We start from the raw sequence: 57,508 nt of genomic DNA on the forward strand, positions 1-57,508 counted from the left end.
GACATAGGTGATCGCCGAAGCCGCGACATCGACCGTGAAGGCAAGCCGGCCGGCGAGCAGGTCCGGCATCAGCGCGGAGGATCCGCGATAGGGAACATGGTTCGCCTGCACCCCGGCGAGCGCGAGAAACAGTTCGCAGGCGAGATGAACGGCCCCACCATTGCCCGAGGAGCCGTAGTCGTACTTGCCGGGGTTGTTCTTGAGCAGGGTGATCAGCTCGCCGAGCGTGTTCACCGGGAGGTCCTTGTTCACGATCATGATCATCGGCACGACCGCGACCAGGGCGACCTGCGTGAAGTCCTCGAGCGCGTTGAACGAAAGGCGCGGGAAGAGGGGCGGCAGCACGGCATGGGCGATCGTCGAGTAGAGGATGGTCTGCCCATCCTTCGGCGCGCGGGCGACGAGCTCGGTGCCGACGACCACGCCAGCGCCGGTGCGGTTCTCCACCACAACGCGCTGCGGCAGGCGCTCACTCATCTTGTCGGCGATCAGCCGGGCGGGGATGTCGGTCGGGCCGCCGGCGGCGAAGGGAACGATCATCCGCACCGGGGCGGTCGGCCATTCCTGGGCACGGGCGGTGCGGGGCAGAAGCGCGGCGCCGGCCGAGGCCGCGAGCAGGGTGCGGCGATCGAGTTTCATGGGTTGACCCCTTCCGGAAGGTGAGCTTTGCCGGCGACATGAGCGAGCCGGGGCCGCGAGTCAACCGGCGCGGACCGACTCCGCGCTCCGGCCGACGAGGCGGGCATAGAGCTCTGGGTCGGTCGCGCCTTCGGTGCCGAAGAGGAGCACGCGGCTCGACTCGCCGAGGCGGAGGGAGGAGGCGGCATCCGCGTCGCTCCGGGCAAGCAGCAGGGCGGCGAGCCCAGCCACCGCGCTCTCGCCCGCGACCAGCTTCGGGTCGCCCCCGACGCCATCGGCAAGCAGGCGCATGCACGGGGCGACCACCTCGTCCGGCACGGCCATGAAGGCGTGCGCGCGCCACAGGAGCTCGTCGAAAGCGAGGAGCGACACCTCGCCGCAGGCGAGGCCGGCCATCACCGTGTCGAGCTCGCCCTCGACCGCCACCGGGCGGCCCGCCTCGGCGCTTCGGCGGAGGCAGTCGGCCCGGTCGGGCTCGACGACGACGAGCCTCGGCATCCCCCCCTCGCCGAAGGCGTGGGCGAGTTCGGCGGCGATGGCGGCGGCGACACCGCCCACCCCGCCCGGGGCGAACACATGCGTCGGCGGGGCGCCGGGAAAGGCCGCGCGCCACTGCCCGAGCGCCTCCGCGGCCATCACCCGGTAGCCGTCCATCACGTCGCAGGGGATCTCGGTGTAGCCCGGGTAGGACGTGTCGGAGACGACGGTCCAGTCCTCGCGGGCGGCGTCCTCGGCCGCACGGCGCACGGCATCGTCATAGGTGCCCGGGACGCGACGCACCTCCGCTCCGAAGCGCGCGATCGCCGCCGCGCGGCCTTCGCTGACGGTCTCGTGGATGTAGATCACCGCCCGGCAGCCGAAGCGCTGCGCGCCCCAGGCGACCGACCGGCCATGGTTGCCGTCGGTCGCGCAGGTGACGGTGATCGCGCGCGTCCGATCCGCGAAACGCCCGGACGCGAGATCGGCGGAGGTGGCCGCGATGCCGGAGCCGGCAAGGCGGCGCAGCAGATGCCGCGCCACGGCATAGGCGCCGCCGAGGGCCTTGAAGCTGCCCAGGCCGAACCGGCCGGCTTCGTCCTTGTAGCCAATCGCGGCGACGCCGATCCGAGAGGCGAGCCCCGGCAGGGGAACGAGCGGCGTCGGCGCGTAGTCGGGCCAGGAGCGTATCTCGGCAGATGCGGCCTCCCTGCCGGCCTGGTCCAGCACCGGCGCGCCGGCGCGGCCGCGCAGGACGTTGTGGTGCAGCCGGAACGGAGCGGGGGGAAGGAGCGGCTTGGGCACGATCCAGCGCAAGGACGGGGAGGTTGGCCATGAACACCATCCTTCCGATCACGACCGGAGGAAAGACGTGCGTCGGTTCGCCCTCCTTCTCGCCACCCTCGCCCTTTTGTTCGCGCCCACTGAGCCCGCTCTCGCAGCCGATGACGGCCAAGCGGCCGATGCCCGCGCCTGAGCCGAGTGCCATCGCAACGCCGCGCGCCTCGTCGCACGCTACAGCCAGATGTATCCCGAGGACCGGAGAACCGCGCTCGAGGACCTGCTCAAGACCCACCATGCCCCCGATCCGGCCGAGCGGGCGCGGATCATCGCCTGGCTCGAGACGCAGCTGCCGCGTCGCTGAGATCGCCACTACGTCCGATCCTGTCGTATCCGGCGCCTAGGGTCGCCCGTGCTGGGTGTGAGAGGCACGCAGGAGGCGGCGATGGACGCAGGGGAACAAAGGGTGATCATCCTCTATGCCCGGGCGGCACTCGCGAATCTCCCCCGGACGTCGCGACGCGCCTCCGCTCTCGCCGCCTGGGTCACGAGCTTCGAGGAGGCGCTCGGCCTCGCCGCACGGGCGGGCCGAAGCCGGGCGGCGCAGGCCGACCTGTTCGCCGGCGACCGGGCGGAGGCGAATGCCGCCCTGCTCAAGGGCATCGCCGCCCGCCTCGACCGACGCCTCGCCGCGCTTGCCCGCCACCCGCGTTCGGCGCTCGAGGCGCGGCTTGGGCTGCTCGCCGACGCCGCGGGGCTCGATGCGCACGAGGCGTCGATCCTCGGCCTCGTGCTTCGCTACCGTGTCCACCGTGCGGTCGAGCGACTGTTCGACCTGTTGTCGGACGCGATGGGCGGGGAGATGCGGCTGACGGCAGACGTGCCGCTGATCGCGCTCCTGCTTGGCCTTCCCCCCTCCGTGGTCGAGCGCCGGCTCGCCCCCGGCGCTCCGCTCCGCGCCGCCGGCCTCATCACGGTCGAGCCCGATGGTGGCCTGCGCGTGCTCGAACGCCTCCGCCGCCGCCTCGGCGACCCGCTGGACATCCCCCCCGCCTCGGCCGGGGGCGCCGCCGCCGGCCTCCTTGGCCCGGCCCTGCCGCCGAGCCTTGCGATGGAGGATTTCGCCTATCTCGGCGCCGCGGCGACACACGCGGCCGAGCTTCTCGCCGCCGCCGTCCGGCTCCGACGCCCTGGCACGCATGTGCTTCTCTACGGGCCGCCGGGGACGGGCAAAACCGAGTTCTGCCGCACTCTCGCCGCAACCATCGGCGTGCCGCTCTACGCCGTCGCCGAGGCAGACGCGGAGGGGAACGAGCCCGGGCGAAGCGAGCGTCTCGCCGAGCTGCGCTTCGCCCAGAGGCTTCTCGCCGGCGGCACGCCGGCCCTGCTCCTGTTCGACGAGGCGGAGGACCTGTTCGACGGCGGCTTCGGCGGCCTGTTCGGGGGGGAGCGGTCGCGCGCGCATCTGTTGCGCCTGCTCGAGACCACGCCCGTGCCGATGCTCTGGACCACCAACAGCGTCCAGGCGCTCGGGCCGGCGGTGGTGCGCCGGATGACCTTCGCTCTCGAGATGCGAATCCCCGACCAGAGCGTGCGCGCCGCCCTCTGGACGCGCGAACTCGCGCGGTCAGGCATCACGATGGAGAGCCGCGAGGTCGAGCGGCTTGCCCGCGAAGTGCCGGCAGCTCCGGCGATCGCCGCCTCGGCGGTCGCGGCGGCGGCGATGACGGGCGGCGGGGCGGAGGCGGTGCGGCTCGGCGCGCTGTCGGTCGCGCGCGCGATGGCGGGCGGCGCCCTGCCAGTCGCCGAGCTCGAGGGCGAACAGGGCTTCGACCCGGATCTCGCCGCCGCTGACCACGACCTCGCGGCGCTCGCCGAGCTTCTGGCCCGGCCGGGCGCGCCGCGCGCCGTCTCGCTCCTGCTCTCGGGCCCTCCTGGCACCGGCAAGAGCGCGTTCGCGCGCCACCTCGCCGCGCGGCTCGGGCTGCGGCCGATGGTGCGGCGCGCCTCCGATCTCCTCTCACGCTTCGTCGGCGGCAGCGAGCAGGCGATCGCTGCTTGCTTCGCCGAGGCGCGCGAGCGCGGCACCTTCCTGATCATCGACGAGGCGGACGGCCTCCTGGGCGACCGGCGCGCCGCCACCCAGGCCTGGGAAGTCACGCAGGTGAACGAGCTCCTGACCTGGATGGAGCACCACCCGCTCCCCTTCGCCTGCACCACCAACCTGCCCGATCGGCTCGACCCCGCCTGCCTGCGCCGGTTCCTCGTCAAAATACGCTTCGCGCCGCTCGATGCCGCGCGCGCCCGCGCGGCCTATCGCCGCTTCTTCGGCCGCGAGGCTCCCAAAGGGCTCGACACTCTGCCCCCGCTCGTGCCCGCCGATCTCGCCCTCGCCGCCCGCAAGGCGCGGCTCTTCGGAAGGGAGGATGACGACGACACGGTCCTCGCCCTTCTGCGCGACGAGGCCTTGGCGCGCGGCGGGCCGGCGGCGCCGATCGGCTTCCGTCTCGCCGGGTGAGGGTATTTCCGTAGCGTGACACCCTCCCCATATCCGGCCGCTGGTGAGAGGCAGGCGGGAATTCGACGCGCTATGCATTACCTGAAGCTCGAGAACATTCTCCGGCTTGCCCTCGCCTTCCAGGGCACACGCGAAGGCCTCTCGCTCGCGGACATCCAGCAGAGCTTCAACGTCGGCCGACGCACGGCGGAGCGGATGCGCGATGCGGTCGCGCGGGTGTTCCCCCAGTTCGAGCGGTGCGACAACGGCGAGCGCGTGCGGCGCTGGCGCCTGCCGCAGGGAACGCTCGGCGGCCTTGTCGCGCTGAGCGCCGAGGAGCTCGCCGCGATCGAGGCCGCGGCGGCGGAGTGGCGGGGGCGCGGGCTCGAGGAGCGGGCCGCCGCGCTCGACTCCGCGTCCGCCAAGCTTCGGGCCATGACCCGGCCGGATCATCTCCGGCGCGTCGAGCCCGATCTCGAGGTCCTGATGGAGGCGGAGGGCAGCGCGCTTCGCCCGGGGCCGAGGCCCACCCTGCCGGAGGGCATCCTCGCTCTCCTGCGCCGCGGCATCCTCGGCTGCCTGCCGCTCACCATGGACTATCGCTCCCGCGGCGCGCCTGAGGCCGCGCGGATCACCGTCCACCCCTACGGCCTTCTCTACGGCAGCCGGCCCTTGCTTGTCGCCGCACCCGAGCCCTGGACCGAACCGCGCCTCTATCGGCTCGACCGGATGTCGTCGCTCGAGCTCGGCAACATCCCCTTTGTCCGCCGCGCCGACTTCTCGCTCAAGGCCTTCGCGCAGCGTGCTTTCGCCACCTTCCAGGAGGCGCCGTTCGACGTGGTGCTCCGCTTCGATGCCGAAACGGCCGCGGAGGCCGCGCAGTGGCGCTTCCACCCGACCCAGACCACCGAGCGCGACGCCGAGGGGCGGCTGATCGTCCGCTTCCATGCGGGTGGGGCGCAGGAGATGTGTTGGCACATCTTCACCTGGGGCACGTCGGTGGAAATCCTGAGCCCCGAGGCCCTGCGCGAGCAGCTCTGCGCCCTGCTTCAGGCCGCGCTCGACCACCACACCGGGCTCAACGCCGGCTGAACACTTCGGCGAGGAAGCGTCCGAGATCGGCGTTCGAGCGCGCCCTCACCTCCGGGTCGCCGCGGATGAGATAGGGGCGGTTCTCCACGCAAAGGCCGAGGATGATGGCGCGGCTGATCCGCCCCGCCATCACGAGGCCGCTCGAGCGGTCACGCACCGAACCGTCGCGCGCGAGCTCGAGGTCGCAGCCGTTCAGAAGTCGCCCGATCCGAACCGGGCCCCAGGCCCCGTCCCACTGGTTCGCGGCGCCCTCATAGGCGATCACCTCCACCGTGCTGCCGCCCGAGCGGAAGGCCTCGGCCGCTGCCGCGCAGCGCGCGGGGTCGATCAGCTCGTCCTCGGTGCCGTAGAGCATCAGAAGCGGCGCGCCGGTGGTGCGCGGCTCCTCGAAGCGTGCGATGCAGGGGCCGTAGAACGCGACATGGGCGGCGAAGCGTTCGCCGCCCTGGCCGAAGGCGCGGGCGGCCGTCTCTGAAAGCCCGTACATCGACGCCATCGCACCATAGGAGAAGCCGATCAGCGCCACGCGGCGCGGGTCTGCCTCACCGGCCTCGACGAGGAACCGAAGCCCCGCCTAGGCATCGGCAAGCAGCATGCTCTCGGTGATGTTGAGGAGCCGGTCGACGAAGGAGGTGGCGCGGTCGCGCCGCGCGGCGAAGCTGTCGACCGCGAGAGCGGTGATGCCCATGGCGGCGAACTGCGCGCCATAGGTGCGCTCGCGCGGCCAGAGCAGACCACCCGAGCCGTGGAGCATGATCACCGCCGGAGGCGGCGGAGCACCTGGGACGCGCCGGGCCGGAAAGAGGATCCCCCGCGCCGTCGCCTGCTCCGCCACCCCCCAGAGCGCCTCCTGAGGCGTGAACGGGCTTGTGCTCGGCCACGTGACCTCCCGCCCCTCGACGAGGCTCTCGCCCTCCGGCCAGGGAGGGAGCAGGGCCGAGAGGTCCGCCGCCCGCATCTCCACCGTGGAGAGGAGGGCGACGAGAGCGGCGAGGAGGCGGAGCATCGAACCTTCCATGACCGTGGCGGGGCGGCTTGCGCGGGCAGACAGGGCACGCGATGAAGCCTCGGGCGAAGAAGAGCGGGGAAGGCGAAGGCGATGCGGGTGACGATCACGGGAGCGGCGGGATTCCTCGGCCGGAAGGTCGCTGGCAGGCTCGCTCTCGAGGGCAAGCTGGGCGCGCGCGAGATCACGGCGATGACGCTGTTCGACCTCGTGCCCCCGAAGGCGCCCGAGGGCGCCCGCTTCCCCGTCACCTGCCTTGCCGGCGACATCGCCGATCCGGCCCACACCGCCCGCCTCGCCGAACGCGACACGGGCGTGGTGTTTCACCTAGCCGCCGTCGTCTCCGCCCAGGCCGAGGCAGATTTCGACCTCGGCTGGCGCGTCAATCTCGACGGCACGCGCGCCGTGCTCGAGGCCTGCCGGCGCGCGGGATCACGCCCGCGGGTGGTGTTCACCTCCTCGGTCGCCTCCTTCTCGGGCGGGCAACAGGCGGTGGTCGGCGATACGACCCGCCCTGTGCCCGGAAACAGCTATGGCGCGCAGAAGGCGGCCGGCGAGCTTCTCGTGCACGACTACTCGCGCAAGGGCTTCATCGACGGTGTGTCGATGAGGCTGCCGACGGTCGTGGTGCGGCCGGGCCGTCCGAACCGCGCCGCCTCCTCCTTCGCAAGCTCGATCCTGCGCGAGCCCTTCCTCGGCGAGGAGGCCGCCCTGCCGGTGCCGGAGGACTTCGCGCTCTGGATTGCCTCGCCGCGGGCGGCGACGGACTGGCTGATCCACGCCGCCGCGATGGACACGCGCGCGCTCGGGCTCGACCGCGGCATCAACCCGCCGGGGCTGACCGTGACCGTTCGCGAAATGCTCGAGGTGCTTCGCTCGGTCGGCGGGCATGACGCGATGCGGCTCATCAGCCGGGTCGACGACCCGGAGGTGGCCGCGATCGTCGGCACCTGGCCCGCGCGGTTCGATCACGCCCGTGCTCTGGCCCTTGGGTTCCGGACGCACGAGGGGCTCGAGGCGGTGGTGCGGGCCTTCCTCGAGGACGACCTCGCCGAGACGCGCGCGATGCGAGGATGAGCTGGTCGGGGCCCGCTGCCGATCGGCCGGGGCGGGCGCGGGACGCCCGGGCGTGCCTCAGCCGAGGCGGCGGGGTAAGGCGAAGCTCACGTCGCGGTTGACATCCTTGTAGAGCAGATACTCCGCCACCTCGGAGCCGATGGCGTAGATCTGCTGCGGCAGGAAGGGGCCCATCCAGACGAAATCCCCGGCCCAGAGCTCGTGCCAGTCGCGGCCGAGGAGCTGCAGAGCCTGGCCCTGGAGCATGATGAGGCCGTGCTCCATAATGTGCGTCTCCACGCACCAGAAATGCGCGCCGGGCGCGTCGGCCATGATGGTCATCTCGAAGTCCATCGAGAGGTCGCCGGTGCCGAGCAGGAGCAGGCGCCAGCGTGTGCCATGGTCCTCGCGCTCGGCGGTGTCGCGATGGCCGGTGCGAAGGCCGGGGCGGGCGACGCCGGGGACAGGCTCGTAGGGCCGCTTCACCCAGATCGCGCGCGCCTCCGCCTCGGCGGTGGCGGCGAGCGCATAGGCCGTGCCGGCAGGGATGAAGGCGTAGCCTTCCGGCGTGAGGGTCATCCGTCGCCCCTCCGCCTCAAGGGTGAAACGACCCTGCGCGACGTAGAAGAAGTGCTCGAGCCCGTCATCGAGCGCGCCGGCGCTGCCGCGGCCTGGGGGGGCGATCAGCAACGCCTGGGCGAAGCGCGCTCCCATCGCAGGCGAGGTCTGGAACCGGATGATGCAGCCGGGCTAGCCGGGCAGGAGGCTGTCCATGATCCCCTCGGGCGGGAGGACGGCGTAGTGGGGCGTGAGCAGCGTTCGGTTGTGGCCGATGATGCCTGGCGGCGGATTAGCGGTTGGCGTGCGCATGGAATGTCCTCGGGGGCGGGACCTTGGACGAACCATGCCCCGCGGCGCGGGTCAATCGAGGGCGGAGCGGTCGGGCGGGGCGGCGCATGGCGCGACCTATGCTGGGTGCGTGCAGCGAAGGCGGACTCCGGTCGGACCCATGGTGCAGAGCGTTCCTGCGCCAGAGCGATGCGGCCCCCCTCGGACGATCGGAGCAGAGTGGGCGGAACCCGGCCGGGGTCCTGATCGGGTCAGCGCCGAGGCAGGTAGCGCTTGTTGCCCGACGGGGTGATGTACTAGACGCCGCCGCGCGGCCCGACACAGGGCGCCGTCGGCGTGCAGGCCTGGCCCGGCGCGGTGTTCGGCCCAGAGGGTCTTGCGGCCCTCTGAGAATGCAGTTGGTCATAGCAGCGGAGCCGCGCGGCAGGATCGATGATCGCGGCGCAATTCGTCTGCGCGGCCGAAACGGATGCCCAGCACAGCGCAATCAGCACGGTGACACCGAGTTTTCGCATGCCCAGCCACCAAGTTGGCGTGCCTGAGGCACCCCAGTCATACAGACAAGACGAGGTTCGGTGGCCGCCACCACGAACCAAGGGCAGGGCCAAGCATCATCGAGCCTCCCGGTATTGGCGCAGCGCAGGGCGGGCCGCGTCAATCCGGAGGGCGACCCTGGTCGCCCTCCGGCCGTGATCAATCCTCGAGGAAACTCCGGAGTTTCCGCGACCGGCTCGGGTGCTTGAGCTTGCGCAGGGCCTTCGCCTCGATCTGGCGGATGCGCTCGCGCGTTACGTTGAACTGTTGCCCGACCTCCTCGAGCGTATGGTCGGTGTTCATGCCGATGCCGAAACGCATCCGGAGCACGCGCTCCTCGCGCGGCGTCAGCGTGCTGAGCACACGCGTCGTCGCCTCGCGGAGGTTCGCCTGGATCGCGGCGTCGAGCGGAATCACCGCGTTCTTGTCCTCGATGAAGTCGCCGAGGTGGCTGTCCTCCTCGTCGCCGATCGGCGTCTCGAGCGAGATCGGCTCCTTGGCGATCTTCAGCACCTTGCGCACCTTCTCGAGCGGCATGCCGAGCTTCTCGGCGAGCTCCTCCGGTGTCGGCTCGCGGCCGATCTCGTGCAGCATCTGGCGCGAGGTGCGCACGAGCTTGTTGATCGTCTCGATCATGTGCACGGGGATTCGGATCGTGCGCGCCTGGTCGGCGATCGAGCGGGTGATCGCCTGGCGTATCCACCAGGTGGCGTAGGTCGAGAATTTGTAGCCGCGGCGATACTCGAACTTGTCCACCGCCTTCATCAGGCCGATGTTGCCCTCCTGGATCAGGTCGAGGAACTGAAGCCCGCGGTTGGTGTATTTCTTGGCGATCGAGATCACGAGGCGGAGATTGGCCTCGATCATCTCCTTCTTCGCCCGGGCGGCATCGCGCTCGCCCTTCTGCACCGTCTGAACCACGCGGCGGAACTCGCCCACGGGGAGCTGCACCTCGTTCGCGATCGCGGCGATCCGGGCGCGGATCTCGGCCACCTCGGCGCCGTGCTTGGTCGCGAAGGTCTTCCACCCCTTGCCGGGAAGCGCGGCGACGCGCTCGAGCCAGCCCGGGTCGAGCTCGTGGCCGCGATACTGGGCGAGGAAGTCCTCGCGCTTGATCTTCGCCTGGTCGGCAAGGCGCAACAGCTGGCCCTCCAGCGTGTTGAGCCGCTGGTTCAGCTCGCGCAGCTGCGCCACCAGCTGCTCGATCTTGGCGTTGTTGAGGTGCACCTTCTCGACGAGACGGGTGACCTCCTCCTTGGCCTTCTCGTACTTCGCCTCCGCCTGGCGCGAGGGCTGGCCGCCCTCGGAGAGGGTCTTGAGCCGCGCCTCCTGGAGCTTGGCGAGCTTCTTATAGCTCTGGGCGATCTCCTCGAAGGTCTTGAGAACCTCGGGCTTGAGCTTCTCCTCGAGCGCCGAGAGCGACAGCTGCGCCCCCTCGTCGTCATCGAACCCGTCCTCGCCGCCGGGCTCGTCCGCGGGCTCGTCGGCGGGCAGGGCGCCCGCCTCGCCCGGGGCGCCGCCCGCGTTGGTCGCCTCGAGGTCGATGATGTCGCGCAAGAGCATCTGCCCAGCCTGGAGCGCGTCATGCCAGGCGACGATGGCGCGGAAGGTGAGCGGGCTCTCGCACAGCCCGCCGATCATCATCTCGCGCCCCGCCTCGATGCGTTTGGCGATCGCGATCTCGCCCTCGCGCGAGAGAAGCTCCACCGACCCCATCTCGCGCAGATACATCCGCACCGGGTCGTCGGTGCGGCCCATCTCCGCCTCGTCGATATTGCCGCCGGAGCCTTCGTCGTCCTCCGACTCGGCCTTGGCCGCGGGCTGAGCCTCGAGGTCCTCGGCCTCCTCGCTCTCGACGACGTTGATGCCGCGCTCGGACAGCATCGCCATCGTGTCCTCGATCTGCTCGGAGGACACCTCGCCGGGCGGGAGGGCGGCGTTCACCTCGTCATAGGTGACGTAGCCGCGCTCGCTGCCGCGGGCGATCAGCTTCTTGACGGCGATCGACTGGACATCGAGCAGGGCGCCATCGGCGAGATCGTCTGCCGCCTGGTCGGTCGGGGCAACGGATGCGGGTTTCGCCATCGATTCCTCACGCGTTGGTTGGCGGGGACATGAACGCCCCCCTACCCTATGGGAGCGGCGAGCCGCCCTCCTCGAGCTCGCCGGCGCCGTTGGCCGCCGCCTGCGCCTGGACGAGCGCGATCAGCCGGCGCTCGTTGGCCTCGGTGAACTCCTCGGCGAGTCGCGCCCGCGCTTCGGCGATCTCGTCGGCAAGCCGCTCCGGCGCGAGCGCGGCGAGCGCCTGGAAGAACGCTGCCCTGGCCTCGCCCGGAGCGGCGCCGGGCAAGGTGCAGGCGGGAAGGGCGGAGAGGCGCGTTCCCAGCACGGCGTCGAGCGCATCGCGCAGGTCCATCCGCCGCAGGTGGTCGATCAGTCCTGCCGAGTCAAGGCCGAACGCCGCCTCCGCCTCGGCCACCAGGGCTGCCCTGAGCCGCTCGCAGGGCGCGCTCCGGAAGGCGAGGCCGGCCAGCGCCTCCTCCGCCTCCGGCAGAAGCGAGGGGTGGCTGAGCACGAGCGCGAGCACGTCCCGCTCGCGCGCCGCGCTCGCGCGCTCGGGCACGAGCTTCGGCCGAGGCAGCGGGCGGAGGGCGCGCGCGCGCTCCGTGACGCCGCGACGGCTCGCGGCGAACCAGCGGTCGCGGAAGTGGCGGCGGTACTCCTCGCGCAGCGTGGCGTCGCGGATCGTGCCGGCGAGGTCCTCGAGCCGTCGCCTCTGGGCGGCACGGCCCTCGGGCGTGGGCGCGGGCGTGCCGCACACCGCCACGAACAGGGCATCGGCCATCCCCCGCGCCGCGCCGAGAACCGCCTCGAGATGCGCCCGCCCGCGACGGACGAGGCTGTCTGGGTCCTCGCCCGGAGGAAGGGTCGCAAGCCGGAGCGTCCGGCCGGGCCCGATCCTCGGCAGGGCGAGTTCGCAGGCCTTCAGCGCGGCGCGCGCTCCGGCCGCGTCGCCGTCGAAGCAGAGGATCGGCGCCGAGGAGAGCCGCCAGAGCTCGGCGAGATGGTCCTCCGTCAGCGCCGTGCCGAGGGGAGCGACCGCGCCGCCGAACCCGGCCTGGTGCAGGGCGATCACGTCGAGATAGCCCTCGACCACGACGAGCTCCGCCCCGGCCGCGACCGCCGCCCGGGCGTGAGAGAGCCCGTAGAGCGTGCGGCGCTTCGAGAAGAGCGCGGTCTCCGGCCCGTTCAGATACTTGGGCTGGCCGTCGCCGAGCACGCGCCCGCCGAAGCCGATCACCCTCCCCCGCCGGTCATGGATCGGGAACATCACCCGATTGAAGAAGAGGTCGACGGCGGGCCGGGACGGATCGTCCCGCTTCATCAGCCCCACAGCGACGAGCTGGTCGACCGTCACCCCCTCGGCCTTGAGCGCCTGGGCGACCGCCCCCCTCCCCTGGCCCGACCAGCCGAGGCCGAAGGCGCGGATCGTCTCGTCGGCAAGGCCGCGGCCGCGGAGATAGGCGAGCGCCGCCTCTCCCTCGCGACGCCACAGACGCTCGGCGAAGTGTCGCGCCGCGGCCTCGGCCACCTCGAGAAGCCGCGCCTCGCGCGCTGCGGCGGCTGCCGCCTCGGGCGTGGGCTTCGGCATGGAGAGCCCGGCTTCGCGGGCAAGCCTCTCCACCGCCTCGAGGAAGCCGAGGTTCTCGGTGGTCATGACGAAGCGGATCACGTCGCCATGCGCGCCGCAGCCGAAGCAGTGGTAGAACCCCTTGTCCTCCCGCACGTGGAAGGAGGGGGTCTTCTCGGCGTGGAAGGGGCAGAGCCCCTTGAGGTCGCGCCCGACCCGGCGGAGCTGCACCCGCCGCCCGACCACGGCGGCGAGCGGCAGGCGCGCCCGAAGCTCGTCGAGGAAGCTCTCGGGGATCGCCACGGGCGAATGCCCCTGGATTCAGCCCGCGAGCGCCGCCTTCACGAGAGGCCCGGCCTTGGCGAGGTCAAGCGCGGCGCCATGGCGCGCCTTCAGCGCCCCCATCACCTTGCCCATGTCCTTCAGCCCCGCAGCACCGGTCTCGGCGATGGCGTCGGCGATCGCCGCGCGGATCCCCGCCTCGTCCAGCTCGGGCGGCAGGAAGCGCGCGATCACGGCGATCTCCGCCTCCTCCTTCGCCGCGAGGTCCTCGCGCCCGCCCTGGCGGTAGAGCGCAACACTCTCGCGCCGGCTCTTGATCATCCCGCGCAGCATCGCCTGGATCGACGCCTCGTCTGCCTCGCGCGGGGCGTCGGCCTGGGTGAGGTCGCGGCGTGCGATGTCGAGCTCCTTGAGCTTGGCAATGATCATGCGGATCGTCGAGGTCGTCGCGGTGTCCCCCGCCTTCATCGAGGCCTTCAACGCCTCGGTGAACTCTTCGCGCAGGCCCATGCGCACTCCTCCCGTGCAACAGTCTCCCACTATACGCTGGCGTGCGACTCGAGGGGAGGGTGGGAAGTGATTTCCCATCCCCCCCCTTTTCGCTTGCCTTGGGAAATCGGTTCCCATAAACGGGGCATGGGCGGAGGGGACATGGCGAGCGTCGACGAGATCATCGAGCGCCTTGGCGGGCCCGAGCGGGCGGCACAGCTCACCGCCGTGGGCACGGAAGCGATCCGAAAATGGCGCCAGGCGAAGGCGATCCCCGCCCGACACTGGCCCGTGATTCTGAAGGAGACGGGGCTCTCGCTCGCCGACATGCCCGGCGCCGCTGTGCCCGAGCCGGCCGAGGCGGAGGCGCGCCCCGCAGGTGCGACCGCCGCGCTGGTGCTCGCCGACGGGACGGTGCTCTGGGGCCGCGGTTTCGGCGCGCACGCCACCACCGTGGGTGAGGTGTGCTTCAACACCTCCATCACCGGCTACCAGGAGATCCTGACCGACCCTTCTTACGCCGGCCAGATCATCACCTTCACCTTCCCGCATATCGGCAATGTCGGCACCAATCCCGAGGACATCGAGACGACGACGCCGGCGGCGCGCGGCCTTGTGGTGCGCGACGACCCGACCGAGCCCTCGAACTGGCGCGCAACCCGCCCCCTTCCCGCCTGGCTTTCGAGCCATGGTCTTCCCGGGATCGCCGGGATCGACACGCGCTGGCTGACACGGCGAATCCGCGACGGCGGCGCGCCGACGGGCGTTCTCGCCCACCCGGCGGACGGCCGCTTCGACCTCCCGGCCCTGGTCGAGCAGGCGCGCGCTTGGCCTGGCCTTGAGGGGATGGACCTCGCGCGCGAGGTCACCACACGCCAGACCTACGCTTGGGACGAAACGACCTGGGCCTGGGGCGCTGGCTACGGCCGGCAGACAGCGCCGCGACACCACGTCGTCGCGGTGGACTATGGCGCCAAGCGCAACATCCTCCGCTGCCTCGCCGCTGCCGGCTGCCGCGTCACCGTGGTTCCCGCAACCGCCACCGCCGAGGAGATCCTCCGCCACCAGCCGGACGGCGTGTTCCTCTCGAACGGGCCGGGCGACCCGGCGGCGACCGGCGCGTATGCCGTTCCCGCGATCCGCGCCGTGCTCGACCGCCGCGTGCCCGTCTTCGGCATCTGCCTCGGCCACCAGCTTCTCGCGCTCGCGCTGGGTGCGAAAACGCGCAAGCTCGCGCGCGGCCATCGCGGCGCCAATCACCCGGTGAAGGACCTCACCACCGGCAAGGTCGAGATCACGAGCCAGAACCACGGCTTCGCCGTGATCCCGGAGACCCTCCCAGAGGGCGTGACCGTCACCCATGTGTCGCTGTTCGACGGCACCAACGAGGGCATCGCCGCGACCGACCGCCCGGCCTTCTCGGTGCAGTACCACCCCGAGGCGAGCCCGGGCCCGACCGACAGCCACTACCTGTTTCGACGCTTCGTCGAGATGATCGAGCGGGCCCGGGCGGGCTGAGGCGGGCGGCGCAGACATCGGACACGGAACGAACCGGCAGCGGGATCAGGGCAGGACGGCGATGACGGGAGCGGAGTTGGGACTTTTCGACCTCACCGGGCGCACCGCGCTCGTCACGGGCGGCAATGGCGGCATCGGGCTTGGCATGGCGAAGGGGCTCGCCGCGGCCGGAGCGAAGGTGATGATCTCGGGCCGGAACGAGGCGAAGAACGCCTCCGCCCTGGCCGCGCTCGGGCCACGCGCGGCTGCGATGGCGGCGGACGTGACCGTCCCGGCAGAGGTCGAGGCGATGGTGCAAGCCACGCTCGACCGTTTCGGCGGGCTCGACATCCTCGTCATCAATGCCGGGATCAACATCCGAAAAGCCGCCCACGAGGCCTCGTTCGAGGAGTGGCGCGCGGTGCTTGCGGCCAATCTCGACAGCGCCTTCCTCACCGCCAAGGCTGCCTATCCGGCGCTGAAGGCCTCCGGACGCGGCAAGGTGATCGCCACCGGCTCGATGACGACGCTGTTCGGCGCCCCCTTCGCGCCCGCCTACAGCGCCTCGAAGGGCGGCATCGTCCAGCTCGTCCGCTCGCTCGCCGCCGCGTGGGCCCCCGACAACATCCAGTGCAACGCCATCCTGCCCGGCTGGATCGACACCGATCTGACGCGCGCCGCCCGCGCCCAGGTTCCCGGCCTGAACGAGCGCGTGCTCGCCCGCACCCCGGCTGGCCGCTGGGGCGCGCCGGAGGACTTCGCCGGCATCGCCATCTTCCTCGCCTCCTCTGCCTCCGACTTCATCACCGGTGCGGCGATCCCGGTCGATGGCGGCTACTCCTCGACCATCTGAACCCCGCCCGCACCGATGCCGAAGCGAACCGACATCTCCTCGATCCTGATCATCGGCGCCGGCCCGATCGTGATCGGCCAGGCCTGCGAGTTCGACTACTCGGGCGCCCAGGCCTGCAAGGCGCTGAAGGCCGAGGGTTATCGCGTGATCCTCGTCAACTCCAACCCGGCGACGATCATGACCGACCCTGGGCTCGCGGATGCGACCTATGTCGAGCCGATCACGCCGGAGATGGTCGAGCGGATCATCGCCCGCGAGCGGCCCGACGCGCTCCTGCCCACCATGGGAGGCCAGACCGCGCTCAACACTGCGATTCGTCTCGCCGAGGCAGGCGTGCTCGACCGTTACGGGGTGGAGCTGATCGGGGCGCGGCGGGAGGCGATCGAGAAGGCGGAGGACCGCCAGAAGTTCCGCGACGCGATGGCAGCGATCGGAATCGCGAGCCCCCGAAGCGCGATCGCGCACTCGCTCGCCGAGGCGCGCGAGGCGCTCGCCCTCGTCGGGCTTCCCGCCGTCATCCGCCCCTCCTTCACCTTGGGCGGCACAGGCGGTGGCATCGCCTACAACCGCGAGGAGTTCGACGAGATCGTCTCGGCCGGGCTCCAGGCCTCCCCCACCAGCGAGGTGCTGGTCGAGGAGAGCGTGCTGGGGTGGAAGGAGTTCGAGATGGAGGTCGTGCGCGACCGCGCCGACAACTGCATCATCGTCTGCTCGATCGAGAACCTCGACCCGATGGGCGTCCACACCGGCGACAGCGTGACGGTCGCGCCGGCGCTGACGCTGACCGACAAGGAATACCAGCGGATGCGGGACGCGGCGATCGCCTGCCTGCGCGCGATCGGCGTCGACACGGGGGGATCGAACGTACAGTTCGCCATCAACCCGGCCGACGGGAGGATGGTGATCATCGAGATGAACCCGCGCGTCTCCCGCTCCTCGGCGCTCGCCTCGAAGGCGACCGGGTTCCCGATCGCCAAGGTCGCCGCCAAGCTCGCCGTCGGCTACACGCTCGACGAGCTCGCCAACGACATCACGAAAGTCACGCCCGCCTCCTTCGAACCGACGATCGACTACGTCGTCGTCAAGATGCCGCGCTTCACCTTCGAGAAGTTCCCCGGCACCCCGCCCGTTCTCACCACCTCGATGAAATCGGTCGGCGAGGCGATGGCGATCGGCCGAACCTTCGCCGAAGCGCTGCAGAAGGGCCTGCGCAGCCTCGAGACGGGGCTTTCGGGGCTCGACGAGGTCGAGGAGCTCGCGGGCGCCGGCAAGGGGGCCGTTCTCGCCGCCCTGTCGACACCGAAACCGGATCGGATCCTGGTCGCCGCCCAAGCCTTCCGCGAGGGGCTGACGGTGGAGGAGATCCACGAGGCCTGCCGGTTCGACCCGTGGTTCCTGCGCGAGATCGAGGCGATCGTCCAGGCCGAGGATATGGTTCGCGCCGCCGGCCTGCCGCGCGACGCGGCGGGGCTTGCGCGGCTCAAGGCGATGGGCTTCTCCGACCGGCGGCTTGCCACGCTCGCACGGATGCGGGAGGCGGAGGTCGCGTCCCTTCGGGCCCGGCTCGGCGTGCGGCCCGTCTACAAGCGGATCGACACCTGCGCGGCCGAGTTCGCCTCTCTCACGCCCTACATGTACTCGACCTACGAGGGCGGCGGCTTCGGCGCGGCGGAGTGCGAGGCCGCCCCGACCGACCGCCGGAAGGTGGTGATCCTCGGCGGCGGCCCGAACCGGATCGGCCAGGGGATCGAGTTCGACTACTGCTGCGTGCACGCGGCCTATGCGCTCAAGGAGGCGGGGTTCGAGACCATCATGGTCAATTGCAACCCCGAAACCGTCTCGACCGACTACGACACCGCCGACCGGCTCTATTTCGAGCCGCTGACGGCCGAGGACGTGATCGCGCTGATCCGCCGCGAACAGGAGTCGGGCGAGGTGGTGGGCGCGATCGTCCAGTACGGCGGGCAGACACCGCTGAGGCTCTCCCAGGCCCTCGCCGCGGCGGGGATTCCGCTCCTCGGCACCTCGGCGGATGCGATCGACATCGCCGAGGACCGCGAGCGGTTCCAGAACCTGCTCCGCCGCCTCGGCCTGCACCAGCCCGAGAACGGGACCGCGCGCTCGGCCGAAGAAGCGGAAGCCGTGGCTGACCGGATCGGCTATCCGGTCGTGATCCGCCCGTCTTACGTGCTCGGCGGCCGGGCGATGGAGATCGTGCACGACCGCGCGCAGCTGCACCGCTATATGCGCGAGGCGGTGCGCGTCTCCGGCGACAACCCGGTTCTGATCGACCGCTACCTCAACGACGCGATCGAGGTCGATGTCGACTGCATCGCCGACGGCGAGACCGTCTATGTCGCGGGCGTGATGGAGCACATCGAGGAGGCGGGCATCCATTCCGGGGACAGCGCCTGCTCGCTTCCCCCCTACTCGCTTGCCCCCGCACTTGTGGCCGAGCTTCGCGCTGAGACCGAGGCGCTCGCTAAGGCGCTGAAGGTGGTCGGGCTGATGAACGTGCAGTATGCGATCAAGGACGGAACGATCCATGTGCTCGAGGTCAATCCGCGCGCCTCGCGCACCGTTCCGTTCGTGGCCAAGGCGACGGGCGTGCCGGTGGCGAAGATCGGAGCCCGCGTGATGGCCGGGGCGCGCCTGTCCGAGTTCCGGCTCGATGACGAGGCGGTGAGCCGCCACGTGGCCGTGAAGGAGAGCGTGTTCCCCTTCGCGCGGTTCCCCAATGTCGATGTTCTGCTCGGCCCCGAAATGAAATCGACGGGCGAGGTGATGGGGATCGACGCCTCGTTCGAGCGCGCCTTCGCCAAAAGCCAGCTCGGCGCCGGCGTGCGCCTGCCGGTCGGGGGGACGGCCTTCATCAGCGTGCGCGACGGCGACAAGCCGGCGGCGGTGTCGCTCGCGCGCCGGCTCGCGGAGATGGGATTCGCGGTGACGGCCACGCGCGGCACGGCGGCGGCGATCCGCGAAGCCGGGCTGCCGGTGACGGTGGTGAACAAGGTGTTGGAGGGCCGGCCGCACTGCGTCGATGCGATCCGGTCGGGAGCGATCCAGCTCGTGATCAACACCTCTTCTGGCGGGCAGAGCATCGCCGACAGTTTCGACATCCGCCGCTCCGCTCTCACCCATAACATCCCGCACTACACCACGCTCGCCGGCGCACGCGCCGCGGTGCACGCGATCGCCGCGCTTAGGGCGGGAACCCTTGAAGTGGCCCCCCTCCAGTCGTATTTTCGGGGTTCGTTCTAGGGCGCGGCGCGCCGTCGCGGCAGCGCCGATGGAAGGGCACCGCCGGCGGGGGCGTCGCTCTGCGATCGGGCGCGCGAGGGTCGAGACGGCTCAAGGCGCGCCCGGGCGGAACCCCGCGCCGGGGCCGGTTTGGTTGATCGAGGAAGCGTGTCGTGCAGAAGTTTCCTATGACCGCAGAGGGCCTCGCGAGGCTTGAGGAGGAGCTTCGCCAGCTCAAGACCGTCGAGCGTCCTGCCATCATCCGTGCCATCGCCGAGGCGCGATCGCATGGCGACCTCTCCGAGAACGCCGAATATCACGCCGCGCGCGAGCGCCAGTCCTTCATCGAGGGGCGCGTGGCCGAGCTCGAGAGCATCATCGCCGCAGCCGAGGTGATCGACATCTCCAAGCTCTCGGGCAACCAGGTGGCCTTCGGCGCGAAGGTGACGCTGGTCGACGAGGACACCGAGGAGGAGCGCACCTACCAGATCGTCGGCGCGCACGAGGCCGACATCAAGAAAGGCCTGCTCTCGATTTCGAGCCCCGTTGCCCGCGCGATCCTCGGCAAGAAGAAGGGCGACGTGGTCGAGGTGCCCGCCCCGGGCGGCCCGAAGCAGTACGAGATCACCCAGGTCGCCTTCGGCTGAGATGGGGGTGACGGCCGCAGACATCGCGGCCGCCACCTCGCGACTCGCCGGCCGAATCGTTCGCACGCCGCTCGTCCCGGCCCTCGCCCTGTCGGCCCGCCTCGGCGCGGAGGTCCATCTCAAGCTCGAGACGCTGCACCGCACCGGCAGCTTCAAGGAACGCGGCGCTCTCAACCGCCTGCTTGCCCTCTCCGAGGAGGAGCGGGCGCGGGGCGTCGTCACCATGTCGGCCGGAAACCATGCCCAGGCGGTGGCCTATCACGCCGCACGCCTCGGCATCGCGGCGACGGTGGTGATGCCGCGCTTCACCCCGAACGCGAAAGTGGCGCGCACGGCAGCGCATGGCGCCACGGTTGTGCTCGAAGGCGAGACGCTCGGCGAGGCGGCAGCGCATGCCCTCGCCCTCGCCGCGCGCGAGGGGCGGACCGTGATCCACCCCTATGACGACGATCTCGTGATCGCCGGCCAGGGCACGACGGGGGCCGAGATGCTCGCGGACGAGCCCGCGCTCGAGATGCTCGCCATTCCCGTGGGCGGCGGGGGGCTGATCGCCGGCTGCGCGGTCGCGGCGCATGCGCAGAACCCCGCGGTCCAGGTGATCGGCGTCGAGGTCGAGGGCTGGACCGCGGCCGCGCAGCGTCTGCGCGGCGAGCCGGTTCAGACGGGCGGCGCGACAATCGCCGAGGGGATCGCGGTGAACGACGTCGGCGAGCGGCCCTTCGCGATCATCCGCGAGCACGTGGTGGAGGTTCTGGTCGTCCCGGAGGCGGCGATCGAGGCGGCGATCGTTCTGCTCGCTGAGGAGGCGAAGCTGGTGGCGGAGGGAGCGGGGGCGGCGGGGGTCGCGGCGCTGCTTGCCCATCCCGATCGTTTCGCCGGCCGGCGCGTCGGCACCATCCTCTGCGGCGGCAATGTCGATGTGCGCCTGCTCGCGAATGTGCTGCTGCGCGGGCTTGCGCGCGACGGGCGCATGCTGAGGCTCGCCCTCGACATCGCCGACCGGCCCGGGGTGCTCGCCGAGGTGGCGGGTCGGATCGCGGCGGCGGGAGGCAACATCATCGAGGTGACGCACCAGCGCCTGTTCGCTGCGCCGTCGGTCAAGGCGGCGGAAGTCGACCTCGTGGTCGAGGCGCGCGACCGCGCCCATGGCGAGGCGATCCTCGCGGCCCTCGAAGGTGCTGCGTTCCACGTCAAGCGCCTGCCCTCCGGAGTATAGCCCACCCCATACACAGGGCCTGACCCATGATCGGTCTTGACTGCGATTGCGACTCACTTGCATCCTCGTCCGCGCTGTATCCAGCCCGGCAGGTAAAACACATCGCAACCATCCAGGAGAGCACCGACATGATGGTCAACGTCAGGCCCAGGCTCGCAGGACTTTGTCTGCTAGCCGCCGGCGCAGTCCTCGCCGCGTCACCGGCGGCGGCAGCCCCCGTCCTGCTGCCGGGAGGCGCCACCGCCACGACCTTCTTCCTCGAATACAAGCTCGAGCTAGAGGCCAAGTCGGACACGCGCACCGAAGCCGAGGCCAAGGTGAAGTGGGAGCGGAAGGAGCCGAGCCCCAGTTTCAAGCGCGAGGCCAAGCGCAAGAACGAGAACGCTGCCGGGTCTGCGCTCGCAGGCCCCATCGACTTCCTCTTCCGGGCAACGCCCGCCAGCGGCGGCGTCACCTTCGGCTTCGATCCCATCCCCGCGCTTGGGTTCGCCGCATCCTCGATCTTCGTCCCCGACGCCGAGCTCCGCACGCTCACGCTGATGCAGATCGAGTTCAAGATCGAGGGCCGGAGTGAGACGACCCCTGCGACCGGAACGTTTAGCGGGCTTCTCTTCAACGACGCGCTGTTCGCAGGCCCCGTCACCCTGACCACGCCGCCTGGACAGGATGAGGCGAAGCTGAAGCAGTTCTACGCTCTGCCGGGCGGCGATGCGTTCAGCGTGCCGTTCACCATCGCCGGCTCCCTCGGTGGCGATGCAAACGCCAAAGAGATCGAGGTGAAGATCAAGTTCGGGACGGGGACGTTCGACGCGCCGCCGCGTGAGCCGCCGGTTGTCGGTGTTCCGGAACCGGCCGGGCTCGCGGTGCTGGCAAGCGGGCTGTTGGGGCTTGCCGGCGCCGCACGCCGGCGCTCTTGCACCGGCTGACCGATCGCGCCGTGACCATGGGAGGGGAGGCACGGCCTCCCCTTCCAGCGTCCTCTCTCACCCCGGCGTGATCGGCACCCCGGCCTCGTCCTTGCCGGTGCGGATCGTCTGCAGGGTCTGCACCCGCGTCACGTTCGGCGCCGCCGTGAGCCGGCGCGTCAGCTCGTTCTCGTGCGCTGTGTCGCGCGCCACCACCTTGAGGATGAAGTCGCCGCCGCCACGGATCATGTGGCATTCGCGCACTTCGGGCCAGGCGGAAACCATCGCCTCGAAGGCATCGAGCACGCTCTGGCGCTGGCTGTCGAGACCGACCAAGGCGAAGAACATCACCTCGTAGCCGAGACGGGAGGGCTCGGTCTCGGCATGGTAGCCGCGGATCACCCCCGCCTGCTCGAGCCGGCGGACGCGGCGCAGGCAGGGCGGGGCGGAGATGCCGACGCGACGGGCGAGTTCCACGTTGGTCATCCGCCCGTCGGCCTGCAGCTCCGCCAGGATCTTCCGGTCGATCGTGTCGAGCACCGGCGTCGCGCCGGCGGTTCTGCGCATGCGGGCAATCCCGGACCGTCCTGTGGCCGCCACGCGAAAGAATATTGCACGGCCCCGCACCCCGTGAAAAGCCGGGGCGATCACCGCCGAAGCATCTCGTCGCCCAAGCGTCTCGCCTCGGTCGGGCAATCCGCACCTTGCCCGCGGGCAAGCCGGCGCAATATCCTTTCCCGGCAGGGAAGGACAGGCTGACCATGCCAGCAGAGCTCACCACACCGGTGCTGATCATCGGCGCCGGGCCGGCTGGATACACGGCCGCGATCTACGCCGCGCGCGCCGCGCTCGACCCGGTCGTGGTGGCCGGGCTGCAGCCCGGAGGCCAGCTCACGATCACGACCGACGTCGAGAACTATCCTGGCTTCGCCGACGTGATCCAGGGCCCGTGGCTGATGGAGCAGATGCGCCTGCAGGCCGAGCATTGCGGCGCGCGGGTGATCGAGGATGTGATCGCTTCGGTCGATTTCTCGCGGCGGCCGTTCCGGGCGATCGGCGATTCCGGCACGGTCTATATCGGCGAGGCGGTGATCATCGCGACCGGAGCGCAGGCGCGCTGGCTCGGCCTCGAGAGCGAGCGTCGGCTCGCCGGCGCCGGCGTCTCGGCCTGCGCCACCTGCGACGGCTTCTTCTTCCGCGGCCGCGAGGTGGTGGTGGTGGGGGGTGGCAACACCGCGGTGGAGGAGGCGCTCTATCTCGCCAATCTCGCGGCCAAAGTCACGCTCGTGCACCGGCGCGACACGCTCCGGGCGGAGAAGATCTTGCAGCGTCGCCTGTTCGCCAACCCGAAGGTGACGGTGCTGTGGAACAAGGTGGTCGAGGAGATCATTGGCAGCGGCACGCCGCCCGCGGTCAGCGCCGTTCGGCTGCGCGACACGGTCACCGGCGCGGAGAGCACGCTCGCGACCGACGGCGTGTTCATCGCGATTGGCCACACGCCCACCACGGCCCTGTTCCGCGGCCAGATCGAGATGGACGCGGAGGGCTACATCGTCACGGCGCCGGACAGCACGCGCACCTCGGTGCCGGGCGTGTTCGCGGCCGGAGACGTGCAGGACAAGGTGTTCCGTCAGGCGGTGACGGCCGCCGGCACCGGCTGCATGGCGGCGCTCGAGGCGGAGAAGTTCCTCGCCGCCGCGCACGCCCCTCCGGCGCTGGCGGCCGAGTAGCGCGGGCGGAGAGGATCAGCGGGAGGCGCACGCCGCCACGCCGGAGAGGCCAGGAGGACGGAAAAGTGCCGCCTCGCCTTGGCAGGAGGTGCGGCTGTCCGGGACGGCCGGAGTGGGAGCGAGGGATGGACTGGGACAAGCTCAGAGTGTTTCACGCCGTGGCAGAGGCCGGCAGCTTCACCCATGCCGGCGAGACGCTGAACCTGTCGCAGTCGGCCGTGAGCCGGCAGATCTCGGCGCTCGAGGAGGCGCTTGCCGTGCCGCTGTTCCACCGGCACGCGCGCGGCCTGATCCTCACCGAGCAGGGCGAGACGCTGAACCGAACGGTGCGCGAGGTCTTCGCTAAGCTGGCGATGACCGAGGCGCTTCTGACTGAGAGCAAGGAGAAGCCCTCGGGCCGGCTGAAGGTGACGACCACGGTCGCCTTCGGCTCCACCTGGCTCGCGCCGCGGCTGAAGGACTTCCTCGACCTCTATCCGGAGATCACCCTCTCCGTGGTGCTCGACGACGCGGAGCTCGACCTCGCGATGCGCGAGGCGGATGTCGCGATCCGCATGCACCCGCCGCGCCAGCCCGATCTCGTGCAGCGTCATCTTCTCACGATCTCGTGGATCGTCTTCGCCTCGAAGGAGTATCTCGACGCCGCGGGCACACCCGAGAAGATCGAGGATCTCGCCAATCACAAGCTGATCATCTACGGCGACTATCGCCCGCCCGTTCCGGACATCAACTGGCTTTACGAGGCGGCGAAGCGCGCGGGCGTGACGCGCAAGCCGGTGCTCGAGATGAACTCGATCTTCGGCATGCTGCGCGCGGTGAGAAGCGGCCTCGGCATCGCCGCCCTGCCCGACTACATGGTGGAGGAGACGGAGGGGCTCGTCCGCGTGCTGCCCGACCTCAAGGCGCCAAAGGTCGATGCCTATTTCGTGTATCCGGAGGAACTGCGGAATTCGAAGCGCGTGGCCGTGTTCCGCGACTTCCTGCTCGCACGGCTCGCGCAGAAGCGGTGAAGCGGCGAACCGGCAGGGCTGTCCGCGGAGGGATCTCTCCCCCGCAAGGCCTTCCCGCCGGTCATCGCGATCGTCATGCGGCCTCCGCATGGCCGCGTTGGGGTTTTCGCGCTGCAGCAGCGCAAGGTCGAAGCCATATTTTGCTGAGAGACAAAAACAGTCGTTTCAGCTCTCGTCCTTTGCTTCCGCGATTTGTTTCTGTCTTGAGCGGTTTCGCGGCGCGTGCCGCACCGGTTCCGGCATCCAGCCGGAAAGCGGGGTCTTCGGACCCCATCGTCTCCCAGACGTGAAGCCTCCCTGTATCACTTGCCCCCGGTAGAGATACCGGGGGCTTTTTTTGGGGGCCGACGCCGGGCTCGGCGCCGCTGCTCTCGACACGGGCGCGGATGGGCGCGTTCCGAGCCGGCGCGGGGCCGTGCCCCGATGCTTCGCCCCGATGCTTCTCCGGCACGGCGGCCCCGCCTCCCACCGCTCGGCGGACGCGAGCCGCGCGAACCCCTGGCGCCTGCCCTGCCCGCGCACACCCCGGCACCGCCCTGCGCGCATCTGCGCCACGCTGGACGGTCAGGCCGGCACGCTGCCCGCGCCGGTCCCGGCGGCGCGGGCACGCGGTTCCGGCGCCGGGCCGGAGCCGGAGCGCTACTCCGGCTGAACCCCGGCAGCGCGCAGGATCGCCGTGTAGCGCTCCACCCCCTCGCGCACCAGCGCCATCACCTGCTCAGGCGTCTCATAGCCCGCCCGCGGCGTGACGCCGGCCATCTCGGTGAGCTTGGCGGCGTTCTGCTGAATCGCCGTGCGGAACGCCGCCCCGAGAGCGTCGAGCACGGGTGCGGGCGTGGCCGCCGGGGCGACGATCGGGAAGAACTCCTCGAACACGACCTCAGGAATGCCGGCCTCGACCGCGCTCGGCACGTCGGGAAGCGCACTCGAGCGCTGCTCGGCAAGCACGGCAAGGGCGCGCAGGCTGCCGCCGCGCACCTGGCCGATCGAGGAGGCCATGGTCGGGCAGCCGAGCTGCGACTCGTTCGCGACCAGGGCGGCAACGCTCGGGCCGCCGCCGCGGTAATGGATCACCTCGACATCAACCTTGGTGACGGCCCGGAACAGCTCGGCCGCGATATGGGCGCCGCTGCCGCGACCGGCGGTGGAGAGGTTGTATTTGCCCGGGTTGGCACGCAACAGAGCGATCAGCTCCTGCGCCGTGCGCACCGGAAGCTGCGGGTTGACGACGAGCACATGCGGCGAGAAGCCGGCCACCGCCACGCCGGCGAAGTCAGTGACGGTGTTGTAGGGAACCCGGGCGACGATCGCCGGCACGGCGGCATGCGCGCTGTTGATCAGGACCGTGTAGCCGTCAGGGGCGGAACGCGCGACGTGTTCCGCGCCGATCATGCTCCCGGCCCCGGCACGGTTCTCGACCACGATCGGCTGGCCGAGGATCTGCCCCACCGTGTCGGCGATGATCCGGCCAACGATGTCGTTCGACCCGCCCGGAGCGAACGGGACAACGAGGCGGACGGGGCGGGTCGCGCGCCAGCCCGGCCCGGTCTGGGCCCGGGCGGAAGCGGGCAGAAGCCCGGCGGCAAGGGCGAGGCGAAGGGCCTGGCGGCGATCGAGCATGCGTGACGTCTCCCTCGGCTCGGGCGCTGCTTCTGCCGCGGAGGGCCCACGCGCCCGTTGACGCATGACCAATGCGGCGTGCGCGCCGCGGGCGCAAGAGCGAAATGCGCCCGGCGCATGCGCCGGGATGCACCTCCCCTTCGAAAAAACAAAACGGGCGCGGCAAGTCCCGCCGCGCCCGCACCATCGAGGCGACCGCGCTCAGTCGCGCAGGTCGAACCGGTCGAGGTTCATCACCTTGGTCCAGGCCGCGACGAAGTCGCGCACGAATTTCGGCCCGGCATCGTCGCAGGCATAGACCTCCGCGATCGCGCGGAGCTCGGAGTTGGCCCCGAAGATCAGGTCAACCCGCGTGCCGGTCCACCTCACCGCACCGGTCGCGCGGTCACGCCCCTCGAACAGATCCTCGGCCTCCGAGGTTGGGGACCATTCCGTCCCCATGTCGAGCAGGTTGACGAAGAAGTCGTTCGTCAGCGTCCCGGGCCGCGTCGTGAACACGCCGTGCTTCGTCCGCCCGACATTGGCCTCGAGCACCCGCATGCCGCCGACGAGGACGGTCATCTCCGGAGCGGTGAGCGTCATCAGTTGCGCCCGGTCGATCAGGAACTCCTCCGCCGCCGCCGCATAGCCGCTCTTGAGGTAGTTGCGGAACCCGTCCGCGATCGGCTCGAGAACCGCGAAGCTCTCGACGTCGGTCTGCTCCTGCGAGGCGTCCATCCTGCCCGGCGTGAACGGCACCTCGACGTCATGGCCGGCCGCCTTGGCCGCCGCCTCGACCGCTGCCGAACCGCCGAGCACGATCAGGTCAGCGAGCGACACCTTCTTGCCGCCCGTGGCGGAGGCATTGAACTCGGCCTGGATTCGCTCGAGCACGCCGAGCACCTTGGCGAGCTGCTCGGGCTCGTTCGCCTCCCAGTCCCGCTGCGGCTTGAGGCGGATGCGCGCGCCGTTGGCCCCGCCGCGCTTGTCGGAGCCGCGGAAGGTCGCCGCCGAGGCCCAGGCCGTCATCACGAGCTCGCGGATCGAGAGGCCGGAGGCGAGGATCTTCGCCTTCAGCGCCCGGATGTCGTCGGCATCGATGAGCGGGTGATCAACGGGCGGGATCGGGTCCTGCCAGATCAGGTCCTCCGCCGGCACCTCGGGCCCGAGATAGCGCACCTTCGGCCCCATGTCGCGGTGCGTGAGCTTGAACCAGGCGCGCGCGAAGGCGTCGGCGAAGGCGGCCGGATCCTTGTGGAAGCGGCGCGAGATCGGCTCGTAGATCGGGTCCATTTTCAGCGCCATGTCCGCCGTCGTCATGATCGGCGGGTGGCGCTTCGTTGGGTCGTGCGCGTCCGGAACGAGGGTCGCCGCCGCAGGGTCAGTCGGGATCCACTGCCAGGCACCGGCGGGGCTCTTCGTCAGCTTCCAGTCGTAGCCGAACAGCATGTCGAAGTAGCTGTTGTCCCACTTGGTCGGTGTGGGGGTCCAGGCGCCCTCGATGCCGCTCGTGATGGTGTCTGCGCCCATGCCCGAACCATGCCGGCTCTTCCAGCCGAGGCCCTGCTGCCAGATCGGCGCCCCCTCGGGCTCGCGGCCGACCAGAGCAGCATCGCCGGCGCCGTGGCACTTGCCGAAGGTGTGGCCGCCGGCGGTGAGCGCCACCGTCTCCTCGTCGTTCATCGCCATGCGCGCGAAGGTCTCGCGGATATCGCGCGCCGCGGCGAGCGGGTCGGGGCGGCCGTTCGGCCCCTCGGGGTTGACGTAGATGAGGCCCATCTGCACAGCGGCGAGGGGGTTGGCGAGCTCGCGATCGCCGCTGTAGCGCCGGTCGCCGAGCCAGGTGTCCTCGGGGCCCCACCAGATGTCCTCCTCGGGCTCCCAGATGTCGACGCGGCCGCCGCCGAAGCCGAAGGTCTTGAAGCCCATCGACTCGAGCGCGACGTTGCCCGCGAGGATGAAGAGGTCGGCCCAGGAGATCTTGTCGCCGTACTTCTTCTTGATCGGCCACAACAGGCGCCGGGCCTTGTCGAGATTGGCGTTGTCGGGCCAGCTGTTCTCGGGGGCGAAGCGCTGCGCCCCGGTCGAGGCGCCGCCGCGGCCGTCACCGATCCGGTAGGTGCCGGCGGCGTGCCAGGCCATGCGGATCATCAGCGGGCCGTAGTGGCCCCAGTCGGCGGGCCACCAGGGCTGGGAGTCGGTCATCAGCGCCTCGAGGTCGCGCTTGAGCGCCCAGTAGTCGAGGCTCCGGAACGCCTTGCGGTAGTCGTAGTCGGCGTCCATCGGGTTCGAGAGCGACGAGTGCTGGCGCAGGATCCGCAGGTTGAGGTTGTTTGGCCACCAGTCGCGATTCGTCCGGCCAGCGAAGGTCGCGTTCGGGCGCACACCGTGCATCACCGGGCACTTGCCGGCGCTCTGCCCACCCAGTCCGTCCATGGCTCTCTCCTCTCTCCGCTCCGTTCGCCCGGCCGGGCCAGCGCGACGGGTCGACGCGCGCGGCCGGTCGGGCTCTTCAGCCGCGATGCCGACGTCAGGTTCGCCGCGTGCGCGCGAGGTGTCGGGTCGGCCGGTCTCGCGCCGCGGTCACCCCGCCGGCTTTCAGCCCGCGCACCCTAGCCGCGCTGGGATGATAAATGGAAGCACCTGATGCTGACGAATGCGATAGGCAGGATCTATGATTGCCTCGATCGCATCATGGTGGACCATCTCACCTTCCGCGACCTCCGCTACGTGCTCGCTGTTGCCGAGCACCGTCATGTCGGGCGGGCGGCCGCTGCCTGCGGCGTCAGCCAGCCGACGCTGTCGGTCCAGCTGCGTAAGCTCGAGGAGCAGCTTGGCCTTGTCCTGTTCGAACGCTCGAGCCGGTCGGTGGTTCCGACCCCGGCCTGCGACCGGCTGATCGGCCATGTGCGCGCCGCCGTGGCGGAAGCGGAGGCGATCCTCGAGATCGCCCGTAGCTTGCGCGACCCGCTCGCCGGCCGGCTCCGGCTCGGCATCATCCCCACCCTCGCGCCCTATCTCCTGCCGCTCGTCTTCGCTCCCCTGCGCGAGGCGCTGCCCGCGCTCGAGATCGAGCCGTGGGAGGACCAGACGGCGGCGCTGACCGAGCGGCTGCGCGCGCACGCGCTCGAGGCCGCGCTGCTCGCGACCGAGGTGGAGCACGCCGACCTCGAGAGCCGGGCGCTGTTCGACGAGCCGTTCCTCGCCGCCCTGCCGCCCGACCATCCGCTCGCGAGCCGCCCGGTGGTGGCCGAGTCCGAGCTCGCCCCTGACATCCTCGTTCTCTCCGACGGGCATTGCCTGCGCGACCAGGCTCTGGCCGCCTGCGGTCACGAGGGGGGGATCGGCGGGGCGCTGCGCGCGGCGAGCCTGCCCACGCTTCTCAACATGGTCGCTGCCGGCTACGGCACCACGCTCATCCCCGCCCTTGCCGCAGGGGCGGCACAGGATGCCGGGATCGTGCTCAGGCCGCTCGCACGACGCGCCGGCCGGACGGTTCGGCTCGTGTGGCGGGCGCGCTACCCCGGCCGTGCCGCGGTCGAGGCCGTCGGCAGGGTGATCGCCGGGCGTCTTGCGGGCTTCGCCGAACGCGCCGCCGCCGGGGCGGTGGTGTAGTCTCTCGCGCGCGCCGCGTTCCTCATGCGGCCGGAGGGGAGGGTCGCCATGAACGTCGCCAACGAAGCGCCGCCTGAGCTCCTGCGCGAGGACCGCCCCGGCGGCGTCACCCTGCTCGTGCTCAACCGGCCGGAGCGTCGCAACGGTCTTTCGCTCGCGCTTCTGCAGGCCTTGCGACGCACGCTCGCCGAGATCGCCCAAGAGAGGGGGGTGCGTGCCGTCGTTCTCGCCGCCTCAGGGCCCGCCTTCTGCGCCGGGCACGACCTTGCCGAGCTCCGCGCCCATCGCGCCGACGCCGACGGGGGCAGGGCCTTCTTCCGCACGGTGATGGACGAGTGCGCTTCCGTGATGCAGGCGATCGTCGCGCTGCCGCAGCCCGTGATCGCCGCGGTCCACGGGGTGGCCACCGCCGCGGGCTGCCAGCTCGTCGCCACCGCCGATCTCGCGGTCGCCGAGGAGGGGGCGCGCTTCTGCACGCCTGGCGTCGCGATCGGCCTCTTCTGCGCCACGCCGGCGGTGGCGCTGTCGCGCGCCGTGCCGCGCAAGGCGGCGATGGAGATGCTTCTGACCGGCGAGATGATCGACGCCGCGGAGGCACGCCGGATCGGACTCGTCAACCGGGTCGTCGCGCAGGGCGCAGCGCGAGAGGAGGCCATCGCGCTCGCGCAACGGATCGCCGCGCGCTCGGCGTTCGTCATCCGCCTCGGCAAGGCCGCCTTCCACCGCCAGCTCGGCCTCGACCTCGCGTCGGCCTATTCGGATGCGTCGTCGGTGATGGTGGAGAACCTGATGGCAGCCGACGCTGCGGAAGGGATCGACGCCTTCCTCGAGAAGCGCGCACCCGTCTGGCAGGATCGCTGAGCATGGGCGGCATCTACGACCAGGGCCTTAAGCGGCGCCCGGCCAATTTCGTTCCGCTGACGCCGCTTCCCTTCCTCGAGCGCGCGGCCCAGGTGTTCCCCGACCATCCGGCCGTCGTGCACGCGAACGAGGCGACGAACTGGCGCGCGCTCCGTGACCGTTGCGTTCGTCTCGCCTCGGCCCTTGCCGGTCGCGGAATCGGGCGCGGTGACAGCGTCGCCGCGCTTCTGCCCAACGGGCCGGCGATGCTCGAGTGCCATTTCGGCGTGCCGATGGCAGGGGCGGTCTTGAACGCGATCAACACCCGCCTCGATGCCGGAACGATCGGCTACATCCTTGACCATGGCGAGGCGCGGGCGGTGATCGCCGACCGCGAGTTCCTGCCGCTGTTGCGCGACGCGCTCGGCCGCTGCGAGACCCGGCCGCTGATCGTCGAGGTGGACGACCCGCTCTGCCCGGACGCGGCGCGCGGCGAGACGGCGGGCGGCGTGGCCTACACCGCGCTTCTCGCGGAGGGAGACCCGGCCTCCCCCTGGCGCATGCCCGAGGACGAGTGGGACGCGATCAGCCTCAATTACACGAGCGGCACGACCGGCCGGCCCAAAGGCGTGGTCTACCACCACCGCGGCGCGCACCTGCTCGCGCTCGGCAACATCACCGCCGCCGGGATCGGGCCCCATCCGGTGTATCTCTGGACCCTGCCGATGTTCCACTGCAACGGCTGGTGCTTCCCCTGGACGGTCACCGCCCTTGCCGGGACGCATGTGATCCTCCGCTCCGTGCGCGGCCCGGAGATGTGGCGGCTGATCGCCGAGCACGGCGTGACGCATCTCTGCGGCGCGCCGATCGTGATGGCGACCCTGCTCGCCGTGCCGCCCGCCGAGCGCCCGGCGCTCGCGCATCGGCCGCTCTTCATCACCGCCGCCGCACCGCCCCCCGAGAGCGTGCTCGCACAGATGGCGGAGGCGGGGTTCGAGGTCTGCCACGTCTACGGGCTGACGGAGGTGTACGGCCCGGCGGTGGTGAACACCTGGAAGCGCGCCTGGGACGCGCTGGCGCCGGCCGAGCGCGCCGCGAAGATGGCGCGCCAGGGCGTGCGCTATCTTGCTCTCGAGGAGCTTACCGTCGCCGACCCGGCCACGCTCGCGCCGGTGCCGGCCGACGGCGAGACGCTCGGCGAGGTCTTGATGCGCGGCAATGTGGTGATGAAGGGCTACCTCAAGGACCCAGCGGCGACCGAGGCCGCCTTCGCCGGCGGCTGGTTCCACACCGGCGATCTCGCCGTTCTGCACCCGGACGGCTACATCCAGCTCAAGGACAGGGCGAAGGACATCATCATCTCCGGCGGGGAGAACATCTCCTCGATCGAGGTCGAGGATGCGCTCTACGCCCACCCTGCGGTGGCGGCTGCCGCCGTCGTCGCCAAGCCCGATGAGCGCTGGGGCGAGACGCCGCTCGCCTTCGTCGAGCTCAAGGCGGGCGCGCAGGTGACGGAAGAGGAGCTAATCGCCTTCGTTCGTGGCCGGATCGCGCATTTCAAGGCGCCGCGCGAGGTGGTTTTCACCACGATCCCGCGCACCTCGACGGGCAAGGTCCAGAAGCACGTCTTACGCCGCCTCGCCCGCGGCGAAGCGGTCGAGGAGCCCGGCGGCGCAAGCGCTTAGCAGGTCGGGGCGCCGCCCCGCCCCGGCCCCGCTCACCGCGCGCGCGGGCGGTTCCACGGCGTCCGGCGGTCGGCCCGATGCTCCGCCCGAACGGTCGCGGACGCGTCGCTCAGCCTCCGGGATCGAGCCGCGCGAGGACCTCGCGCACCACTGCCTCCGGCGTGATGCCGAAATGGCGGTAGAGCTCCTCCTCCGCCCCCGAGGTGCCAAAGCCGCTCATGCCGACGAACCCGCCATCTGGGCCGATGTAGCGGTCCCAGCCGAAGCGCACCGCCGCCTCGACGGCGACGCGCACGCTCCCCTCGCCGAGCACCGCCTTCCGCCACGCCTCATCCTGGCGCTCGAACAGCTCCCAGCAGGGCATCGAGACCACTGCCGTCGGCACACCCTGGCGTTCGAGCTCGGCGCGCGCGGCAAGGGCGATCGCGACCTCGGTGCCGGTGGCGAGGATCGTCGCCCGGCGCTCTCCCCCTTCGGCCTCGGCGAGCACATAGGCGCCGCGCGCGGTGAGGTTCTCGCCCGCGCTCTCGCGGCTGCGCACGGGCCCGAGCATCTGGCGCGGGAAGACGAGGCAGGACGGGCCGTCGCGGTTGGCAAGGGCGAGCTCCCAGGCCTCCGCCGCCTCGACCCCGTCGGCCGGGCGGAAGACGAGCATGTTCGGGATCGCGCGCAGGCTTGCGAGGATCTCGACCGGCTGGTGCGTCGGGCCGTTGCGGCCGATGCCGATCGAGTCATGGCTGAACACGAACAGGGTCGGCAGGCCCATCATGGCGGCGAGCCGGAAGGTCGGGCGCTCATAGTCGGCGAAGACGAGGTAGGTGACGCCGACGGGAACCACCCCGCCATGCGCGACCATGCCGTTCAGCATCGCCCCCATCAGATGCTCGCGCACGCCCCAGTGGATGTAGCGGCCGCCGCGATCCTCAGCCGTGAAGGCCGAAAGCGAGCGCTTGTGCTTCGTCGCCGCCTCGAGGTCGGGGGCGCCGCTCAAGAGTTCCGGGATCACCCCGGCGAGCCGGTCGACGATCTCGCCCGAGAAGGCGATCCCGAACTCGCGCCGCCCGGCCGCCTCGCGCGCGAAGGTCCGCAGCGTGTCGCGCCAGCCCTCGGGAAGACGACCCTCGCGAAGACGATCGAGGAGGGCGCGACGCTCCGGCGGCAGGGCGGCGACGCGCGCGGCCCAGGCGGCGTGGGCGGCCTCGCCGCGCGCGCCGGCCATGCGCCAGGCGGAGAGGACGTCCTCGGGGATCTCGAACGGAGGGTGGGGCCAGCCGAGGCGCGCGCGCGCGGCATCGGTGTTCTCGCGGGTGAGCCGCCCGGCATGGGCGTAGCGCGTCCCCTCGAGCCCCGGCACGCCGCGGCCGATCGTGGTCCGGCAGGCGATCAGCGAGGGGCGGGGGTCGTGCTTCGCTGCCTCGATCGCGGCGGCGACGGCCTCGATGTCATGGCCGTCGACCCGCTGCACGTGCCAGTCCGCGGCGCGGAAACGCGCCTCGAGGTCTTCGCTGATCGACTGGCCGACCGCGCCGTCGTCCTGGATCTGGTTGTCGTCCCAGATCCAGGTGAGCTTGCCGAGGCGGAGATGCCCGGCAAGCGAGATCGCCTCGTGCGCGATCCCCTCCTGCAAACAGCCGTCGCCGACGAGAGCGTAGGTGCGGTGGTCGACGAGCTCGGGGCCGAGCAGGTGGTTCAGATAGGCCTCCGCAACCGCCATGCCGGTGGCGTTGGCGATCCCCTGGCCGAGCATGCCGGTGGTGATCTCGATCCCCGCCTCGGGCTCGCGCTCGGGATGCCCCTGGCAGACCGAGCCGATCTCCCGGAAGGTCCTGATCGCCTCGATCGGCACCCGGGCATAGCCCGTCAGATAGAGCAGGGCGTAGAGCAGCATCGAGCCGTGGCCGTTCGAGAGGACGAAACGGTCGCGGTCGAACCAGGTCGGGTCGGACGGGCAGAACCGGAGATGCCGGGTGAAGAGCGCAGTGGCGATCTCCGCCGCCCCGAGCGGGGTGCCCCAGTGTCCCTCGCCCACACGCTCGCAGGCATCGATGGTCAGGACGCGGATCGCGTCCGCCATCCGGCGCTGGTCGACGTTCGACATGTCTCTCCTCCCCGCTTCCGTCCATCCCTCGCGTGTGCCGAAGTCACCGGCAAGAGAGAAGTTTGCAGAGATCGGTGAAGCCGGTTCATCATTGGCCGCGATGCGGCCGCACCTCCCCCTCTCCGCTCTGCGCGCCTTCGAGTCAGCCGCGCGAACCGGCTCCTTCCGCCTCGCCGCCGCCGAACTCGGGCTCACCCCGAGCGCGGTCAGCCACGCGATCCGCGGCCTCGAGAGCCAGCTCGGCGCGGCGCTGTTCGCGCGCGAGGGGCGGAGCATACGCCTCACCCCTCAGGGCGAGACGTTGATCACGCATGTCGAGCGCGGCTTGGGCGAGCTTCGGCTCGGCATCAGCGCGGTCGCCGCGCGCGGGCCGGAGCGGCTTCGGCTGCATTGCGCGCCGAGCTTCGCCGCGAAGTGGCTCGTGCCGAGGCTGAAGCGCCTGCTTGCCGAGTGCCGCGGCCTCGAGGTGAGAATCGATGCGGGGGCCGACTACACCCGCTTCCGCGGCGACGAGTTCGATGCCGACATCGTCTATGGCGCGCCGCGGCCGGAATATTACGGCACCCAGGCGTTCCAGGCGCTCGTGGTGCTGCCGCTCGGCACCGAGACGGTGACACCGCTGTGCGCGCCGAGCCTCGCCGCAGCGATCCGCTCCCCGCAAGACCTCCTCGGCCAGACGCTGATCGAGAGCGCGGTGAAGAAGGTGCGCTGGACCGACTGGTTCACCGCCAACGGCCTGATCGCGCCGCGCAGCAACGGCCCGCGCTTCGACCGGAGCTTCCTCTCCCTCGCCGCGGCGGCGGAGGGCCTCGGTGTGGCGCTCGAATCCCTCCGCTTCGCCGAGCGCGAGCTCGCCGACGGCAGGCTCGTCCGGCCGCTCGCCGGCAGGGCGGAGGACGTGACCTATGTCGGGCACTGGCTCGTCTTCCCGCGCGCCCGACGCTACGCACCGGCGCTTCGGCTGTTCGTCGACTGGCTCGGGCGGGAGCTCGGGGTGCCGCTCGAACTCACGGCGCTCGACCCGCCGCGACGGCAAGGGTGAGCGGGGCTCATCGATCGGCAGGTTTTGCTCACTTGTCGATGAGGCGCTCTCCCGGGATAGTCGCGTCGAGACAAGGGGAGGAAACGGTGCTTCTCGCCAACAGGACGGCGGTCATCTCCGGTGCTGCGACCGCGCGCGGCATCGGGCGCGCGACCGCTGAGCTCTTCGCCGAGCATGGCGCGCGCGTCGCGATCCTCGACATCGACGGAGACGGCGCCGCTGCCGCGGCCGCCTCGCTTGGCCCCGGGCATCTGGGCATCTCCTGCGACGTGACGAACCCCGAAAGCTGCCGCGCTGCGGCCGCCGCGGTGCTCGACTCCTTCGGGCATCTCGACATCCTGATCAACAACGCCGGCATCACCGAGCCGTTGAAGATCATGGAGATCACGCCGGCGAATTGGCAGCGCGTGCTCGATGTCAACCTCGCCGGCGTTCTCCACCTCAGCCAGGCCTTCATCCCGCACATGCGGTCGCGCCGGCAGGGCTCGATCGCCTGCATGAGCTCCGTCTCCGCCCAGCGGGGGGGAGGAATCTTCGGCGGCCCGCACTACTCAGCCGCCAAGGCGGGCGTGCTCGGGCTCGCGAAGGCGATGGCGCGCGAACTCGGGCCCGATGGCATACGCGTCAACTGCGTCACGCCTGGCCTGATCCAGACCGACATCACCGGCGGCAGGCTCACCCCCGAGATGAAGGAGGAGATCCGCAAGGGCATCCCGCTCGGCCGCCTCGGCGAGGCGATCGATGTGGCTCGGATCTTCCTCTTCCTCGCCAGCGACCTTTCGTCCTACGTCACCGGGGCGGTGATCGACGTCAACGGCGGGATGCTGATCCACTGAGGCCGCCCCGAGGGGACGTCACGGCACAGCAACAACCACAGGGAAGGAACGAACCGATGAAGGAGACAGCAAAGGCGACACGGCGCGGCGTGCTTGTGGGCGCTGCCGGGCTTCTCGCGGCACCAGGGATCGCCCGCGGCCAGGGCCAGATCCGCCTCACCCTCGGCCATAACGCCGCGCGCGGCAACCCGCGCTGGGTCGCGGCCGACCATTTCGCAGAGCTCGTCAAGACGCGCTCGCAGGGGCGGATCGAGGTGCGCGTCGCGGGCGCGGCCCAGCTCGGAGACGATCTCGCGATGCTGACCGGCCTGCGCACCGGCACCCTCGACATTTCCGTCAACAGCCAGGGTCCTGCCTCGTCTCTCGTGCCGGAGATGGCCGCTCTCGGCCTGCCCTTCCTGTTCGCGACCAATGCCCAGGCCTATCGCCTCGTCGACGGCGCCGTCGGCCAGAACCTCGCCCGGCGCTTCGAGCCCTTGGGCCTGCTCCTGATCAGCTACTGGGACAACGGGATACGCCACATCACCAACAGCCGCCGGCCGATCGTCAACCCCGAGGACCTGCGCGGGCTCAAGATCCGCACCCCGGCCGACCCGGCGACGATCGACACCTTTCAGGCGCTCGGCGCGGCCACGCAGCAGATCAACTTCAGCGAGCTCTACGTGGCGCTTCAGCAGGGTGTGGTGGACGGGCAGGAGAACCCGCTCGCCAACATCCACTCCTCGAAGCTCTACGAGGTGAACCGCTTCATCTCCCTCTCGGCGCACAAATGGGAGTGCAGCCCGGTGCTCGTCAGCCGCATCGCCCGCGCGCGGCTCACCGACGCCGACTGGCGCCTTCTGCTCGACGCCATGAAGGAGGCGGAGGCGATGAACCGGCGGATCATGGTCGAGAGCGACACGAAGCTGCTCGCCGAGTTCAAGGCGAATCCGAACGTGGCGGTGAACGAGACGAACCAGCCGGCCTTCCGCGCCGCCACCGCGGGCGTGCTCGACGCCTGGGAGCGCAAGCCGTTCGGCGAGTTCGTGCGCGAGGTTCGCCGGGCGGCGACCGCCTGAGGCCAACGCGCCGGGGCGCGCGTGGGCCGCGTTGTGCTTGCCGGGGCGGCCGCGATCGACCGCGCCGTCGCCCTCCTCTGCCGGGCGATCGTTGTCGCCTCGGGTCTCGTCCTGCTCGGCGTGCTCGCTGCCAATGTGGTGGCGCGCTACGTGCTCGGACGCGGCGGCTTCGCCTGGGCGCAGGAGATCCCCGAACAGGTCTTCCCGTGGTTCATCGCCGCGGGCGTCGTGCTCGCCGCGCAAGCCGGTGGCCACATCGCCGTCGACATCCTGCCGCGCGCCCTGCCCGAGCGCGGCCGGCAGGTCCTGATCGTCGCCGTCAACGCCCTCGTCGCCTCGGCCTATCTCTGGCTCGCCCTCCTTGCGCTCGAGGTGGCAGAGATCGCGGCGCTGCAACAGAGCACGATCCTGAGGATTCCCGGCAGCTACGGCTACTGGGCGATGACGCTGCTTGCGGGGCTGACGGCGCTCTCGGCGGCGACGATGGCGCTTCGCGTGGCTCTTTGCGGAGCGGGCGCCGCGCCCGAGGCGGCGGCCGAGGACAGGGTGACGTGAGCGGGCCTCGGCGCTCGAGGGGGTCGCGATGAGCCTCGTGCTCACGCTCGTGTTCTTCCTTCTGCTCGCCCTCTCCGTTCCGGTGGCGCACACGCTGCTGATCGCCTCCGGTGCGGCGCTGTGGGCGGATGGGGCGCTGCCGCTCCTACTCGTCGTGCAGCAGATGTTCGCGCAGACGCAGTCCTTCCCGCTGCTCGCCCTGCCGTTCTTCATCCTTGCGGGGGAGCTGATGATGTCGGGGCGGCTCGGCCAGGGGCTGATCGCCTTCGCCTCGGCCACTGTCGGGCACGTCCGCGGCGGGCTTGCCGCGACCACCGTGGTCGGCTCGGTGGTGTTCGGCGGCGTCTCGGGTTCGGCCGTGTCCGACGCCTCAGCGCTCGGCTCGGTTCTGATCCCGTGGCAGACGCGCGAAGGCTATCCGGCGGGCTTCGCCGCCGCGAACAATGCCGCCGCGGCGACGATCGCGATCCTCATCCCGCCCTCGATCCCGATGATCCTCTACGCGCTCGTGAGCAATGTCTCGGTCGGGGCGCTGTTTCTCGCGGGCGTGCTGCCCGGGCTGATGCTCGCGGCCGGATTTCTCGCCGTGTGCAGCCTCTCCGCCCGCCTGCGCGGCTTTCCAGTCTCCGATCGAAGCGCCGCGCGCGAGGGGTTCGGCTCGCTCCTCCTCGCCGCCCTGCCGGCGATCGCCATGCCGGTGCTGATCCTCGCCTCGCTGCGGTTCGGCGTCGCGACCCCCACCGAGGTGTCGGTGATGGCGGTGCTGTACGCGCTCGCCGTCGCCACCCTCGTCTATCGCGACATGACGCTTCGGCGCTTCCTCAACGCGCTCGTCAATGCCGGCCGCGCCACCGGCGTGGTGATGCTCGTCATCATGGCCTCGGCCGCCGTCGGCTGGATCATGACCTTCGTCCAAGCCCCGCAGGCCTTCGCTGCCTGGGCGACCGGAACGCTCAGCAAGCCGTGGCTGATCGTGCTTGCGATGAACGGGATCATGCTCGTGGCCGGCATGTTCATCGACCTGCCGGCGGCGATCCTCCTGCTCGGGCCGATTTTCGTTCCGCTTGCGCAGTCGATTGGGCTCGATCTCGTGCAGCTCGGCGTGATGATGGTGCTCAATCTCGCGATCGGCCTCTACACGCCGCCCGTCGGCACGACGCTGTTCATCTCGACGACGATCGCGCGCGTGCCGATCCTCGCCACCTCGCTCGAACTGTTGCCGTTCTACGTGGTCGGGCTCACGGTGCTCCTCCTGTTCAGCTTCGTTCCCGCGCTCACGCTCAGGTTCTGAGGCGCCGACGCCGCAGCCCCGCGGCGGAAGTCTGAAGCCGGAACGCTCCCGACCAGCCTCCCGGCGGATCGGCACGGGTCGAGCAAGGTTCGTGCGCCCGATCCGACAGCGGGCGAGGCAGGCCCGCGCCGAGGAGAGCTCGCGCCGGGTTGCGAACGAACCCTGGGCTGCACTCTCCGCTTGCCCTCGCGCGGCCGGCGCTCTAGTGAGGCTTCGATACCGTTACATGTCAGATCCGCAATGGTCGCTGCCCGTCATGCGCCGCCGCACCGTCCCTCTGAGCGGCAGCGTTTCAATCTTCCGCTGGGCGGCGACGGGCGCGATGCCGACCAAGCTCGATCCGGTGCTTGCCGCGATGCTTGAGGACCCGGCTCTCGAGGCGGATCGGGAGCTGACAGTGATGATCGGCCTCGCCGCTGCGCCGACGGAACGGACGCTCGCCGAGCTCCGCGCCCTCGGCCTCTCCGTCCGCTCGGTGGTCGGGGATGTCCTGACCGGCAGCGCGCGGCTCGGCCGCATCGTGGAGATCTCCGCTCATCCCGCCATCGTCAGGATCGAGGCGGCGACCCCGCTCCACCCCGAAGACACCCCCCGCCAGGCGGTTTAGGTCACGCGCGCGCCGCCCGCGCCAACCGAGGAGGACGCCGATGACCAGCAAGCTCGACCCGCAACTCGCCTTCCTGAGCGAAAGCGGGGCGCAGTCCCTCGCCAACCGGACGGCGATGCTCCGCTTCGGCCTCGAGGTCACGGAAGGAGAGGCCGCGCCTGCCGCACGGCGCGGTAGGGCGCCGCAGCCGCCCGTGCAGGTGCTCGTCCAGTACGCCGGCGACACGGAACCGCTCGAGAAGGCGGGCCTCAGGATACGCTCCGTCAACGGCGACGTGATCAGCGGGGTGATCGCGGTCGAGAGGCTCGCCCCCCCGTTCGAGATCGCCGAAGTGGAACGGATGGAGGCGGCGCGGATCCTGCAGCCCGATCTCGACCTCAGCGTGGTCGAGTGTCGCGCCAATCTCGTCCATGTCGGCCCGCCCGGGCGGCGCGGCGCGGGCGTGATCGTCGGCATCGTCGATTCGGGAATCGACTTCACCCACCCGTCGTTCCGTCATCCGGACGGAACGAGCCGGATCCTGTTCCTCTGGGCGCAGGGGCTTGCGCCGCGCCCGGGCGAAGCGAGCCCGGCTCCGTTCGGCTACGGCGTCGAATACAGCAAGGCGCAGATCGATGGCGCACTCGCCTCCGCCACCCCCTGCAACACGGTGCGGCATCAGGACCCGCCGCCCTTCCATGGCACGCATGTGGCGGGAATCGCCGCCGGTGACGGCTCCGCCGCGGGCCAGGATAAGCCTGCCTTCAGCTTCGTCGGCGTCGCCCCGGAGGCCGATCTGATCGTCGTCGCGGTCGCCAACAACGGCTCGGAGGGCCTCGGCACCTCCTCGAACGCGCTCGATGCCGTGAACTACGTGTTCACCCGCGCCGGCACGCTCAACAAGCCGGCGGTGGTCAACATGAGCCTCGGCGACAATCTCGGGCCGCATGACGGCACGAGCCTGCTCGAGCGCGGCATCGACAACCTGCTCGGCGCGCCCGGCCGCGCCTTCGTCAAGTCGGCCGGCAATGCGGGGGCCGACGACATCCACGCCGAAGGAACGGTCGCGACCGGGGCGACGGTCGATGTGCTCCTCAACCAGCCGCCGGGCAACAACACGCCGGACCAGATCGACCTCTGGTATCGCGGCAGCGATACGTTCCGGATCTCGATCGTCGATCCGGCGGGAACTGTGCGCGGGCCGGTCAATGTCGGCGCGGTTGCCAACCTCGCCTTTCCGGGCGGGAACACCGTCCGCGTCGACCACCGGAACAACGATCCGTTCAACGGCGACAAGCGGATCTTCATCACGATGCAGCCGGGCTCGGCGGCGACCATCGCCGCGGGCAACTGGCGGCTGAGGCTGACCGGCGTGTCCTGCCCGGGCGGCGGCCGCTTCGATGCCTGGATCCAGCGCGGCCCGCCGATCCCCCGCTTCCTCGCCCCGCACGTCACCAGCGCGCGGACGATCTCGACCCCCGGCACGGCGCGAAAGGTGATTACGGCGGCGAACTACGTCACGCGCGGCGCCGGTGTGGGCAGCCTCGCCTCGACCTCGAGCCGCGGCCCGAGGCGTAACGGGCGGCAGGCGCCGACGCTCGCCGCCCCCGGCCAGAGCATCATCTCGGCACGGGGCCATTTCGGCTCGGCCGACCCCTATGTCGGGATGGGCGGCACCTCGATGGCCGCGCCGCACATCACGGGCACCATCGCCCTGATGTTCCGGAAGAACCGCAACCGCAGGCAGGAGCAGATACGCCAGTGCCTCGAGAGCACGGCGCGGTCGGATGCGCAGACCTGGCCGGTGCCGAACACTGCCTTGGGCGCGGGCAAGCTCGACAGCCACGCGGCGGTCAACTGCGTGCCGAGCCCGGGGCTGACGCCCTCATCCCCGGTCGTCTGCTCGCGATCCGTGATCGTCAGCTGCCAAAGCCGGGTCGCGGCCTGAAAGCCGTCGGTCGTCACCCGTTGCGTGACCGTAAGGCCGACCTGCCAGCCCTCGGCCGCCGTGATCTGCCAGCCCTCGGTGGTGATCGCGTGCGCACCCTCCGTGGCCTTGGCCTGCCCGACCGTTCCGGGCCAGGGCTGCGTCGCCTCCGCGGTCACCCAGTGCCCGACCTTCGCCGCCTGCCCCTCGGCGGTGGATGGCTGCCCGTCCACGCCGGGCGGCTGCCAGGTGAGCATCGCAGGCTGCGCGCCGACGGTGACGGTGATCACCCCGACCGTCGTCGTCACCCCGACGACGGGGCCGGTCGTTGCCCGCCCGACCGGCACGGTCACCGGCCCGGTCGTGTCGCCGACGCTTCCCGGCACCGTCGCGCGACCGGGCCCGATCACCCAAGACGAGGACGGGGAGGAGCAACAGGCGCCGAGGCCGGACCAGCCGCCGGAGGGGTATTTCGAGTACGACGAGAGCTGGTTCGACGAGTCGTGACGACGGCTCTCCGTGCTGCCTGAGGAGGTGATCCCGGCCCTGCTCCGGGCCGGGATCGTCACGGCCGAGGAGGCCGTCCGCAGAGGGGTTCTCGCCGAGCCGATCGGGCTGTCGCACCCGGTGTGGCGGGTCAGCGTCGGCGGCGTGCCGCGCGCGGTGGTCAAGTCCTTCGGCCCGAGCCGCGGCGGCACCGACGGCGAGGCGGCGCGCGAGGCGGCGGTGCTCGCGCTCGCCGCGCGCCGCGAGGCCGTCGCCGCTCTCGTTCCGAAACGACTGGACTGGACCGGCGACGGCGCGGTGATCGCAACCGAGGTCGCCCCGGGCGCCCCGGCGCTCAGGGACGGCCCGGCCGAGGAGCAGTGGCCCGGGCTTGTCGCCGCGCTTGCCGCGCCGCTCGCCGCCTTCCACCGCGCGACGCGCGACCTCGCCGCCCCCGCTGCCGCGCGGCACGACACGCTCGAGGTGCCGGTTCCTTGGGCGCTTCGCCTGTTCGACGGCGGCTCGCCGCGGGAGCTGTGGTCGACGCGGCCGCTTGCCGACATCCTGTCCGCCGCTGCCGCGCCCGGGACGGTCGCGTCGCTGCGTCGCGCCCGCGGCGCCTGGCGCCGGCTCTGCCTAATCCATGCCGACCTCAAGCAGGACAACATCCTGCTCGACGACGACGCCACGCCGCCGCGCGCGACGGTTGTGGACTGGGAAATGGCGCGGATCGGCGACCCGGCCTGCGACCTCGCGGGCCCGCTCTCGCGGCTCCTGCTCGCCGCCGGCGAGGTGCCCTGGACGGAGGCCACGGAGGTGGCGCTTCGCCTCTGGATCGCGGCTTACGCCGAGGCGGCGCGCCTGCCTGCCCCGGCGCTTGCGCAGCGCACGGTGCTCTACTCCGGGGCGTGGCTCCTGATGTCGGCTCTCACCCGGGCCTCGCTTCATCCGCCGGGAGGCGCCCTCGAGGCCGTGCGCCCGGTGCTCGTCGCAGCGGCTAACGCCTTCGCGCTCGCCGAAGCGGTGACGGCACGCGCCGTCGCCGCGCTCGCATGACGGACGGCGCCATTGCCGCGGCGCTCGAGGCGGCACGGGCGCTGCTCGCCGCGGCGCGGCCGTTCGCCCAGGCGGAGGACGGGACCGACCCGCTCGCGTCGCTCCTCTACGACCGCTGGTTCCACGAAACGACGGGGGAACGGCGACGCTATCCCGCTCCTTCCGCCTACCGGGCGATGGCGCTTGCCGCCCAGGCGTTCGAGCCCGGATGGACCATCGAGGGGCCCTGCCCCGGTGCTCCCGGTGCGGCGCGGCTTCGGCGCGGCGACACGCTGCGCGATGCCCCGCCGCTCGCCTGGGCACCGGTCGGAGCGCCGAGGGTCGCGCCGCGACCCGGCCAGGCGGCGCTCGCCGCGACGCTGCGCGACGGGCCGCAGGGCGGGTTCTGGCATCTCTGGTCGCCGGTGTGGCCGGATCGTTCCCCGCGCGGCTTGAGCCGCTGGTATCTGCAGGTCGCGTCGGGGTCGGAGCTCGCCGCCGCGGCGACGCTCGCCGCCCACGCCCCGGCCGAGCGCGCCTGGGCCGCCAAGCTTCTTGCCGGGGAGCACCGTGCAGGCAGGCGTGATGTGGCGGTGTTCTACGCGCCCGTCCGGAGCGCGTCGTGGCTCGCGGCGCTGTTCGAGGCGCTCGCGCCCCGGCTCGAGGACCGCGCCGGCCCGCCATTCACCGAGCCGCTCGCCCCCGGAATCGCCCGTGCCGACGACCCGGGAGGGGGGATGAGCTTCGGTCAGAGCCGCTGCGCCCTGCTCGCCGCGGCTGCATGGGCGCGGCCCGAGGCGCTCGGCGACGCTGCACTCTGGCGCGAGGCGGTCGCGCGCGCCTTCGCGGAGCAGGGCCTTGATCTCGCGACACCTTGGGCGGCGGTCGCCGATGGCTGAGAGCGTCGGCTCGGCGATCGACCGCAAGACGGGGCTTGCGATCGCGCGCGAGATCGCCCGGGGCGCGGTCTGGTGGGGGGATGTGCGCGTTTGTCGGCGCGGTGCCGGCGCCGAGGCTCGGCCTGCCGCCGCGCCAGGCCGTGCTCGGCGGGGACCTCTCCGAAGGCTCGGCCGGGATCGCCCGCTCCCTCGGCTACGCGGCGCGGATCTCAGGCGAGGATGGCCTGCGCGGCACGGCTCTTGGCGCGCTTCGACACGCCCTGGCGCGCGCGGAAGGATGGTCGCTCCATTCCGGGCGGCTCGGCCCCGGGCTGGTCGGTCTCGAGCTCGCCCAAGTGCTCGCGGAGCCGGCGCTCGTTCCGCCCTCGGTCGAGGCGATCGAGACGGCCTCGAGCGAGGCCCTCGCGGCCGCGGCCTCCGGCGCCGCCCCGGCGGATCTGCTCGGCGGGCTCGCGGGCGTCGTGCATGGCCTCGTCGAGGCGCTCCCGTACGACCTCGATGGCGGCTGGCTCGCCCGCGCCCTCTTGCTCGGCCGCTCTCTGCTTGCCGCCGCCGAAGCCGCCCCGACCGGCCTCGCCTGGCCGAGCGTGCCGGGCGGGCGGGAGCATCTCTGCGGCCTCGGGCATGGCGCCGCCGGTGTGGCGCTCGCGCGCTCTCGCCTCGCCGCGCTCGCAACCGGGGAGAGCGCCTGGGCGGAGGCGGCGCAGGCGGCACGCGGCTTCGAGCGCGGCTGGTTCTCGCCCGAGCACGGAAGCTGGGCCGACCTGCGCCACGACGCGATGGGGCCAGCTGGCCCCTTCTATCCGCATTTCTGGTGCCATGGCTCCGTCGGAATTGCGCAGGAGCGCCTGCGTGCAATCGCCGCCGGTCTCGACGACCCGCTCTGCCGGGCCGATGCGGCCGCCGCGCTCGCCGCCGTGGCCGAGGACGCGGAGCGCATCCTTTCCCTGCCCACCGGCCCGGGCGGCGGAGACCGCACCAACGCGAGCCTCTGCCAGGGGCTTTCGGGCGTGGTCGACCTGCTCGCCGAGGCCCATCGCCTCGCGCCGGACCCGGCGGCGCTCGCGCTTATGCGCCGGATCACCGCGTTCATCCGGAACGATGTCGGGCCGGAGCGGCGCTGGCGATCAGGCATTCCCGGCGGCGGCGCGATGACCCCTGGGCTGATGCTCGGCAGCGCCGGCATCGGGTGGGCGCATCTTCGCGCCGACGATCCGTCCTTGCTCCCCGCGGGCTGGACGCCCCGGATCGCTGCCTCCCTCCCTGGCGGGGATTGACAAACACGCGTGCGGTCTCGAAGCTCGTGCCAACAGTTGACAGAAAGGCGAGATGCTCCGCCCTCGCGCGGATGCACCTGACGGGGAAACGTTCGGAGGACGCATGGGTGACACTGCGCCCGGCTTCGGCTCGCCCGTTCGCGAGCCGCTCGCGCCTGTGACCGGCCTTGAGCACTGGACGAACAAGGGAGACGTGCGTCTCTTCCTCTGGGAGAAGTTCGTCGGTGAACCGACCGGCAAGCGCGGCACGATCCCCTTCGTGCACGGCTCGTCGATGGCCTCCACCCCGACCTTCGACCTTCAGGTGCCCGGCCGGCCGGACCTTTCGGTGATGGATGTGTTCGCTCGCGCGGGCTACGACTGCTGGTGCATCGACAACGAGGGCTACGGGCGGTCCTCGAAACACCGCGACATCACCTGCGACATCTCGACCGGAGCCGACGACCTCCTCGCCGCCGCAGACACATCGAGGCGACGCGACGGGCCGGGCCGCTGCTCGTCTACGGGATCTCGTCCGGGGCGCTGAAGGCGGCGCTGTTCGCCGAGCGCAACCCGGGCCGCGTCGCCCGCCTCGCGCTCGATGCCTTCGTCTGGACCGGGAAGGGAAGCCCAACCCTCGAACAGCGGCGCAAGAAGCTCCCCGAATACCTCGCCGGCGGCAAGCGCCGCCCGATCGACCGCGCCTTCGTGCACTCGATCTTCACGCGCGACCATCCGGGCACGGCCAAGGATGACGTGGTCGATGCCTTCGCCGACGCGATCCTCGCCCTCGACGACAGCGTGCCGATCGGCACCTATGTCGACATGTGCCTCAATCTGCCGGTGGTGGACCCGGAGAGGATCACCTGCCCCACGATCGTGATGCGCGGCGAGTATGACGGCATCGCCGCGATCGACGACCTGATCGAGTTCTTCCGCCGCCTGCCCAACCCGGACAAGCAGTTCGCCGTGATGCCCGGGATCGCGCATGCGAGCTCCAGCAGAAGAACTACCGCCTCGTGCAGCACATCCTCGCGTCCTTCTTTGCCCAGCCTGCCCCGGTCTACACCGGCACTCGGCCCTGAGCCGAGAGAAGGGAGGAACATAACGATGACGCATCCTCCTCTGATGCCCGGCCGCCGCGCTACGCTTGCCGGCCTCTCCGCCGCCGCGCTTGCCGCAGCCCTTCCGGGCTCGGGCGCCGCTCAAGGTGCGTTCCCCACTCGGAACTTTCGGGTCGTGATCCCGACCGGCCAGGGAGGCGGGGCGGAACGGCTCGCCCGCAGCTTCGACGACGCCTGGAGCAGGCTGCTCGGGCGGCAGTTCGAGTACGAGTTCTTCCCGGGCGCTGCCGGGTAGGTCGGCTACGAGCTTTACACCGGCCGGCGCGAGCCGGACGGCTACAACCTGCTGTTCGGCAACATGGGGCTGGAGATGATCATGTACGCGCTGCAGAAGCCGCGCTTCCGGTTCCCCGACGACCTGATCTACTTCTGCCGCATCGACGTCGACGATTCATGCGTGTTCGTGCGTAACGAGAGCCCGTTCCGACGCATCGAGGACGTCGTCGCCGAGGCGAAGCGTTGGCCGCTGAACACCGCGACGAGCCGGATCCCCCATCCGGCCTCGATCGGCATCCTCGCGCTCGGCGAGGCGACGGGCAGCCGGTTCAACCTCGTCCCTTACGCCGGCGGGAACCCGACGCTGGTCGCGGTGATGAGCGGCGAGGTCGACATCGGCGTGCTGCCGATCGCGGGTGTCGTAGCGCGAGCGGAACGGCTGCGCGTCCTCGGCGTGTTCAACCGCGAGAACATCGTCGCGGCGAAGACCAACAACGCCCCGCCGATCAACGCCGTGTTCGGAACGAACATCCCCGATCTCTACTCCTCGCGCTCCTGGGCGATCCACGCGCGCGCGGCCGACCGCTACCCGGACCGGTTCAAGCTGCTCGAGGAGACCGCCGCCAAGGCCCATGCCGACCCGGCCTTCTGCGAGGCCTATGTCAAGACCGGCGCGCCGATCGAGACGCTGAAGTATGGCGACCGGGCGGTGTGCACGGAGTACGCGCTCGCGATGATCGAGCTTGCCAACCGCTTCCAGGCGCAGTTGACGGCCCGGCGCGGCTGATCGGCGATGCGCAAGCGCGCCGCCGGAACCGAGCTGATCATCTCGGTGCTCGCAGTCGCGTTCACGGGCAACTATTTCTGGACGGTCACGGAGCTGAGCTGGGAAGCGAAGGCGAACGGAATCGTCGTTGGCGGCATCCTCCCCGTCCTCGTCACGCTTCTGCTCGTGCGAATCGGGGTGCAGCTCGCGCGCGGCGAGGCCTCGCTCGCGATCGACTTCGGCGGCTGGACAGAGGCCAACTGCAAGCGCCTCGCCTTGATCGCGATCATCCTCGCCTTCCTGCTCCTCCTCGAGCCGCTCGGCACATCGATCGCGCTCGCGCTGATGCTGTTCGCCGCGATGTGGGTGATGGGCGCGCGCCATTGGCCGAGCCTGATCAGCGTCTCGGTCGCGCTGCCGCTGATCGTGTGGGCGAGCCTGATGGTCTTCATCGGCACGCGGCTCCCGCAGGGGCCGTTCGAGCGGGCGCTGTTCGCACGAACGGGGCTCGGGCTCTCGGAATGACCCTCGCTCGTGCGGAGCGTTGCTAGATTGGCTGGGACGCGGGTTTGTTCCTCGACCTGTTCGCCCGCTCGTGGGGGCTGTGGTGGGCGATCTGGCCGGGGATCCTGCTCGGGCTGATCGTCGGCGTGCTGCCGGGATTCAGCCCGCAGAACACGCTGATCATCCTTCTGCCCGTGACGCTCGCGATGCGGATCGAGGCCGCGCTTGCCTTCATGGTCTCGCTCTACTGCGCGAACCACCTCTCGGGCGGCATCCCGGCGATCCTCGTCAACATCCCGGGCTCAAGCGGCGCGGCAGCGACGACGATCGACGGCTATCAGATGACGAAGAAGGGAAAGGGCCAGCAGGCGCTCGTGCTCTCCTTCGTCGCCTCAGTCGCGGGCGGGCTCATCACCTCCGTCGCCGTGCTCGCCTTCCTGCCGCTGCTTGCCGATCTCAGCTTGCGTCTGCGGTCGGTCGAGATGGTCGTGATCATCCTGTTCGGGCTGACGCTGATCGCGGTGATCGCGGCGCGCGACATGCTGAAAGGGCTGATCGGCGGCTGCTTCGGGCTGATGCTCGGCGCGATCGGAACGGACGCGGTCTATTCGACGCCGCGCGCCACCTTCGGCCTGCTCGAGCTCTATGACGGTCTGCCGCTCGTTCCGGTGCTGATCGGCCAGTTCGCGATCGGCGAGGCGCTCGCCATGGTCGAGGAGGAGACGATCGTCGCCGAAGGAGCGGCGCGCGAGAGCGCGGCCGGGGCGCGCTGGGCCGACACGATCGAGGGGCTCTGGATGAGCCTCAGGAACTGGTGGCACATCACCTGGACGGCCTTCATCGGCCTCGTGATCGGGATCCTGCCCGGTGCGGGCGCCTACATCGCCGCCTTCGTCGCCTATCAGCAGTCGCGGCTGTTCTCGAAGACGCCCGAGAAGTACGGCACCGGCCATCCCCAGGGCGTGATCGCTCCGGAGGCGGCGAACAACGGCGTCACCTCCGGAACGCTCGTACCGATGATGACGATCGGCGTTCCCGGCGGCTCCACCGCGGCGGTGATGATGATCGTTCTGCAGTATCAGGGGATCGTCGTCGGGCCGCGCCTGTTCACGGAGTCGCCCGAGGTCGCCTACGGCGTCTTCGTCACCATGACCGTCGCCTACATCATGATGATGCCGCTCGTGCTGCCGCTCGCACGCTATGCCGCGAAGGTGGTGCTCGTGCCGACGCGCTATCTCGTGCCGATCATCCTCGGGCTGACCACGATCGGTGCCTTCGCCGACCGCGAATACGCCTTCGACATGGGGGTCGCGCTCGTCTTCGGGCTGATCGGCTACATCGCGACGAAGACGAAGTATCACGTCACCTCGATCCTGATCGGCGTCCTGCTCGGGCCAGTGTTCGAGCGCTATCTGTTGCGCGCGCTGCGCATCGGGCAAAGGGACCCGCTCGTGCTGTTCTCGAGCACGGTCGGCAACGTGCTCTGGGCGCTGCTCGTCGTCTCCGTGGTTCTGCCGATCTGGCGCGACCGGCAGCTCGCGCGGCGCGAGGCGGCGGCGAAGGAAGCAAGGCCATGACGCTTCCGCAGACGGTGGACAGCCGGAACATCCGCGCGATCGCCTGGCTCGACATCCCGGGCGGCGGCCAGGTGCGCGTCGAGGGGCGCTACGCCTATGTCAGCCACATGAAGCCGCCGCACGGGACGACCATCATCGACGTCTCGGATGCGCGCGACCCGCGCGTCGTCTCGACCATCGATCTCGAGGGCGATCACTCGCACACCCACAAGGTGCGCGTCGCGGGCGACATCATGGTCACCAATGTCGAGCAGAACGACCGGCATGCGCTCAGGCGCGCGCGCCGGATCCCCGAGGTCGAGGCGCGGCTCCGCGCGACGCTGGGATGGGAACCGACCGAGGCCGAGATCGCCGCCGAGCTGCCGGTGAAGCCCGAGCTGATGCCGAAGCTGCGCGCCTCGCTCACCGCTCTGCCCTATCCCGAGGGCGGGTTCCGGGTATGGGACATCTCCGACCGCACGCGGCCGAGGCTGGTCGTGCACCACAAGACCGGCGGCGTCGGCGTGCACCGCTTCGATCTCGATGACCGTTACGCCTACATCTCGACGGAGATGGAGGGGTTCGTCGGCAACATCCTCGTCATCTACGACATGGCGGACCCGGCGCACCCGCGCGAGGTGTCGCGCTGGTGGATGCCCGGGCAGAACGTCGCCGCCGGCGAGACGCCGACCTGGCCGGGCCAGCAGTACCGCCTGCACCACGCGCTCAAGGATGGCGACATCCTCTACGCCGCCGTCTGGTACGCCGGGGTGCGGACGATCGACGTCTCCGACATCACCCGACCTGTGACCTTGGGCGAATACCGCTACCATCCGCCCTTTCCCGAGCCGACGCACACCTTCATGCGCATCCCCGGCCTGCTCAAGGGCCGGGCGGTGGCCGCGGCGTGGACGAGGAGCACGAGCACACGCCGGGCCAGCTGCACGGCGGGCTGTGGCTGTTCGACGTGACCGACCCGTCGACCATCAAGCCGATCTCGGTGTGGCACCTCACGGAGCGGGCGAGCCCCTATGTGACGACGGGGGATCGCTTCGGCGCGCACCAGTTCCAGGAGCGTATGCGTGACTTCTGCCTCTACACCGCCTGGTTCGGCGGCGGGCTGCGCGTGATCGACATCGCCGATCCGGAGCGCCCGACCGAGGTCGCCTGGTGGCTTCCTGAGCCGCCGCCGGGGCAGCGGAGCCCGCAGGCGAACGACGTCGACCTCGACGGCAACGGCCTGATCTACGTGATCGACCGCAACCGCGGCCTCTCCATCCTCGAACGCACGGCATGACCGGCGGTGTGTTCCTCGCGGCCGGAGCGGTGAAGACAGCGGTGGAGTCGCTGCTTGCCTCCGGCGCCTGGATCGGCGAGCGCCCCCGTGTCTCGTTCGGCACGGTCGGCGCGCTGCGCGACCGGATCCTCGCGGGCGAAGAGTTCGACGCCATCGTGCTCTCGGCCAAGGCGATCGAACAGGTCGCCGAGCGCGGCTTTGTCGACCGGGCGAGCATTCGCCCGCTCGGCACGACGGGGATGGGCCTTGCAGTGCGCGAGGGGCTCGCGCTTCCCGCGATCGAGACCGAAGCGGGCCTCCTCGAGGCGCTCGCGCGCGCCGCGCCGGCGTATCCGATCGCGTTCGGCGACCGCTGGGACAGCCCGGGCGGCGGCGTGCCGGGCGACGGCGCGATCATGATCGAGACGCTGCTTCGCCACCCGGACGTTCCGGCCGCCGTCGGCGTCCTGTGGGACCCGATCGCGGTCTCGATCTGCCGCGCCGCAGGGCCCGGATCGGAGGTGTGGCTCCGGATCGGCGGCAAGGCGACGCCCGTCTCCGGCACGCCGGTCGATGTGCACGCAACCGTGAGCGCGGTGACGGACGATCTCGTCATCCCCTTCGAGCAGAGCCGCGTTTCCTTCGGGCCGGCAGCGTCGGTCTCGATCGGCAGCCTTGACATCGTGCTTGGCAGCAAGCGGGTGCAAACCTTCAGCCCGCCCGCCTTCACTTTCCCTCGGCATCGATCTCGCGCGGAAGAAGATGGTGGTCGTCAAGTCCTCGAATCATTTCGCCGCCGCCTTCTCGAAGGTCGCGGCGGAGATCCACTACCTCGACAGTTTCGGCCCCTTCCCGCACGACCCGACGACGGTGACGTACAGGCGGCTGCGCCGGCCGATCGCCCCGCTCGACCCCGACCCTTGGGCCTGAGGCGGCGCGGCGGCCGCAGGGAGAAACCGCATGACCGTTCTCCGCATCGGCCTGATCCACATCTCGCAGGAGACGAACGACTTCAATCCGCAGCCGACCACGCTCGAAGATTACGCTGCTTTCGGCCTGTACGAAGGCGCGGAGGTGCTCGCCCGTGCCGGCTCGACCGGGCAGATCGCCGGCCATCTCGCCGCCGTCGCCGAGAGCGGCATGGCAGTCGAGACGGTGCCGATCATCCGCGCCCATGCCGTCGCCGGAGGCCGGATCGACCGCTCCGCGCACGCCTTCTTCCTCGACCGGATACGCTCTGGCCTCGCCGCCGCCGGCAGGCTCGACGGGCTTGCGCTGCAGCTTCACGGGGCCTGCGCCGCGGAGGGGGAAGACGATGTCGAGGGCGTCCAGGCCGCGCTGTGCCGCGAGCTCCTCGGGCGCTCGGTGCCGATCGTGCTCGCGCTCGACCACCACGCCAACGTGACGCGACGGATGGTCGACTCGGTCGATGCGATCGTCGGCCACAGGACGCAGCCGCATGACCAGTTCGACACGGGCCTGATCGGCACGCGGCTTCTGCTTCGGATCCTGAGCGAGCGGCTCGCGCCCCGCATGGCGATGCGCAAGATCCCGCTCGTGACGCACCAGGAGCAGTTCCTCACCGCGCGTGGCCCGATGAAGACGTGGTTCGACCGTGCCCGAACGCTGGAGGCGGACCCGCGCGTGCTTCAGACCGTTCCGTTTCCGATGCAGCCCCGGCTCGACGTCGAGGAGGGAGGCTGGACGGCCGTGGTCGTGACGGATGGCGACCAGGCGCTCGCCGAACGCCTCGCCGACGAGCTCGCCGATCTCGCCTGGTGCTTGCGCGACAACTTCCTCGTGCGCGAGGCGGTTGCCGTGGACGAGGCCGTGCGGATGGCGGACGCCGAGGCAGACGGGCTCGTCGTGCTGAGCGATACCGGCGACACCGTGTTCGGCGGCGCGGCCGGCGACAGCAACGTCATCCTCGAGGCGATGCTCCGCCTCCGCAGTCGCGGCCCTGCGCTCGTGCCGATGATCGCGCCCAAGGTCGTGGCGCGGCTGTTCGACGCGGGCGAGGGCGCAATCGTGACGCTGCCGGTCGGCGCCGAGACGGCGACGGCGTTCTTCGCGCCGATCGAGGTCACCGGCCGGGTCAGGCGCCTCGCCCACGGCAGGGTCGCCGTCTCCGGCTACCAGGATGGCGAGATCGACATGGGCCGGACGGCGGTGTTCGAGATCGGCCCGGTCACGCTGCTTGCGAGCGAGCTTCGCGGCGTGGGGGGCAACCTGCCGGACGTCTACCGCGCCTTCGGCATCGAGCCGGCCGAGGCGAAGATGGCGGTGCTCAAGACCGCGTCGAACTTCCAATATTTCGCTCCGATCACCCGCCGCGTGATCCGCGTCGACACGCGGGGGCCAGGGCAGTCGGACGTCTTCACGCTTCCCTGGAAACGGCTGCCGCGCCCGATCTACCCTCTCGAACGAATGTCCCGCCGTGACGAGCCGCGCACGCCGCCGGGCCTGCGCGGCGCCGCCTGAGCGGGCGCGGGGAGGCAACCGTCACGACAACGAACGGATGGAGGCAAGCATGTCGCATCTTCTGATCGATCGCCGGGGGCTGATGGGGCTGCGGCGCTGGCGATACCGGCGCTCGTGACCTCACGCGGGGTCGCGCAGACAGCGCAGCCCCGGGGTGCTGCGCGTCGCACTCCTCGCCGACATCGCCAACTACGACCCGCACCAGTTCTCCTTCATCAATGCGAGCCTGATCAAGAACCTCTACGACAGCCTGCTCGAGTACACGCCCGACGGCCGCGCCATCCCCTCCCTCGCCGAGGCCCGGGCGATCGCGCCCAACAGCCGGTCGGTGACGCTCACGCTGCGCAACGACGTTCGACTCCACAGCGGCAACAAGCTGGACGCGGCGGCGGTGGCCGCGAACCTCCGGAAGGCGGCCGATCCGCGGCTCGGCAAGAACGTCTATCCGACCATGTCGATCGTCGCGGACTGGACGGTGGTCGACCCGCGCACGATCCGGCTCGACTTCAAGCACCCGGTGCCCGACCGGCAGGTGACCGACCTCCTGCAGTTCATTTCGATCATCGACCCGGCCGGCATCGAGACGGTGGAGCAGACGCCGGCTGGCAGCGGACCGTACCGGCTTGCCGAGCGCGTCGTCGGCCAGCGCATCCGCCTCGTCGCCAACCCGGACGACTGGCGCCGCGGCGAGCCCGTGATGCGCGAGGTGGTGTTCAGGATCTTCTCGCAGGACGCGGCAGCGACCGCCGCGCTCGAATCTGGCGGCGTCGATGTGATCTACGGCGGCTCGTCGCGTTCCGCCGCGCGGCTCAAGCAGGCCGGCGATCCGGTGATCGACGGCCCGGGCCCCCTCGTGCAGGTGTTCCGGATCAACACGACGCGCGGCCCGTTCCGCAATGACACCTTCCGCCAGGCCTTCAACTACCTGATTGACCGCGAAGGGATCCTGCGCGTCTGCTACGCGGGGATGGGAACGGTGGTGGCGCTGCCCTGGGCGCCGTCGAGCCCCGCGCACGACCCCTCCTACGCCCAAACCTACGCCTTCTCGATCGAGACGGGGCGCGAGCTTCTGCAGCGCTCGGGGCTGAGCCAAGCCGAGATGAGCAACTGGAAGCTCGTGGTCAACGCCGGCAGCCAGCCCGATGTGGCGATCAGCCAGCTGGTGCAGGCGACGCTGCGGCGCGTCGGCATCACTATCGAGCTCGAGATGAAGGAGGGCGCCGAGCTGACCGAGGCGATGCTGCGCGGCCGGTTCGACGCGATCTTCGGCGGCATCGGCAATGTGCAGAAGTTCCTCTCGCGCGTGACGACGAACAGCATCTACCGCACCTCCAACAACCCGATCCTCGGCGAGCCGCACCCCTTCCCGGCCTATGTCGCCGCGATCGAGCGCGTGAACACCACCCTCGGCTCGGGGCCGGAGGTGAAGGCGGCCTATGACCACCTGAACAAGGTGCTCGTCGCGTGTGCCTTCGGCATTCCGACCAACACCTACAACCCCGGCCTGATCGTCACCGCGAAGAACGTCTCCGGCTTCACGCTCGACATCGACAACATGCTGGTGCTGCGGACGACGGTGCGGCGCTGAGGCCTGGCGCGGCGACAGGGCGGGGGACGGCAGCGGGACGTCGATGACGCCGCCCGTCCTGTCGATCCGTTCCCTGACCGTCACCTTCTTCGGCTCCGGCCAGCCGGTTCCTGCCGTGCGTGGCGTCGACCTCGACGTCGGCGAGGGCGAGGTGCTCGGCATCGTGGGCGAGTCCGGTTCGGGCAAGAGCGTGACCGCGCTCGCCGCTGCCGGCCTGTTGCCGGCGACGGCGCGGATCGCCGGATCGATCCTGCTCGCCGGAGAGGACGTCGTCGGCGCGGATGCATCGACGCTCAGGCGGCTGCGCGGGCGGGACATCGGCGTGGTGTTCCAGGACCCCTCGACCACGCTGAACCCGCTGCTCCCGGTCGGGCGCCAGATCACCGAGGGAGAGGTCGCGCACGGGCGTATCCGGCCGAGCGAGGCGGGTGTGCGTGCCGTGTCGCTCCTGCGCGCCGTTGACATGGCCGATCCGGAGAATCGGGCGCGCCAGTATCCGCACCAGTTCTCGGGCGGGATGCGGCAGCGGGCGGTGATCGCGATGGCGATGGCGGGCAGGCCGAAGCTGATCATCGCCGACGAGCCGACGACGGCGCTCGACGTGACCGTGCAGGCCCAGGTGCTCGATCTGATTGCGCGGCGGCAGCGCGAGACCGGCGCGGCCGTGGTGCTGATCACGCATGATCTCGGCGTCGTCGCCGAGGTCGCGCATCGCGTCGCCGTGATGTACGCCGGCCGGATCGTCGAGACGGGGCCGGTGCGCGAGATCTTCGCCCGGCCCCTCCACCCCTACACCGCCGCCCTTTTGCGCAGCGCGCCGCGGATCGACGCAGGCGAGGGTCGGCTCGACCCGATCCCGGGCCAGCCGCCGACGCCATCCGAGCTCCCGCCCGGCTGCAGCTTCCGCCCCCGCTTCGCGATCGGCAGCGGGCGCGACCGCTGCGCCATGGAGGACCCGCCCCTGCGTGCCGTCGCCGTCGGGCACTGGTCGGCCTGCCATTTCGCCGACGAGGTGAGGCGGCCGGCAGCGCCCGCGCGCGCCTCAACAGATGTGATTGCCGTAGAGAACCGAGGGGATGCGCCGCCGCTGCTCGCCGTCGACGACCTCGCGGTGCACTTCCCGATCCGTGCCGGGCTGTTCCGCCGCGTCGTGCGCACGGTCCGGGCGGTCGATGGCGTGTCGCTGCGCATCGCTCCGGGCGAGACGCTCGGGCTCGTCGGCGAATCAGGCTGCGGCAAGACCACGACCGGCCGCGCCATCATGGGCCTCGTCCGTGCGACCGGAGGCGCGATCAGCTTCGACGGACAGCGGATCGACGGGCTCGCACGCGGCGCGTTGCGCGCAGTGCGGCGGCAGATGCAGTACGTGTTCCAGGATCCCTTCTCCTCGCTCAACCCGATGCTGACGGTCGGCGAGGCGGTGGCAGAGCCGCTCAGGATCCACGGCCTCTACGACGCGATGGGCGGGGAGCGCTGGATCGCGACGCTGTTCGACATGGTCGGGCTGTCGATCAAGGTTGCGAACCGGCTGCCGCGCGAGTTCTCGGGCGGCCAGAAGCAGCGCATCGGCATCGCGCGTGCGCTCGCGCTCAGGCCGAAGCTCTTGATCCTCGACGAGCCGGTGGCCTCGCTCGACGTCTCCATGCAGGCGCAGATCGTCACCCTGCTCGAGGATCTCCAGCGCGAGCTCGGCCTCGCCTACCTGTTCATCGCGCACGACCTTTCGGTGGTGCGGCACGTGTCGCACCGCGTGGCCGTGATGTATCTTGGCCGGATCGTCGAGGAGGGGCCGAAGAATCAGCTCTACCGCACGCCCGTCCATCCCTACACCCAGGCGCTTCTGTCGGCCGTGCCGGCGGCCGACCCGGAGGCGGCGCAGATTCGGCGGCGGATCATCCTCGAGGGGGAGATCCCGAACCCTGCCGCGCCGCCTGCGGGCTGCCATTTCCATCCGCGCTGCTTCCGCGCCACCGACCGCTGCGCGACCGAGGCGCCGCGGCTCGAACCGCATCCGGGGCTTGCGAGCCGGCGCGCCTGCCACCACGCCGGCCCGCTTGCCGCCGACGCTGCCGTGCCACGCCGGCAGGCGACTGTGTGATGTCCGAAGCGCTCCGATCCGGCCTCCGCCTCGTCCGCCGCGCCCTGTCGCGGCCGGCGCCGGCGGTGTCGGTCGCCTATCTCATGGTGCTCGCGTCAGCCGCGCTGCTCGCGCGCCCGCTCGGGCTCGATCCGCTCGAGGAGGATGTCGCCCGCATGCTCGAGGGGCCCTCCTGGGAGCACCCCTTCGGCACCGACGAGCTCGGCCGAGACATCCTCGCCCGCGCCATCTTCGGCGCCCGCACGTCGCTCACCACCGCCGCCGGAGCGGTGTTGCTTGCTGCCGCGATCGGCGTGCCGATGGGCCTTGTCGCCGGGTTCTTCGGCGGCTGGCGGGATGCGGTGCTGATGCGCCTCGTCGATCTGTTGCTCGCGCTTCCCGGGATCATGCTCGCGCTCGCCCTGATCGCCGTGCTCGGGAGAAGCCAGGCGGCGGCGCTGGTCGCCGTTGGGCTCACGGGCGTGCCGACCTTCGCGCGCGTGGCCCGGGCCCAGGTCCTGTCGCTGCGCCGGCGCGAGGTCGTGCTCGCCGTCAAGGCGTTCGGCGCCTCTCCGGGCTACACGCTCGTGCGCACGGTGTTGCCGAACGCGTGGAGCCCGATCCTTGCGCAGATGATCGTGCTCTCCTCCGTCGCGATCCTGCTCGAGGCGGCGCTCGCCTT

The 57,508-nt window shown here is 70.9% G+C and carries 47 protein-coding genes and 3 pseudogenes (2 of these 50 only partly in view); 38 read left to right on the plus strand and 12 right to left on the minus strand.

All coding sequences use genetic code 11. The features are described 5' to 3' along the window. Both KO353_RS05355 and KO353_RS05360 read right to left on the minus strand, forming a co-directional pair. Positions 1-639 carry the 5' portion of a Bug family tripartite tricarboxylate transporter substrate binding protein gene (locus KO353_RS05355; protein ID WP_218286692.1) on the minus strand. It extends 336 nt beyond the left edge of the window, so only the first 639 of its 975 coding nucleotides appear in the window; its start codon is at positions 637-639; its stop codon lies off the left edge, out of view. Between the two features lie 60 nt (positions 640-699). Then, on the minus strand, positions 700-1,920 hold the full coding sequence (locus KO353_RS05360; protein WP_218286693.1) for a diaminopropionate ammonia-lyase: 1,221 nt from the start codon (positions 1,918-1,920) through the stop codon (positions 700-702). A 421-nt stretch (positions 1,921-2,341) separates the two neighbouring features. Between KO353_RS05360 and KO353_RS05365 the strand changes: the two genes are divergently transcribed. Together KO353_RS05365 and KO353_RS05370 are read left to right on the plus strand one after the other, a co-directional pair. After that, a complete protein-coding gene (locus KO353_RS05365) occupies positions 2,342-4,414 on the plus strand; it encodes an AAA family ATPase (protein WP_218286694.1) in 2,073 nt (690 codons plus the stop codon). Positions 4,415-4,486: 72 nt separating this feature from the next. Beyond that, on the plus strand, positions 4,487-5,485 hold the full coding sequence (locus KO353_RS05370) for a helix-turn-helix transcriptional regulator (RefSeq protein WP_218286695.1): 999 nt from the start codon (positions 4,487-4,489) through the stop codon (positions 5,483-5,485). Here KO353_RS05370 and KO353_RS05375 read toward each other — a convergent pair. Beyond that, positions 5,472-6,038: pseudogene (locus KO353_RS05375) on the minus strand (dienelactone hydrolase family protein); the annotation flags it as partial. The gene KO353_RS05370 and the pseudogene KO353_RS05375 sit on opposite strands and share 14 nt — an antisense overlap. 21 nt (positions 6,039-6,059) lie before the next feature. After that, on the minus strand, positions 6,060-6,491 hold the full coding sequence (locus tag KO353_RS05380; protein ID WP_218286697.1) for a hypothetical protein: 432 nt from the start codon (positions 6,489-6,491) through the stop codon (positions 6,060-6,062). 93 nt (positions 6,492-6,584) lie between these two features. Here KO353_RS05380 and denD point away from each other — a divergent pair, with 93 nt between their 5' ends. Continuing rightward, positions 6,585-7,568: a D-erythronate dehydrogenase gene (gene denD / locus KO353_RS05385; RefSeq protein ID WP_218286698.1), complete on the plus strand. Its 984-nt coding sequence runs from the start codon at positions 6,585-6,587 to the stop codon at positions 7,566-7,568. A 57-nt stretch (positions 7,569-7,625) separates the two neighbouring features. Here the strand turns inward: denD and allE are convergent, their stop codons facing one another. The 4 genes from allE to KO353_RS05405 form a co-directional block, all read right to left on the minus strand. Next, positions 7,626-8,288, minus strand: coding sequence for a (S)-ureidoglycine aminohydrolase (gene allE / locus KO353_RS05390; protein ID WP_328774526.1), 663 nt, complete (start codon positions 8,286-8,288; stop codon positions 7,626-7,628). Positions 8,289-9,089: 801 nt separating this feature from the next. Further along, complete coding sequence (gene rpoD / locus KO353_RS05395; protein ID WP_218286699.1) at positions 9,090-11,015, minus strand: RNA polymerase sigma factor RpoD; 1,926 nt, start codon at positions 11,013-11,015, stop codon at positions 9,090-9,092. 46 nt (positions 11,016-11,061) lie between these two features. After that, positions 11,062-12,864, minus strand: coding sequence for a DNA primase (gene dnaG / locus KO353_RS05400; protein ID WP_218286700.1), 1,803 nt, complete (start codon positions 12,862-12,864; stop codon positions 11,062-11,064). A gap of 18 nt (positions 12,865-12,882) precedes the next feature. Then, complete coding sequence (locus KO353_RS05405; protein ID WP_218286701.1) at positions 12,883-13,353, minus strand: GatB/YqeY domain-containing protein; 471 nt, start codon at positions 13,351-13,353, stop codon at positions 12,883-12,885. 141 nt (positions 13,354-13,494) lie between these two features. On the opposite strand from KO353_RS05405, the gene carA reads away from it, so the two are divergent. The 6 genes from carA (at position 13,495) to KO353_RS05435 (ending at position 21,711) form a co-directional block, all read left to right on the plus strand. Then, a complete protein-coding gene (gene carA, locus KO353_RS05410; protein ID WP_218286702.1) occupies positions 13,495-14,850 on the plus strand; it encodes a glutamine-hydrolyzing carbamoyl-phosphate synthase small subunit in 1,356 nt (451 codons plus the stop codon). Between the two features lie 61 nt (positions 14,851-14,911). Next, entirely contained in the window at positions 14,912-15,682 is a 771-nt protein-coding gene (locus KO353_RS05415; protein WP_218286703.1) for an SDR family NAD(P)-dependent oxidoreductase, read from the plus strand. 15 nt (positions 15,683-15,697) lie between these two features. Continuing rightward, positions 15,698-18,943 (plus strand): carbamoyl-phosphate synthase large subunit, encoded by a 3,246-nt coding sequence (gene carB / locus KO353_RS05420; protein ID WP_218286704.1) that lies wholly within the window; start codon positions 15,698-15,700, stop codon positions 18,941-18,943. A gap of 152 nt (positions 18,944-19,095) precedes the next feature. Beyond that, entirely contained in the window at positions 19,096-19,569 is a 474-nt protein-coding gene (greA, locus tag KO353_RS05425) for a transcription elongation factor GreA (protein WP_218286705.1), read from the plus strand. A gap of 1 nt (position 19,570) precedes the next feature. Continuing rightward, positions 19,571-20,785 carry a threonine ammonia-lyase gene (locus KO353_RS05430; RefSeq protein ID WP_218286706.1) on the plus strand — a complete coding sequence of 405 codons (1,215 nt, stop codon included), beginning with the start codon at positions 19,571-19,573 and terminating at the stop codon, positions 20,783-20,785. Between the two features lie 128 nt (positions 20,786-20,913). Next, positions 20,914-21,711 (plus strand): hypothetical protein, encoded by a 798-nt coding sequence (locus KO353_RS05435; protein WP_218286707.1) that lies wholly within the window; start codon positions 20,914-20,916, stop codon positions 21,709-21,711. Positions 21,712-21,768: 57 nt separating this feature from the next. On the opposite strand, the gene KO353_RS05440 is transcribed toward KO353_RS05435, so the two are convergent. Next, positions 21,769-22,257, minus strand: coding sequence for an Lrp/AsnC family transcriptional regulator (locus tag KO353_RS05440; RefSeq protein ID WP_218286708.1), 489 nt, complete (start codon positions 22,255-22,257; stop codon positions 21,769-21,771). A 194-nt stretch (positions 22,258-22,451) separates the two neighbouring features. On the opposite strand from KO353_RS05440, the gene trxB reads away from it, so the two are divergent. Continuing rightward, positions 22,452-23,420 carry a thioredoxin-disulfide reductase gene (gene trxB / locus KO353_RS05445; protein WP_218286709.1) on the plus strand — a complete coding sequence of 323 codons (969 nt, stop codon included), beginning with the start codon at positions 22,452-22,454 and terminating at the stop codon, positions 23,418-23,420. Positions 23,421-23,545: 125 nt separating this feature from the next. Next, positions 23,546-24,430 carry a LysR family transcriptional regulator gene (locus KO353_RS05450; RefSeq protein WP_218286710.1) on the plus strand — a complete coding sequence of 295 codons (885 nt, stop codon included), beginning with the start codon at positions 23,546-23,548 and terminating at the stop codon, positions 24,428-24,430. Between the two features lie 639 nt (positions 24,431-25,069). On the opposite strand, the gene KO353_RS05455 is transcribed toward KO353_RS05450, so the two are convergent. Both KO353_RS05455 and katG read right to left on the minus strand, forming a co-directional pair. Next, the gene (locus tag KO353_RS05455; protein ID WP_218286711.1) at positions 25,070-26,050 is read right to left on the minus strand and encodes a Bug family tripartite tricarboxylate transporter substrate binding protein; all 981 of its coding nucleotides are present in this window, start codon (positions 26,048-26,050) and stop codon (positions 25,070-25,072) included. 201 nt (positions 26,051-26,251) lie between these two features. Further along, positions 26,252-28,465 (minus strand): catalase/peroxidase HPI, encoded by a 2,214-nt coding sequence (gene katG / locus KO353_RS05460; RefSeq protein ID WP_218286712.1) that lies wholly within the window; start codon positions 28,463-28,465, stop codon positions 26,252-26,254. Between the two features lie 210 nt (positions 28,466-28,675). Between katG and KO353_RS05465 the strand changes: the two genes are divergently transcribed. Genes KO353_RS05465 through KO353_RS05475 form a run of 3 tightly spaced genes read left to right on the plus strand, consistent with a single transcriptional unit; the run spans position 28,676 to position 32,169 of the window. Further along, positions 28,676-29,644 (plus strand): LysR substrate-binding domain-containing protein, encoded by a 969-nt coding sequence (locus tag KO353_RS05465; RefSeq protein WP_235692033.1) that lies wholly within the window; start codon positions 28,676-28,678, stop codon positions 29,642-29,644. A gap of 48 nt (positions 29,645-29,692) precedes the next feature. Beyond that, a complete protein-coding gene (locus KO353_RS05470) occupies positions 29,693-30,505 on the plus strand; it encodes an enoyl-CoA hydratase (RefSeq protein ID WP_218286713.1) in 813 nt (270 codons plus the stop codon). 2 nt (positions 30,506-30,507) lie between these two features. After that, the gene (locus KO353_RS05475) at positions 30,508-32,169 is read left to right on the plus strand and encodes an acyl-CoA synthetase (protein WP_218286714.1); all 1,662 of its coding nucleotides are present in this window, start codon (positions 30,508-30,510) and stop codon (positions 32,167-32,169) included. A 109-nt stretch (positions 32,170-32,278) separates the two neighbouring features. On the opposite strand, the gene KO353_RS05480 is transcribed toward KO353_RS05475, so the two are convergent. After that, a complete protein-coding gene (locus KO353_RS05480) occupies positions 32,279-34,267 on the minus strand; it encodes a transketolase family protein (protein WP_218286715.1) in 1,989 nt (662 codons plus the stop codon). Between the two features lie 100 nt (positions 34,268-34,367). Between KO353_RS05480 and KO353_RS05485 the strand changes: the two genes are divergently transcribed. The 24 genes and pseudogenes from KO353_RS05485 to KO353_RS05590 form a co-directional block, all read left to right on the plus strand. Beyond that, a complete protein-coding gene (locus KO353_RS05485; protein WP_218286716.1) occupies positions 34,368-35,309 on the plus strand; it encodes a LysR substrate-binding domain-containing protein in 942 nt (313 codons plus the stop codon). A gap of 86 nt (positions 35,310-35,395) precedes the next feature. Then, a complete protein-coding gene (locus tag KO353_RS05490) occupies positions 35,396-36,145 on the plus strand; it encodes an SDR family NAD(P)-dependent oxidoreductase (protein WP_218286717.1) in 750 nt (249 codons plus the stop codon). A 56-nt stretch (positions 36,146-36,201) separates the two neighbouring features. Beyond that, a complete protein-coding gene (locus KO353_RS05495) occupies positions 36,202-37,203 on the plus strand; it encodes a TRAP transporter substrate-binding protein (RefSeq protein ID WP_218286718.1) in 1,002 nt (333 codons plus the stop codon). Between the two features lie 21 nt (positions 37,204-37,224). Continuing rightward, the gene (locus tag KO353_RS05500; RefSeq protein ID WP_218286719.1) at positions 37,225-37,758 is read left to right on the plus strand and encodes a TRAP transporter small permease; all 534 of its coding nucleotides are present in this window, start codon (positions 37,225-37,227) and stop codon (positions 37,756-37,758) included. 28 nt (positions 37,759-37,786) lie between these two features. Next, the gene (locus KO353_RS05505) at positions 37,787-39,049 is read left to right on the plus strand and encodes a TRAP transporter large permease (RefSeq protein WP_218286720.1); all 1,263 of its coding nucleotides are present in this window, start codon (positions 37,787-37,789) and stop codon (positions 39,047-39,049) included. A 322-nt stretch (positions 39,050-39,371) separates the two neighbouring features. Continuing rightward, positions 39,372-39,656, plus strand: coding sequence for a hypothetical protein (locus KO353_RS05510; RefSeq protein ID WP_218286721.1), 285 nt, complete (start codon positions 39,372-39,374; stop codon positions 39,654-39,656). A gap of 40 nt (positions 39,657-39,696) precedes the next feature. Continuing rightward, positions 39,697-41,583: a S8 family peptidase gene (locus tag KO353_RS05515; protein ID WP_218286722.1), complete on the plus strand. Its 1,887-nt coding sequence runs from the start codon at positions 39,697-39,699 to the stop codon at positions 41,581-41,583. Positions 41,584-41,607: 24 nt separating this feature from the next. After that, positions 41,608-42,069, plus strand: a complete 462-nt coding sequence (locus tag KO353_RS05520) for a hypothetical protein (RefSeq protein ID WP_218286723.1) — start codon at positions 41,608-41,610, stop codon at positions 42,067-42,069. A gap of 12 nt (positions 42,070-42,081) precedes the next feature. Next, positions 42,082-43,104: a phosphotransferase gene (locus KO353_RS05525; protein ID WP_218286724.1), complete on the plus strand. Its 1,023-nt coding sequence runs from the start codon at positions 42,082-42,084 to the stop codon at positions 43,102-43,104. Next, the gene (locus KO353_RS05530; protein ID WP_218286725.1) at positions 43,101-43,982 is read left to right on the plus strand and encodes a T3SS effector HopA1 family protein; all 882 of its coding nucleotides are present in this window, start codon (positions 43,101-43,103) and stop codon (positions 43,980-43,982) included. The genes KO353_RS05525 and KO353_RS05530 overlap by 4 nt, the downstream gene beginning before the upstream one ends. 80 nt (positions 43,983-44,062) lie before the next feature. Then, entirely contained in the window at positions 44,063-45,259 is a 1,197-nt protein-coding gene (locus KO353_RS05535; RefSeq protein ID WP_218286726.1) for a lanthionine synthetase LanC family protein, read from the plus strand. A gap of 103 nt (positions 45,260-45,362) precedes the next feature. Then, positions 45,363-45,785 carry an alpha/beta fold hydrolase gene (locus KO353_RS16315; RefSeq protein WP_235692034.1) on the plus strand — a complete coding sequence of 141 codons (423 nt, stop codon included), beginning with the start codon at positions 45,363-45,365 and terminating at the stop codon, positions 45,783-45,785. Continuing rightward, a complete protein-coding gene (locus KO353_RS05540; protein WP_235692093.1) occupies positions 45,782-46,597 on the plus strand; it encodes an alpha/beta fold hydrolase domain-containing protein in 816 nt (271 codons plus the stop codon). Before KO353_RS16315 ends, KO353_RS05540 begins: the two co-directional genes overlap by 4 nt. A gap of 39 nt (positions 46,598-46,636) precedes the next feature. Continuing rightward, positions 46,637-47,365 (plus strand): annotated as a pseudogene (locus KO353_RS05545) (tripartite tricarboxylate transporter substrate-binding protein); the annotation flags it as partial. A 6-nt stretch (positions 47,366-47,371) separates the two neighbouring features. Beyond that, the gene (locus tag KO353_RS05550; RefSeq protein WP_218286729.1) at positions 47,372-47,869 is read left to right on the plus strand and encodes a tripartite tricarboxylate transporter TctB family protein; all 498 of its coding nucleotides are present in this window, start codon (positions 47,372-47,374) and stop codon (positions 47,867-47,869) included. Positions 47,870-47,913: 44 nt separating this feature from the next. Next, positions 47,914-49,425, plus strand: a complete 1,512-nt coding sequence (locus KO353_RS05555; protein ID WP_218286730.1) for a tripartite tricarboxylate transporter permease — start codon at positions 47,914-47,916, stop codon at positions 49,423-49,425. Then, a complete protein-coding gene (locus KO353_RS05560) occupies positions 49,422-50,375 on the plus strand; it encodes an LVIVD repeat-containing protein (RefSeq protein ID WP_218286731.1) in 954 nt (317 codons plus the stop codon). The genes KO353_RS05555 and KO353_RS05560 overlap by 4 nt, the downstream gene beginning before the upstream one ends. Continuing rightward, positions 50,312-50,701: an LVIVD repeat-containing protein gene (locus tag KO353_RS05565; protein WP_218286732.1), complete on the plus strand. Its 390-nt coding sequence runs from the start codon at positions 50,312-50,314 to the stop codon at positions 50,699-50,701. The genes KO353_RS05560 and KO353_RS05565 overlap by 64 nt, the downstream gene beginning before the upstream one ends. Continuing rightward, positions 50,698-51,351: pseudogene (locus KO353_RS17000) on the plus strand (MlrC C-terminal domain-containing protein); the annotation flags it as partial. The gene KO353_RS05565 and the pseudogene KO353_RS17000, both read left to right, overlap by 4 nt. A gap of 91 nt (positions 51,352-51,442) precedes the next feature. Beyond that, complete coding sequence (locus tag KO353_RS16695; protein WP_268906215.1) at positions 51,443-51,610, plus strand: MlrC C-terminal domain-containing protein; 168 nt, start codon at positions 51,443-51,445, stop codon at positions 51,608-51,610. A 30-nt stretch (positions 51,611-51,640) separates the two neighbouring features. Beyond that, positions 51,641-53,161 (plus strand): M81 family metallopeptidase, encoded by a 1,521-nt coding sequence (locus KO353_RS05575; protein WP_218286733.1) that lies wholly within the window; start codon positions 51,641-51,643, stop codon positions 53,159-53,161. A 154-nt stretch (positions 53,162-53,315) separates the two neighbouring features. Next, the gene (locus KO353_RS05580) at positions 53,316-54,749 is read left to right on the plus strand and encodes an ABC transporter substrate-binding protein (protein WP_218286734.1); all 1,434 of its coding nucleotides are present in this window, start codon (positions 53,316-53,318) and stop codon (positions 54,747-54,749) included. Positions 54,750-54,792: 43 nt separating this feature from the next. Further along, on the plus strand, positions 54,793-56,847 hold the full coding sequence (locus KO353_RS05585) for a dipeptide ABC transporter ATP-binding protein (protein WP_218286735.1): 2,055 nt from the start codon (positions 54,793-54,795) through the stop codon (positions 56,845-56,847). Next, on the plus strand, positions 56,847-57,508 hold the 5' portion of the coding sequence (locus tag KO353_RS05590; RefSeq protein ID WP_218286736.1) for an ABC transporter permease. Its footprint extends 277 nt past the window's final position; the window shows 662 of its 939 coding nt (coding positions 1-662); its start codon is at positions 56,847-56,849; the stop codon falls past the right edge of the window. The genes KO353_RS05585 and KO353_RS05590 overlap by 1 nt, the downstream gene beginning before the upstream one ends.

Source organism: Elioraea tepida (assembly GCF_019203965.1).
Classification (GTDB): Bacteria; Pseudomonadota; Alphaproteobacteria; order Acetobacterales; family Acetobacteraceae; genus Elioraea_A; species Elioraea_A tepida.

Excerpts from the sequence above, each read along its gene's own strand:
- KO353_RS05485 (WP_218286716.1), top strand. The coding sequence starts at position 34,368 with ATGCGGCCGCACCTCCCCCTCTCCGCTCTGCGCGCCTTCGAGTCAGCC.
- KO353_RS05450 (WP_218286710.1), top strand. The coding sequence starts at position 23,546 with ATGGACTGGGACAAGCTCAGAGTGTTTCACGCCGTGGCAGAGGCCGGC.
- KO353_RS05535 (WP_218286726.1), top strand. The coding sequence starts at position 44,063 with ATGTGCGCGTTTGTCGGCGCGGTGCCGGCGCCGAGGCTCGGCCTGCCG.
- KO353_RS05440 (WP_218286708.1), bottom strand. The coding sequence starts at position 22,257 with ATGCGCAGAACCGCCGGCGCGACGCCGGTGCTCGACACGATCGACCGG.
- KO353_RS05430 (WP_218286706.1), top strand. The coding sequence starts at position 19,571 with ATGGGGGTGACGGCCGCAGACATCGCGGCCGCCACCTCGCGACTCGCC.
- KO353_RS05510 (WP_218286721.1), top strand. The coding sequence starts at position 39,372 with ATGCCGACCAAGCTCGATCCGGTGCTTGCCGCGATGCTTGAGGACCCG.
- KO353_RS05380 (WP_218286697.1), bottom strand. The coding sequence starts at position 6,491 with ATGCTCCGCCTCCTCGCCGCTCTCGTCGCCCTCCTCTCCACGGTGGAG.
- carA (WP_218286702.1), top strand. The coding sequence starts at position 13,495 with ATGGCGAGCGTCGACGAGATCATCGAGCGCCTTGGCGGGCCCGAGCGG.
- KO353_RS05480 (WP_218286715.1), bottom strand. The coding sequence starts at position 34,267 with ATGTCGAACGTCGACCAGCGCCGGATGGCGGACGCGATCCGCGTCCTG.
- KO353_RS05575 (WP_218286733.1), top strand. The coding sequence starts at position 51,641 with ATGACCGTTCTCCGCATCGGCCTGATCCACATCTCGCAGGAGACGAAC.
- KO353_RS05365 (WP_218286694.1), top strand. The coding sequence starts at position 2,342 with ATGGACGCAGGGGAACAAAGGGTGATCATCCTCTATGCCCGGGCGGCA.
- rpoD (WP_218286699.1), bottom strand. The coding sequence starts at position 11,015 with ATGGCGAAACCCGCATCCGTTGCCCCGACCGACCAGGCGGCAGACGAT.
- KO353_RS05470 (WP_218286713.1), top strand. The coding sequence starts at position 29,693 with ATGAACGTCGCCAACGAAGCGCCGCCTGAGCTCCTGCGCGAGGACCGC.
- KO353_RS05465 (WP_235692033.1), top strand. The coding sequence starts at position 28,676 with ATGCTGACGAATGCGATAGGCAGGATCTATGATTGCCTCGATCGCATC.
- KO353_RS05370 (WP_218286695.1), top strand. The coding sequence starts at position 4,487 with ATGCATTACCTGAAGCTCGAGAACATTCTCCGGCTTGCCCTCGCCTTC.
- carB (WP_218286704.1), top strand. The coding sequence starts at position 15,698 with ATGCCGAAGCGAACCGACATCTCCTCGATCCTGATCATCGGCGCCGGC.
- KO353_RS05455 (WP_218286711.1), bottom strand. The coding sequence starts at position 26,050 with ATGCTCGATCGCCGCCAGGCCCTTCGCCTCGCCCTTGCCGCCGGGCTT.
- KO353_RS16315 (WP_235692034.1), top strand. The coding sequence starts at position 45,363 with ATGGGTGACACTGCGCCCGGCTTCGGCTCGCCCGTTCGCGAGCCGCTC.
- KO353_RS05475 (WP_218286714.1), top strand. The coding sequence starts at position 30,508 with ATGGGCGGCATCTACGACCAGGGCCTTAAGCGGCGCCCGGCCAATTTC.
- KO353_RS05415 (WP_218286703.1), top strand. The coding sequence starts at position 14,912 with ATGACGGGAGCGGAGTTGGGACTTTTCGACCTCACCGGGCGCACCGCG.
- KO353_RS16695 (WP_268906215.1), top strand. The coding sequence starts at position 51,443 with ATGGTGGTCGTCAAGTCCTCGAATCATTTCGCCGCCGCCTTCTCGAAG.
- KO353_RS05435 (WP_218286707.1), top strand. The coding sequence starts at position 20,914 with ATGATGGTCAACGTCAGGCCCAGGCTCGCAGGACTTTGTCTGCTAGCC.
- KO353_RS05405 (WP_218286701.1), bottom strand. The coding sequence starts at position 13,353 with ATGGGCCTGCGCGAAGAGTTCACCGAGGCGTTGAAGGCCTCGATGAAG.
- KO353_RS05515 (WP_218286722.1), top strand. The coding sequence starts at position 39,697 with ATGACCAGCAAGCTCGACCCGCAACTCGCCTTCCTGAGCGAAAGCGGG.
- trxB (WP_218286709.1), top strand. The coding sequence starts at position 22,452 with ATGCCAGCAGAGCTCACCACACCGGTGCTGATCATCGGCGCCGGGCCG.
- KO353_RS05585 (WP_218286735.1), top strand. The coding sequence starts at position 54,793 with ATGACGCCGCCCGTCCTGTCGATCCGTTCCCTGACCGTCACCTTCTTC.
- KO353_RS05560 (WP_218286731.1), top strand. The coding sequence starts at position 49,422 with ATGACGCTTCCGCAGACGGTGGACAGCCGGAACATCCGCGCGATCGCC.
- KO353_RS05505 (WP_218286720.1), top strand. The coding sequence starts at position 37,787 with ATGAGCCTCGTGCTCACGCTCGTGTTCTTCCTTCTGCTCGCCCTCTCC.
- KO353_RS05550 (WP_218286729.1), top strand. The coding sequence starts at position 47,372 with ATGCGCAAGCGCGCCGCCGGAACCGAGCTGATCATCTCGGTGCTCGCA.
- KO353_RS05530 (WP_218286725.1), top strand. The coding sequence starts at position 43,101 with ATGACGGACGGCGCCATTGCCGCGGCGCTCGAGGCGGCACGGGCGCTG.
- katG (WP_218286712.1), bottom strand. The coding sequence starts at position 28,465 with ATGGACGGACTGGGTGGGCAGAGCGCCGGCAAGTGCCCGGTGATGCAC.
- denD (WP_218286698.1), top strand. The coding sequence starts at position 6,585 with ATGCGGGTGACGATCACGGGAGCGGCGGGATTCCTCGGCCGGAAGGTC.
- KO353_RS05495 (WP_218286718.1), top strand. The coding sequence starts at position 36,202 with ATGAAGGAGACAGCAAAGGCGACACGGCGCGGCGTGCTTGTGGGCGCT.